The sequence below is a fragment of the Daejeonella sp. AP26 genome (assembly GCF_056680515.1).
Genome location: NZ_CM155286.1, coordinates 4150371 through 4208041 on the forward strand (window position 1 = coordinate 4150371; position 57671 = coordinate 4208041).

General features: G+C 42.9%; 55 protein-coding genes. 45 read left to right on the forward strand and 10 right to left on the reverse strand.

Going from position 1 to position 57671, the window contains the following annotated elements:
* Positions 1 to 80: 80 nt before the first annotated feature.
* The 4 genes from AC1MCB_RS17675 (at position 81) to AC1MCB_RS17690 (ending at position 8605) form a co-directional block, all read left to right on the forward strand.
* The gene (locus AC1MCB_RS17675) at positions 81 to 905 is read left to right on the forward strand and encodes a DUF3575 domain-containing protein (protein WP_479966043.1); all 825 of its coding nucleotides are present in this window, start codon (positions 81 to 83) and stop codon (positions 903 to 905) included.
* A 59-nt stretch (positions 906 to 964) separates the two neighbouring features.
* A complete protein-coding gene (locus AC1MCB_RS17680; protein WP_479966044.1) occupies positions 965 to 7132 on the forward strand; it encodes a M6 family metalloprotease domain-containing protein in 6168 nt (2055 codons plus the stop codon).
* On the forward strand, positions 7129 to 7815 hold the full coding sequence (locus tag AC1MCB_RS17685) for a hypothetical protein (RefSeq protein WP_479966045.1): 687 nt from the start codon (positions 7129 to 7131) through the stop codon (positions 7813 to 7815). The genes AC1MCB_RS17680 and AC1MCB_RS17685 overlap by 4 nt, the downstream gene beginning before the upstream one ends.
* 358 nt (positions 7816 to 8173) lie before the next feature.
* Positions 8174 to 8605, forward strand: coding sequence for a DUF1801 domain-containing protein (locus AC1MCB_RS17690; protein ID WP_479966046.1), 432 nt, complete (start codon positions 8174 to 8176; stop codon positions 8603 to 8605).
* A gap of 48 nt (positions 8606 to 8653) precedes the next feature.
* Here the strand turns inward: AC1MCB_RS17690 and AC1MCB_RS17695 are convergent, their stop codons facing one another.
* On the reverse strand, positions 8654 to 8947 hold the full coding sequence (locus tag AC1MCB_RS17695; protein ID WP_479968757.1) for a CHY zinc finger protein: 294 nt from the start codon (positions 8945 to 8947) through the stop codon (positions 8654 to 8656).
* Between AC1MCB_RS17695 and AC1MCB_RS17700 the strand changes: the two genes are divergently transcribed.
* The gene (locus AC1MCB_RS17700; RefSeq protein WP_479968789.1) at positions 8828 to 9124 is read left to right on the forward strand and encodes a hypothetical protein; all 297 of its coding nucleotides are present in this window, start codon (positions 8828 to 8830) and stop codon (positions 9122 to 9124) included. The two genes, AC1MCB_RS17695 and AC1MCB_RS17700, sit on opposite strands and share 120 nt — an antisense overlap.
* On the opposite strand, the gene metK is transcribed toward AC1MCB_RS17700, so the two are convergent.
* Entirely contained in the window at positions 9119 to 10372 is a 1254-nt protein-coding gene (metK, locus tag AC1MCB_RS17705) for a methionine adenosyltransferase (protein WP_479966047.1), read from the reverse strand. The two genes, AC1MCB_RS17700 and metK, sit on opposite strands and share 6 nt — an antisense overlap.
* Positions 10373 to 10601: 229 nt before the next feature.
* Here metK and AC1MCB_RS17710 point away from each other — a divergent pair, with 229 nt between their 5' ends.
* From AC1MCB_RS17710 to AC1MCB_RS17850, 29 genes are all read left to right on the forward strand, one after another.
* Entirely contained in the window at positions 10602 to 11468 is an 867-nt protein-coding gene (locus AC1MCB_RS17710; RefSeq protein ID WP_479966048.1) for a diacylglycerol/lipid kinase family protein, read from the forward strand.
* 136 nt (positions 11469 to 11604) lie between these two features.
* Positions 11605 to 11949 carry a translation initiation factor gene (locus tag AC1MCB_RS17715; protein ID WP_479966049.1) on the forward strand — a complete coding sequence of 115 codons (345 nt, stop codon included), beginning with the start codon at positions 11605 to 11607 and terminating at the stop codon, positions 11947 to 11949.
* 157 nt (positions 11950 to 12106) lie between these two features.
* Positions 12107 to 13711, forward strand: coding sequence for a phosphoenolpyruvate carboxykinase (ATP) (gene pckA, locus AC1MCB_RS17720; RefSeq protein WP_479966050.1), 1605 nt, complete (start codon positions 12107 to 12109; stop codon positions 13709 to 13711).
* Positions 13712 to 13989: 278 nt separating this feature from the next.
* Positions 13990 to 14814: a MotA/TolQ/ExbB proton channel family protein gene (locus AC1MCB_RS17725; RefSeq protein WP_479966051.1), complete on the forward strand. Its 825-nt coding sequence runs from the start codon at positions 13990 to 13992 to the stop codon at positions 14812 to 14814.
* A gap of 88 nt (positions 14815 to 14902) precedes the next feature.
* The gene (locus AC1MCB_RS17730; RefSeq protein WP_479966052.1) at positions 14903 to 15526 is read left to right on the forward strand and encodes an ExbD/TolR family protein; all 624 of its coding nucleotides are present in this window, start codon (positions 14903 to 14905) and stop codon (positions 15524 to 15526) included.
* Positions 15527 to 15545: 19 nt separating this feature from the next.
* Positions 15546 to 16097, forward strand: coding sequence for an ExbD/TolR family protein (locus AC1MCB_RS17735; protein WP_479966053.1), 552 nt, complete (start codon positions 15546 to 15548; stop codon positions 16095 to 16097).
* Positions 16098 to 16135: 38 nt separating this feature from the next.
* On the forward strand, positions 16136 to 16957 hold the full coding sequence (locus tag AC1MCB_RS17740) for an energy transducer TonB (protein ID WP_479966054.1): 822 nt from the start codon (positions 16136 to 16138) through the stop codon (positions 16955 to 16957).
* 218 nt (positions 16958 to 17175) lie between these two features.
* Positions 17176 to 18093, forward strand: coding sequence for a PstS family phosphate ABC transporter substrate-binding protein (locus AC1MCB_RS17745; RefSeq protein WP_479966055.1), 918 nt, complete (start codon positions 17176 to 17178; stop codon positions 18091 to 18093).
* A gap of 16 nt (positions 18094 to 18109) precedes the next feature.
* On the forward strand, positions 18110 to 19783 hold the full coding sequence (locus tag AC1MCB_RS17750; RefSeq protein WP_479966056.1) for a tetratricopeptide repeat protein: 1674 nt from the start codon (positions 18110 to 18112) through the stop codon (positions 19781 to 19783).
* An 87-nt stretch (positions 19784 to 19870) separates the two neighbouring features.
* Positions 19871 to 20242 (forward strand): NADH-quinone oxidoreductase subunit A, encoded by a 372-nt coding sequence (locus tag AC1MCB_RS17755; RefSeq protein WP_479966057.1) that lies wholly within the window; start codon positions 19871 to 19873, stop codon positions 20240 to 20242.
* Positions 20243 to 20345: 103 nt separating this feature from the next.
* Positions 20346 to 20888 (forward strand): NADH-quinone oxidoreductase subunit B, encoded by a 543-nt coding sequence (locus AC1MCB_RS17760; protein WP_479966058.1) that lies wholly within the window; start codon positions 20346 to 20348, stop codon positions 20886 to 20888.
* A complete protein-coding gene (locus AC1MCB_RS17765; protein ID WP_479966059.1) occupies positions 20888 to 21391 on the forward strand; it encodes an NADH-quinone oxidoreductase subunit C in 504 nt (167 codons plus the stop codon). The genes AC1MCB_RS17760 and AC1MCB_RS17765 overlap by 1 nt, the downstream gene beginning before the upstream one ends.
* Entirely contained in the window at positions 21392 to 22603 is a 1212-nt protein-coding gene (locus AC1MCB_RS17770) for an NADH-quinone oxidoreductase subunit D (protein WP_479966060.1), read from the forward strand.
* Positions 22596 to 23129 carry an NADH-quinone oxidoreductase subunit NuoE family protein gene (locus AC1MCB_RS17775; RefSeq protein ID WP_479966061.1) on the forward strand — a complete coding sequence of 178 codons (534 nt, stop codon included), beginning with the start codon at positions 22596 to 22598 and terminating at the stop codon, positions 23127 to 23129. Before AC1MCB_RS17770 ends, AC1MCB_RS17775 begins: the two co-directional genes overlap by 8 nt.
* 18 nt (positions 23130 to 23147) lie before the next feature.
* Complete coding sequence (gene nuoF / locus AC1MCB_RS17780; protein ID WP_479966062.1) at positions 23148 to 24518, forward strand: NADH-quinone oxidoreductase subunit NuoF; 1371 nt, start codon at positions 23148 to 23150, stop codon at positions 24516 to 24518.
* 30 nt (positions 24519 to 24548) lie between these two features.
* A complete protein-coding gene (locus AC1MCB_RS17785; RefSeq protein ID WP_479966063.1) occupies positions 24549 to 25553 on the forward strand; it encodes an NADH-quinone oxidoreductase subunit G in 1005 nt (334 codons plus the stop codon).
* On the forward strand, positions 25553 to 26590 hold the full coding sequence (nuoH, locus tag AC1MCB_RS17790; protein WP_479966064.1) for an NADH-quinone oxidoreductase subunit NuoH: 1038 nt from the start codon (positions 25553 to 25555) through the stop codon (positions 26588 to 26590). The genes AC1MCB_RS17785 and nuoH overlap by 1 nt, the downstream gene beginning before the upstream one ends.
* 47 nt (positions 26591 to 26637) lie before the next feature.
* A complete protein-coding gene (locus AC1MCB_RS17795) occupies positions 26638 to 27153 on the forward strand; it encodes a NuoI/complex I 23 kDa subunit family protein (protein WP_479966065.1) in 516 nt (171 codons plus the stop codon).
* Between the two features lie 85 nt (positions 27154 to 27238).
* A complete protein-coding gene (locus tag AC1MCB_RS17800; protein ID WP_479966066.1) occupies positions 27239 to 27742 on the forward strand; it encodes an NADH-quinone oxidoreductase subunit J family protein in 504 nt (167 codons plus the stop codon).
* Entirely contained in the window at positions 27742 to 28071 is a 330-nt protein-coding gene (nuoK, locus tag AC1MCB_RS17805) for an NADH-quinone oxidoreductase subunit NuoK (protein WP_479966067.1), read from the forward strand. The genes AC1MCB_RS17800 and nuoK overlap by 1 nt, the downstream gene beginning before the upstream one ends.
* A gap of 75 nt (positions 28072 to 28146) precedes the next feature.
* Positions 28147 to 30054 carry an NADH-quinone oxidoreductase subunit L gene (gene nuoL, locus AC1MCB_RS17810; protein ID WP_479966068.1) on the forward strand — a complete coding sequence of 636 codons (1908 nt, stop codon included), beginning with the start codon at positions 28147 to 28149 and terminating at the stop codon, positions 30052 to 30054.
* A gap of 24 nt (positions 30055 to 30078) precedes the next feature.
* Entirely contained in the window at positions 30079 to 31542 is a 1464-nt protein-coding gene (locus tag AC1MCB_RS17815; protein ID WP_479968758.1) for a complex I subunit 4 family protein, read from the forward strand.
* Positions 31543 to 31544: 2 nt separating this feature from the next.
* Complete coding sequence (locus tag AC1MCB_RS17820) at positions 31545 to 32924, forward strand: NADH-quinone oxidoreductase subunit N (RefSeq protein ID WP_479966069.1); 1380 nt, start codon at positions 31545 to 31547, stop codon at positions 32922 to 32924.
* 44 nt (positions 32925 to 32968) lie between these two features.
* A complete protein-coding gene (locus AC1MCB_RS17825) occupies positions 32969 to 33634 on the forward strand; it encodes a DedA family protein (protein WP_479966070.1) in 666 nt (221 codons plus the stop codon).
* A gap of 1 nt (position 33635) precedes the next feature.
* Entirely contained in the window at positions 33636 to 34178 is a 543-nt protein-coding gene (locus tag AC1MCB_RS17830) for an inorganic diphosphatase (RefSeq protein WP_479966071.1), read from the forward strand.
* Between the two features lie 6 nt (positions 34179 to 34184).
* Positions 34185 to 35510, forward strand: a complete 1326-nt coding sequence (locus AC1MCB_RS17835) for a hemolysin family protein (RefSeq protein ID WP_479966072.1) — start codon at positions 34185 to 34187, stop codon at positions 35508 to 35510.
* Between the two features lie 20 nt (positions 35511 to 35530).
* A complete protein-coding gene (locus AC1MCB_RS17840) occupies positions 35531 to 36232 on the forward strand; it encodes a 16S rRNA (uracil(1498)-N(3))-methyltransferase (RefSeq protein WP_479966073.1) in 702 nt (233 codons plus the stop codon).
* Positions 36229 to 36888 (forward strand): DUF4159 domain-containing protein, encoded by a 660-nt coding sequence (locus AC1MCB_RS17845; RefSeq protein WP_479966074.1) that lies wholly within the window; start codon positions 36229 to 36231, stop codon positions 36886 to 36888. The genes AC1MCB_RS17840 and AC1MCB_RS17845 overlap by 4 nt, the downstream gene beginning before the upstream one ends.
* A 1-nt stretch (position 36889) precedes the next feature.
* Positions 36890 to 37390, forward strand: a complete 501-nt coding sequence (locus tag AC1MCB_RS17850; protein ID WP_479966075.1) for an acyl-CoA carboxylase biotin carboxyl carrier protein subunit — start codon at positions 36890 to 36892, stop codon at positions 37388 to 37390.
* Positions 37391 to 37689: 299 nt separating this feature from the next.
* Here AC1MCB_RS17850 and AC1MCB_RS17855 read toward each other — a convergent pair whose 3' ends face one another.
* The gene (locus AC1MCB_RS17855; RefSeq protein ID WP_479966076.1) at positions 37690 to 39306 is read right to left on the reverse strand and encodes an SUMF1/EgtB/PvdO family nonheme iron enzyme; all 1617 of its coding nucleotides are present in this window, start codon (positions 39304 to 39306) and stop codon (positions 37690 to 37692) included.
* 350 nt (positions 39307 to 39656) lie between these two features.
* Here AC1MCB_RS17855 and porV point away from each other — a divergent pair, with 350 nt between their 5' ends.
* Both porV and ispF read left to right on the forward strand, forming a co-directional pair.
* Positions 39657 to 40817: a type IX secretion system outer membrane channel protein PorV gene (gene porV, locus AC1MCB_RS17860; RefSeq protein WP_479966077.1), complete on the forward strand. Its 1161-nt coding sequence runs from the start codon at positions 39657 to 39659 to the stop codon at positions 40815 to 40817.
* A 3-nt stretch (positions 40818 to 40820) separates the two neighbouring features.
* Positions 40821 to 41300 carry a 2-C-methyl-D-erythritol 2,4-cyclodiphosphate synthase gene (gene ispF / locus AC1MCB_RS17865; protein WP_479966078.1) on the forward strand — a complete coding sequence of 160 codons (480 nt, stop codon included), beginning with the start codon at positions 40821 to 40823 and terminating at the stop codon, positions 41298 to 41300.
* Here the strand turns inward: ispF and AC1MCB_RS17870 are convergent.
* On the reverse strand, positions 41297 to 41464 hold the full coding sequence (locus tag AC1MCB_RS17870) for a FeoB-associated Cys-rich membrane protein (protein WP_479966079.1): 168 nt from the start codon (positions 41462 to 41464) through the stop codon (positions 41297 to 41299). The two genes, ispF and AC1MCB_RS17870, sit on opposite strands and share 4 nt — an antisense overlap.
* Before the next feature lie 117 nt (positions 41465 to 41581).
* Here AC1MCB_RS17870 and typA point away from each other — a divergent pair, with 117 nt between their 5' ends.
* On the forward strand, positions 41582 to 43390 hold the full coding sequence (typA, locus tag AC1MCB_RS17875; RefSeq protein ID WP_479966080.1) for a translational GTPase TypA: 1809 nt from the start codon (positions 41582 to 41584) through the stop codon (positions 43388 to 43390).
* Between the two features lie 104 nt (positions 43391 to 43494).
* Here typA and AC1MCB_RS17880 read toward each other — a convergent pair whose 3' ends face one another.
* Positions 43495 to 43734: a hypothetical protein gene (locus AC1MCB_RS17880; protein ID WP_479966081.1), complete on the reverse strand. Its 240-nt coding sequence runs from the start codon at positions 43732 to 43734 to the stop codon at positions 43495 to 43497.
* A 179-nt stretch (positions 43735 to 43913) separates the two neighbouring features.
* Here AC1MCB_RS17880 and AC1MCB_RS17885 point away from each other — a divergent pair, with 179 nt between their 5' ends.
* The 5 genes from AC1MCB_RS17885 to AC1MCB_RS17905 all read left to right on the forward strand — a co-directional run bounded on the left by AC1MCB_RS17885 (position 43914) and on the right by AC1MCB_RS17905 (position 47866).
* Complete coding sequence (locus tag AC1MCB_RS17885; RefSeq protein WP_479966082.1) at positions 43914 to 44513, forward strand: nucleotidyltransferase domain-containing protein; 600 nt, start codon at positions 43914 to 43916, stop codon at positions 44511 to 44513.
* Entirely contained in the window at positions 44503 to 44868 is a 366-nt protein-coding gene (locus AC1MCB_RS17890) for a HepT-like ribonuclease domain-containing protein (RefSeq protein WP_479966083.1), read from the forward strand. Before AC1MCB_RS17885 ends, AC1MCB_RS17890 begins: the two co-directional genes overlap by 11 nt.
* Positions 44865 to 46187 carry a flippase gene (locus AC1MCB_RS17895; protein WP_479966084.1) on the forward strand — a complete coding sequence of 441 codons (1323 nt, stop codon included), beginning with the start codon at positions 44865 to 44867 and terminating at the stop codon, positions 46185 to 46187. Before AC1MCB_RS17890 ends, AC1MCB_RS17895 begins: the two co-directional genes overlap by 4 nt.
* Positions 46184 to 46828 (forward strand): FkbM family methyltransferase, encoded by a 645-nt coding sequence (locus tag AC1MCB_RS17900; protein WP_479966085.1) that lies wholly within the window; start codon positions 46184 to 46186, stop codon positions 46826 to 46828. Before AC1MCB_RS17895 ends, AC1MCB_RS17900 begins: the two co-directional genes overlap by 4 nt.
* A 114-nt stretch (positions 46829 to 46942) precedes the next feature.
* Positions 46943 to 47866, forward strand: a complete 924-nt coding sequence (locus tag AC1MCB_RS17905) for a glycosyltransferase family A protein (protein ID WP_479966086.1) — start codon at positions 46943 to 46945, stop codon at positions 47864 to 47866.
* A gap of 54 nt (positions 47867 to 47920) precedes the next feature.
* Here the strand turns inward: AC1MCB_RS17905 and AC1MCB_RS17910 are convergent, their stop codons facing one another.
* Positions 47921 to 48673: a class I SAM-dependent methyltransferase gene (locus AC1MCB_RS17910; protein WP_479966087.1), complete on the reverse strand. Its 753-nt coding sequence runs from the start codon at positions 48671 to 48673 to the stop codon at positions 47921 to 47923.
* A 180-nt stretch (positions 48674 to 48853) separates the two neighbouring features.
* Here AC1MCB_RS17910 and AC1MCB_RS17915 point away from each other — a divergent pair, with 180 nt between their 5' ends.
* Positions 48854 to 50116, forward strand: a complete 1263-nt coding sequence (locus tag AC1MCB_RS17915) for a glycosyltransferase family 4 protein (protein ID WP_479966088.1) — start codon at positions 48854 to 48856, stop codon at positions 50114 to 50116.
* Positions 50116 to 50868: a glycosyltransferase family 2 protein gene (locus tag AC1MCB_RS17920; protein WP_479968759.1), complete on the forward strand. Its 753-nt coding sequence runs from the start codon at positions 50116 to 50118 to the stop codon at positions 50866 to 50868. Before AC1MCB_RS17915 ends, AC1MCB_RS17920 begins: the two co-directional genes overlap by 1 nt.
* A 157-nt stretch (positions 50869 to 51025) precedes the next feature.
* Here the strand turns inward: AC1MCB_RS17920 and AC1MCB_RS17925 are convergent, their stop codons facing one another.
* From AC1MCB_RS17925 to uvrB, 4 genes are all read right to left on the reverse strand, one after another.
* A complete protein-coding gene (locus AC1MCB_RS17925; protein ID WP_479966089.1) occupies positions 51026 to 53506 on the reverse strand; it encodes a YfhO family protein in 2481 nt (826 codons plus the stop codon).
* Positions 53507 to 53746: 240 nt separating this feature from the next.
* Positions 53747 to 53998 (reverse strand): DUF4834 domain-containing protein, encoded by a 252-nt coding sequence (locus AC1MCB_RS17930; protein ID WP_479966090.1) that lies wholly within the window; start codon positions 53996 to 53998, stop codon positions 53747 to 53749.
* 158 nt (positions 53999 to 54156) lie between these two features.
* Positions 54157 to 54354, reverse strand: a complete 198-nt coding sequence (locus tag AC1MCB_RS17935; RefSeq protein ID WP_479966091.1) for a YwbE family protein — start codon at positions 54352 to 54354, stop codon at positions 54157 to 54159.
* Between the two features lie 203 nt (positions 54355 to 54557).
* The gene (gene uvrB, locus AC1MCB_RS17940) at positions 54558 to 56588 is read right to left on the reverse strand and encodes an excinuclease ABC subunit UvrB (protein ID WP_479966092.1); all 2031 of its coding nucleotides are present in this window, start codon (positions 56586 to 56588) and stop codon (positions 54558 to 54560) included.
* Between the two features lie 329 nt (positions 56589 to 56917).
* Between uvrB and upp the strand changes: the two genes are divergently transcribed.
* Positions 56918 to 57565, forward strand: a complete 648-nt coding sequence (gene upp / locus AC1MCB_RS17945) for a uracil phosphoribosyltransferase (protein WP_479966093.1) — start codon at positions 56918 to 56920, stop codon at positions 57563 to 57565.
* Positions 57566 to 57671 lie beyond the last annotated feature (106 nt).

A 57671-nucleotide genomic window follows, 5' to 3' on the forward strand; every position in this document is an offset into this window, starting at 1 on the left:
AACGGGGTTCCATTCGCGGAGTTCTTTTTATTTATTGCCTTCTCTACTGCTTATTAGACTTCAGATTACAATCAGCCGATATGAAAAAGTACTCCATCAGGTTACTTAATTCAGCACTCGTGGTGCTGCTGCTCAACATCCTACCTGCTAATGCGCAGACAAAGATTGCAGACCAAATGGAAGAAGATAATGCATGGGAAAAAGGTACAGCCTCGTTTAAAAAAAACGGGTTCAAGATAAATGTATCGTCCCTGGTTTTAAACAACTTTAATTTCAATTATGAGCGCACGATAACGCGCAAGATGTCAGTGATTGCGGGATATCGCTATATGCACGTCAGTAACTTAAACAACCTGCCCCTGGCTTCCCAGGTCACCAGCAGGTTATCGGATGATAGCGGCCTGTTGAATGACCTGAACGCCATTAGCACGGGTAACAGCACCATAACTGCGGAGCTGCGACTCTATGGTGGCAGGCATCCCGGCGCAAGGGGTTTCTATTTATCGCTATACGGGCGCCATCTAAATATGGATGTAAATTATCTGATGGACTTCGTTACGGAAAGGAACACTTATCCGATTCCGCTGCAAAGTTCCCTTAAAGGTTTTGGCGGAGGATTAATGATTGGCTCGCAATGGTTGATTTCGAGGCGAATAATCTTCGACTGGTACATTATCGGGGCACATTATGGAAATTTAAAAGGCAATGCGGATGTGGTGGCTAACCTCAGTTCATTGACTGAGGAAGAAAAACTGCGGTTGCAGGACGAGATAGAAACGCTGGTTGAGTTCGGCGATAAAAGATATATCTCTGCCAGTGTAAATGACCAGGGGGTAAGAGGAATTGCCAAAGGCCCTTTTGCCGGTGTGCGCGGCCTGGGATTTAACCTGGGGTTTGCATTTTAGACAAATACAATAAAGGCCTTCGGGGGAAGGGCGACTATAACGATTGTTCATTCTGTTTTATGAAGAAATACTTATACCTCCTCCTGTTGATTCTTCTCGTTGGCAAGACCTCCAGCAGTCAAACATCCGAGCCATCATTACCTTATTGTTCCATTCCCGCTTCCCCCTATCCCATAACGATCAGGCAAATTGACGGATCGTTGTTAACGATCATTGGGAAAGGTTCGCAATGGAAATCGTGGACAGAGACGATCGACGGCTATTCGGTAGTTCAAAGGAATGGCATTTATGAGTACGCGAAAAAGGAGAATGGCCAATTGGTGCCAGGCGGTGTAGTTGCCCGTGACTTAATGAGGCGGACCGGTAATGAGGAAAAGCTGTTGCAAACGCTCCCCAAATCATTAGAACCGGACATTCTGACTGCCCCGAATCTAAAAGAGGCCCCACGATTCGCGGGATCGCCTACGGAAGTGAAAAGTTTCCCCGCTTCAGGGAAGCGGAGATCGCTGCTATTGTTGATCAAATACCCGGATCTCCCGGGTAGGTTCACCGGTGCTGATTTCGGCAATTTAATGAACCTAAAGGATTATAGAGGAACCGGAAGTTTTCGGGATTACTTTCTGAAAAGTTCATTTGGCCAGTTAGACGTGGAAACCGATGTCATGGAATGGGTAACGGCAAAGCAGCCTTATCAATATTATGGGTATCAAAATGGATATGGACGATCACAAGAACTGGTTAGAGAAGCTGTTGATGCAGCTCAGGCTGCAGGCGTTGACTTTTCGCAGTATGATAATGACAAGGATGGTATTGTAGATGGAATTAATGTAGTGCACAGCGGTCCGGGTGCTGAAGAAGGCAGCCAGGCACAGTATATCTGGTCCCATCGCTGGGGGCTTGGTGCACGACAAGTCATTTATGATGGGGTGAGGATAAATGATTATATCATGAACCCCGAGATTAGGATAAGGGGAAATAGTATAACCGGGATTGGCGTTTTCTGTCATGAATTTGGGCACTTACTGGGTTTGCCTGATCTGTATGATACTACCTTTGAATCGGAGGGTGTAGGTAATTGGTCTTTAATGGGCGGAGCTTCCTGGCTAGGCGGAGAACATTCCCCCGGAAATTTATGCGCGTGGAGCAAATTTACTCTGGGCTGGATCAATCCCACTACCATTTCATCGTCAGGGACATATACCCTTAATGCGGCAAGTGAAAATGCCGAGTGCTTCAGGGTAAACACAGGGCTTTCGAATGAGTATTTTTTAATTGAGAACAGGCAAAAATTGGGTCTGGATACGGAGTTGCCGGGTAGTGGTTTAGCAATCTGGCACATCAACTCAAATCAATCGTCAAATACTAATTTTAATCGAAAATTGGTTGACCTGGAAGAAGCTGACGGTTTAGATGAACTAGATAACAGGGGATTTGGTCGGGGTGATGACGGTGACTTGTTTCCGGGGTCATCAGTTAATTCATCCTTCGATGACTTCACTAAACCCGACTCAAAAACTTATACTCTTGAAAATACCGGCATATTGATTAAGAACATTTCAATAGATGGCGCTGGAATCGGCTCATTTTCCTTTGAGGCATATAGTGGAGATTTCTCTATAACCTCATTTTCACCAACAAAAGCCAGCGTAGGCACCATCGTAAACATCACCGGAAGTAACCTGACGCTAACGAAAACAGTCGATTTCGGAGGTGTGCCGGCTGCTTCATTCTCGGTGGTTTCGCCCTCAAGCATCATGGCGGTGGTAGGGGGTGGTACAAGCGGCGCGGTTACGGTGGGCAACGGGAATTTGAACCGGGGGATTGATGGATTCAGTTTTTTTCACAAGCCAGAAGTCACTTCATTCTCTCCCAGAGCGGCCCTTGCCGGAGGATCGGTTAATTTAAATGGTAAAAATTTATTGGGGGCGACCGAGGTTAGTTTTGGAGGAACTCAGGCAGTTTCTTTTCAGGTTTTATCAGATACCACCATCACTGCGGTAGTAGGTGACGGAGCCTCGGGGGAGGTTGCTATTAGTACTCCTGGTGGTAATGCTTCCTTGCCGGGATTTAGTTTCCTTCTGCCCGCCTCGCCTACGATCTCCTCCTTTACGCCCGCGACCGTTTGCAGCGAAATCCCGGCGACCATAATGATCAGCGGAACGAACTTTACGGGTGTTACGGCGGTCAGCATTGGTGGCATCGCAGTATCCTCCTTTCGGGTAGAATCATCGTCAGTCATTGTGGCGATCTCGAACTCTCCGCAACAGGGAAGTATTGCCGTGACTACACCCGCAGGGGTAGCGATTTCGGCCAGTCCGCTGACGGTAAATCTGCTCCCGCAGGCTTTGATAAGTGCAGACGGGCCTACTAGTTTTTTTACCGGTGGAAGCGTCCGTCTATCCGCAAGTGCAGATTCGGGCTATCTGTATTCCTGGTATCGGGATGGGCAGGTGATAAGCGGCGAGAGTGATTCGGACTATACAGCTTCGCTAAGCGGATCCTATACGGTGAGCATCACATCAAATAACTGCTCAGCGATATCTCCGGCCGTAGTGGTAACGGTAAGTCCGGTTGCCCTGGTGCCAACCATCAGCTCCTTTACTCCCGCGGAGGCGTGCAACAACGATTCGGTAACCGTAAAAATCAGCGGAACGAATTTCACGGGAACTACGGTTGTCCGGATTGGCAGCTTTGATGCGAACTCCTTTGAAGTGGAATCGCCATCAAGCATTTCGGCGATCGTGAACGCCCGGCAAACGGGAACGGTTTCGGTGTCTACGCCCGGGGGAACAGCAGTTTCAAACAGCACCTTTACTGTCAATACAGTCCCTGTAGCGGTGGTCACAGCGGACGGACCTACCACATTCTTAAGCGGAGGCAGTGTGCTTTTATCGACTGATGCAGATTCAACTTACTCCTATGCCTGGTACTGGGACGGGCAGCTGATTAGCGGCCAGGCCAGTTCGACCTATCTGGCAACATCAGGTGGCTCCTACACAGTAAGCATAACTTCGAAGGGCTGTCAGGCAATTTCGTCAGCCTTGGTGGTAACCCTGAATACAATGCCAGCCATAACCTCCTTTACTCCTGAAGTTGGATGCAGTAGTACTCCCTTAACTGTAACGATCATTGGGACGAATTTTACCGGAGCCACCGCGGTCAGTATTGATGGAATAGCCGTCACTTCCTTCCAGGTGGAATCATCCACAACTATTACCGCCCTGGTTAATGCGCCCCGGTCAGGCAAAGTTTCCGTGACCGGGCCAGCTGGAACTGCTACCTCATCCGGTTCGTTGACGGTGAATCCACTCCCTCCGGCAGAAATCAGCGCTGGGGGACCCACCATCTTCGGAAGTGGCGGGAGTGTCCTATTATCTACCGAGGCGAACCCCGGCTATACTTATACCTGGTACCGGAACGGGGAGGAAATCAGCGGCGAGAGCAGTTCAGCTTATACAGCTAACGCCAGCGGATCCTATACGGTAGGCGTTATATCAAAGGGTTGCCAAGCGCTTTCTTCTCCGATTTTGGTGACCGTGAACCCCCTGCCGCCAGCACCTACTATCAGCTCTTTTACGCCAGCATCCGTGTGTGGAAACGACCCGGTTACCATAACTATCAATGGGACAAACCTTGCCGGAGCGACTGTGGTGAATATTGGTGGCTTTACAGCAGATTCCTTCGAGGTGGAATCACCTTCAACCATTCTGGCAGTTGTGAATTCCCCGCGCTCTGGGTCGATAACGGTGATCACTCCAGATGGGACAGCGACTTCTACAGGCACTTTTACAGTGACTCCAATGCCTGAGGCGGTGATACGTGCGGAGGGGCCTACCACTTTCCCGAGCGGAGGAAGCGTGCTTTTATCAGTCGATGCTGATTCAACTTACTCTTATACGTGGTATCTGGACGGGCAGCTAATCAGCGGCCAGGTTCAGTCTACTTATGTGGCAATAGTGGGTGGTTCCTATACGGCAGGGATTACGTCTAATGGCTGCCTGGTAATTTCAGCAGCCGTGGTTATAACGGTGAATCCGGTGGATACAGTGCCAACGATTAGTTCCTTTACACCTGAGACGGGATGCGGTCGAACACCGTTAACGCTGACGATCATCGGGACGAACTTTGCCGGAGCCACTGCGGTTAATATTGACGGGTTGGCCGCCACTTCCTTCCAGGTGGAATCATCTTCCACTATTACTGCCGTAGTCAATGCGCCCCGGTCAGGAAAAGTCTCCGTGACCACGCCAGCCGGGACGGCTATCTCATCTGATTCGCTGACGGTAAATCCACTCCCTCTGGCGGTAATCAGCGCGGGGGGACCCACGGTTTTCGTAAGCGGCGGGAGTGTCCTTTTGTCTACAGATGCGAATCCCGGCTATGTGTATGCCTGGTACCGTAACGGGGAGGAGATCAGCGGGCAGGTCAGTTCTACTTATACGGTAAGCGCTAGCGGATCTTATACGGTAAGCATAATATCAGGCGGATGCCAGGCGTTTTCTTCTGCACTTGTAGTGACCGTGAATCCGTTGGCCCCAGTACCCACCATCAGCTCTTTTACGCCTGCATCCGTGTGTGGAAACGCTCCGGTTACCATCACCATCCATGGGACAAACTTCAACGGAGCGAGTGCTGTTAGCATCGGCGGCGTTGCCGCCAGTTCCTTCAGGGTAGAATCAAACTCAACCATTTCGGCAGTGGTGAATTCCCTGCGGTCAGGCTCTATAACGGTGATCACTCCAGATGGGACAGCGACGTCGGCAGGCACTTTTACATTGAACCCTCTGCCTACGGCAGTGATACGTGCGGATGGTCCAACCACTTTCCTGAGCGGAGGCAGTGTGTTTTTATCAGCTGATACAGATTCTGCTTATTCTTATGCCTGGTATCGGGACGGGCAGGTGTTAAGCGGCCAGGTCAGTTCGACCTACAGGGCTTCGTTAGCCGGATCATATATGATAAGCATTAGGTCGAAAGGGTGTCAGGCAGTTTCGTCGGCGCTGGTGGTGACTGTGAACGCCCGACCTCCAGCACCCACGATCAGTACTTTTACACCCCCTGTCGTATGCAGCGGGTCCCCGGTTACATTGACCATCACCGGAACCAATTTTATTGGAACCACTGCCGTCAATATCGGGTCAATTGCTGCTACTTCTTTCCAGGTTGAATCGCCTTCTACTATCTCAGCGGTCATCAATGGGCCAGTGTCGGGAAAAATATCCGTGACTACGCCTGCCGGGACTGCCGTTTCGGCTAACCCTCTGACGGTTAACCCGCTGCCCCGCGCGGTAATTCGGGCAGGCGGCGCCACAAGTTTCTTTACAGGGGGAAGCGTGCTATTATCCGCAGATGCAAATCCCGATTATACCTATGCCTGGTATCGGAACGGGGAGGTGATAACCGGCCAAAGCAACTCAGGTTACACCGCTACCACAAGCGGGTCGTATACGGTGACAGTTAATTCGGGAGGATGCCTGACGATATCCCCGGCAATTGTGGTGTCGGCAATATTTAACCTGCCGGTAAATAATTTCAACATTTCTACAGTCGGGGAAAGTTGTAAAACCAGTGATAATGGGCAAATACATATTTCTGCCGTAGAGCCATTAGCTTATAAGGCTGTAATAACCGGAAGCGGAAAAACGAATTCTTATACTTTTGAGAATAATCTGGATATCAATGATCTTAGTGCAGGTTCTTATAAAATTTGTATTACAGTTGATGGTCAGCCGGATTACGAAATGTGCTACGATCTGACCATATCTGAACCCAAGGACCTCGCTGTTTATGCTTTTGTAAATAATGACCAAAAGACAATCACTTTAAATTTGAATGGTGCCACATTATACCTGATTGAGCTCAATGGCATTGCTTCACAGACGTCAAATAGTACCCTTACACTTCCTTTAACACAGGGAGTTAATAAGATCCGGATTGCGACAGACACAAAGTGCCAGGGGATTTTTGAAAAGATTGTCAACGTGTCCCGGGAAGCAATAGTATTCCCGAACCCTTTTACAAGTGTTTTGAATGTTAATCTGGGGAACTCCCCTGGGTCTAAAGTTTTAACAGAGATCTATAGCATCGAAGGAAGGCTTATGCAAAAGCAGGATCATATATTCTCAGAAATTCTTCAGCTGGAACTATCAGCGCTAAAAGCCGGATTTTATACCCTGAAACTAACGATAGATCATTCTGAGACTTACTATAAAATTGTCAAACTATGATACGACTAATCTCAGCAATTATCCTTCTGGTCCTCGCCGTACCGGGATGTAAAAAAAAGGAGCACCCTATTCTTCCTCCAGGGAAGGCAATGCTGATATCTCCCCGGAATAACGAGGCTTGCACCACGGGTAACGTAATAAGTGAGACTGAGAGCATTGTGCTGTTTGAGTGGAACATGGCACCAAATACCGAGAACTACCGTTTGACCTTAAAAAATCTTAAAACGGGCGAGGTGATTGATAAGGAATCGAAAGCTACTAATCTGGAAGTTCGAATAATGAAGAATACGCCATACTCATGGTTTATTAGTTCCGGATCATCCAAAACCACAAGCAGTGCTCAAAGTGACACCTGGAAATTTTATAATTCCGGACCGGGCGAAACTTCAAATGCGCCATTCCCTGCAGAAATAAAGAAGCCATTAATGGGCCAAACAGCTACAGCAACCAACGGCAATATTACACTTGACTGGGAAGGTAGTGATGTAGATGATGATATTTCGAATTATGACGTCTATATCGGGTTAAATAACCTGCCTGCATTATTGAAAAGCAATGTTTCTGAAAGCATTCTAAATGATGTTGCTGTTGAATCAGGCAAAACATATTTCTGGAAAATTGTCACTAGGGATACCAAGGGTAATACTTCGGGTTCTGCTGTTTTCCAATTCGTTGTTAATTAGCTAAATGTTCATTGTTGTTGCCGGGATAATGATGATCAAAGGCCGCATAAACTGGTTTCTTTCACGCAAAGGCTGCAAAGATCAAAACGCAAAGGCAGCGGAGTTCTTACCTCCTTACGTGAGATGAGTGACTTCTCAAAGTTTCTTTTGAATAGCATGACTTCTTCCACGCAAAGGCCACAAAATAGAAATCTCAAAGTGCCGGGCTTAGCGTTCTTTGCGAGTTCTTACCTGCTTTGCGTGAGATGAGGAGCTTCTCGGCTGGAACAAATTTCGCTCTGCTTGAAAAGGGTAATTAGCATTTAGCAAATTTTATTACCTTCATTGAGGAGACCAAATAACGCAAACCCCCGTTTAAATGGCTGAGAAAAAATCAAAACTGGCTGTAATAAAGACAAAACCAACCTCTGTGAGGGTGGAGGATTTTATCAATGGTATTCCCGATGAACAGAAGCGCAAGGATAGTTTTGTGATTTTGGAAATGATGAAAAGGGCCAGCGGAGAAGAGCCTGTGATGTGGGGCGGCTCGATCATTGGCTTTGGTAACAAAAGATACAAGAGCCCCGCCAGCGGCCGGGAAGTTGACTGGCTTCGAATCGGTTTTTCTCCACGGAAAGCAAATCTGTCATTATACATCAGCGTAGGTATTCTGGAGCATGCGGATGCTCTGGAAAAGCTGGGCAAGCATAAAACAGGCGTTGGTTGTCTTTACATCAATAAGCTGGCGGATGTTGATATGGCGGTGCTGGAAGGAATGATAGAGGCGTCGTTAAGGAAGAAGGAAGGCTAGCGCTAACAATGCATCCTTAGAGGTTAATATCCAGTTTTATCAGGCAAGTCACCCCTCAAAATACAAATGGTTATGATTGGAGCAGCCAGGATTGAAAGGAGACAGACAACTAGGGCAGGTGTAATTGCTGGCCAGATATTGGCGAATCGTTAGCTCCGTTTTGCAGACTCCGCATAAGATCGCCTTTTCATCGTATTCTTCTTTATTCCAGGTTACCGGTTGATGATCGGCTTCTTCCTGATGGCATTTGAAGCAGGGATAGTGTATATGGCAGCATTTGAACTTGATGGCAATGACATCCAGCGCCGAATGATAGTGGATGCAGCGGCTCTGGTCGTCTATAGTTTTGCCCTTTACTATGATAGCCGGGTCTGGTTTCATCGGAATGCTTTAATATTGATGTTCAAAGGATGGGCTTATTTCTGGAAGTATAACGATATATACAGCTTTCAATTAAAAAGCCTTCTTTCTGGATGGAAAGAAGGCTTCAATGTTAGATTTAATTTATCAGGATTATAGTCCGAAAGCTTCTTTCAGCTGATCAACATAATCCAATTTTTCCCAGGTGAACAGTTCTACATCTAAACTTTTCGTTTCGCCGTTTGCACTTGCGAACTGCTTGGTCACCGTTTCATTTTTACGACCCATATGGCCGTAAGCTGCGGTTTCTGAATAGATAGGGTTACGTAGTTTCAACCGGGTTTCAATTCCGTAAGGGGTCATATCAAATATACTTTCAACCTTCTTTGCTATTTCACTGTCGGACAAGTTCACCTTACCGGAGTGGTTCGTATTGACATATATTCCCATTGGGTTTTTAACGCCAATTGCATAGGATACCTGAACCAAAACCTCGTCGCAAACACCGGCAGCCACCAAGTTCTTAGCAATATGACGGGTTGCATAAGCCGCAGACCGGTCTACCTTTGAAGGATCTTTTCCCGAGAAGGCGCCACCGCCATGTGCACCTTTACCACCATATGTGTCAACAATAATCTTACGACCGGTTAGGCCGCTGTCTCCATGCGGTCCGCCAATTACGAACTTCCCGGTTGGATTAATATGGTAGGTTATGCTGTCAGTGAACAAAGCCTGTAGCTCAGGGCTTAGGGTTGCCTTTATCCGGGGGATTAGGATAGAAGTAATATCTTTTTTAATTTTCTCAAGCATGGTTTCGTCTCCATCGAAGTCATCATGCTGGGTTGAAATAACAATTGAATCGATCCGTATAGGTTTGTGATCATCGGCATATTCAATGGTTACCTGTGATTTGGCATCCGGACGCAGATAGGCAATATCTGTATTCTCACGGCGTAGAACCGCGAGCTCTAAAAGCAGTTTGTGCGCAAGGTCTAAAGCAAGGGGCATGTAGTTCTGGGTTTCGTTGGTTGCATAGCCAAACATCATTCCCTGATCACCGGCACCTTGTTCTTCTTTATCTTGTTTATCAACGCCCTGGTTAATATCAGCAGACTGCTCATGTATGGTTGAGATAATCCCACAGGAATCCGCTTCAAACATATATTCTGACTTAGTATAACCGATCTTACGGATCACTTCGCGGGTTATCTTCTGAACGTCGAGGTAGGTTTTTGATTTTACTTCTCCTGCTAATACAACCAATCCGGTTGTTACTAAAGTTTCGCAGGCTACCTTAGAATCTGAATCCCAGGCTAAGAAGTTATCAATTAATGCATCTGATATTTGATCTGCTATTTTGTCCGGGTGGCCTTCTGAAACAGACTCTGAGGTAAATAAATAAGGCATATAAACTTGAGTTTATTTAAAATTTCTAAAAACAAGCGAATAGGAGCGTTTGATTGAGGGGTAAAAATCAGTATATACTTTTAGCACTTTTTTTTACGTGGTTGCAATCCTGCCGTGTGTTAACCCGGCAACGCAAATCGATCCACTTTTTTGCATGGCAAAAGTAGGATAATTTTTAAATAAGGGGAAATTTAAAACTATTTTTGCAATCGTTAACTAAGCTATTTTCTTGAAAAAGAGCATTTTATTCATTATAAACCCGATTTCAGGTGGTAAGAGCAAACTTGATTTCCCCCAATTGGCGGCTAACTATCTCGACAAAAGACTGTTCGATAGCCAATTTATTTTTACTGAAGGAATAGGGCATGCTAAGCTGATAGCCGGAGAAAACAGTGATAAAGAAATAATAGTAGCCGTTGGCGGTGATGGCACCATTAATGAAATCGCCTCAACGCTTGAGGGAACCGGCAAGCCGATGGGCATAATTCCGTGTGGCTCCGGTAATGGCCTGGCGCGCGCAATGGGCATCCCTTTAAAAGATACTGATGCGATAGCGAGGTTGAATAACCTGAACACCACCCTGATAGATTCGGGTACCTTAAACAACCGTAAGTTCTTCAATATGGCGGGTGTTGGTTTCGATGCTCATATCAGCAAGGAGTTTGCTGAGCATCCGGGACGAGGTGTCGGGGGATATTTTCAGACAGCTCTCAGGGAGATATCGAACTATCAGTCGCAAAACTATGTTCTGCAGATTGATGGTAAGTCTTATGATCGCAACGCCTTTATGATAAGTATTGCTAACTCATCACAGTATGGCAACAATGCCCACATTTCACCTTTTGCCTCTGTTAAGGATGGTTTGCTTGATGTGTGTATTATTCGGCCCTTTCCGCTTTATCTTTTTCCGGTGATGGGATACCGGATGTTCAGTAAAACGACGCACAGATCAAAATTTGTTGAAATCATTAAGGGTCGCGAGATTAGGATACTGAGGGCAAACAGTGGTGCTGTTCATGTAGACGGCGAACCGCAATTAATGGAGGCTGAACTTAATATAGGTATTAAGCCGTTGTCGCTGGTGGTGATTGTGTAGCTGTCAGCTATCAGCCGTTAGCTATCAGCTACCCGATATTTGTAGTTAACTCCAACAGCTAAGTCGCTTAAGTAATTCTTCATATCTAATACTTCATAGCTGACAACTGATAGCTGACAGCTGAAAACTAAAATATATGTCTAAGAAAAATAAGAACATTACCGGTGTCGTGTACTCTACGGATCCGGATTTTGAATATAATGAAAACCAACAGGAGGAAGCGGAGACCCTTGCGCCGAATCAGCAAAACCTTCGTGTTCAGTTAGATAAGAAACAACGTGGTGGTAAAGCTGTTACCCTGGTAACAGGTTTTATTGGGCAAAGCGCAGATCTGGATGCGTTAGGCAAAAAGCTGAAACAGAAATGCGGAGTTGGGGGATCAGTTAAGGATGGTGAAGTTCTGATTCAGGGCGATTTCCGCGAAAAGATCATGACCTTGTTATTAGCCGAGGGTTTTAAAGTAAAAAAAATTGGCGGTTAAAATTAAGTGAAAAAAATAAAGCATAAGGCTGAAATTTAGTGCATTAGCCCTTAGTGTAAACGTTACAATTACCTGATTTATAGCGCTTTTTATTTTCGGAAACCAGTTTATAACTTCTTACTTTTATTTCATAATTGTAAAAAGCATATAGCTAGCCATGAGCAAAAAGTTGAATGAGGATTTAAATCTGAGCTACTTAAAACTAGATCGGACTAAGACAGTATTTTACCAATTAGCGCCTGCGGAGCTGATAGAAATGGCTATTTACAATGGTGAGGGCAAATTAACAGATAGCGGCGCCCTGGCTGTTGATACCGGCAGGTTTACCGGTCGGTCTCCAAAAGATCGATTTATAGTTGCGGATGATATTACGAAAGATAAGGTGTGGTGGGGTGATATCAATATCCAATTCGAACCGGATAAATTTGACGCACTATACAATAAGGTAGTGGAGTACCTGTCTGACAGGCCCATTTATGTTCGCGATGCTTATGCGTGCGCGGATCCAGAGTTCAATCTGACCTTACGTGTGGTCACTGAAACTGCTTTTCAGAGTCTTTTTGCAAACAACTTATTTCTCAGGCCTGAAAAGGTATCGCCCGCTGAAGCCCCGGAATGGGCGATAATAGCTGCTCCGGGTTTTGAAGCAGATCCGGCTATCGATGGAACACGGCAGGGGAATTTTGCCATTCTAAACTTTACAAAGAAAATAATATTAATAGGCGGTACGGCCTATACCGGTGAGATTAAAAAGGGTATTTTTTCCGTGTTGAACTTTTTGCTTCCGGACCAACGGAAGGTTTTGTCAATGCATTGTTCTGCCAATGTGGGTAAGGGTGGGGACACGGCAATATTTTTTGGCTTGTCCGGTACGGGAAAAACCACATTGTCAGCAGATCCGGAAAGAGGTTTGATAGGAGATGATGAACATGGCTGGAGTGCGAATTCAGTATTCAATTTCGAGGGGGGATGTTATGCAAAGTGCGTGGATCTTAGCCAGGAAAAGGAACCGCAGATTTTTAAAGCGATAAAGTTTGGTGCTCTTTTAGAAAACACCAATTATTTTGATGACAGCCGGCGGGTTGATTTTAGTAATATCCTTAAAACCGAGAATACCCGGGTTGCGTATCCCATCGATTTTATAGAAAACGCCATTGAACCATCAATAGCTAAAACCCCTGATAACATCTTTTTTCTAACCGCTGATGCCTTTGGAGTGTTGCCGCCAATATCGAAGTTAACCGCCGGCCAGGCGATGTATCATTTTATATCAGGATACACGGCGAAGGTGGCAGGCACCGAAGCCGGCATCACAGAACCTCAGACCACATTCTCTGCTTGTTTCGGGAAGGCTTTTTTGCCGCTTCATCCTACAAAGTATGCTGAGCTGCTTGGAGCGAAAATGAAAGAAAACGCTGTAAATGTGTGGTTGATAAATACTGGTTGGACAGGCGGTTCGTATGGCACGGGCACAAGAATGAAGTTAGGCTATACCCGCGCCATGATTTGTGCAGCCTTAAAAGGGGAACTCGGTAGTGTAGAATATCAGGAACACCCGGTCTTTGGGCTGATGATGCCTGTGACCTGCCCTAATGTGCCTGCAGAGATTTTGAACCCGCGAAACACCTGGGCAAATAAGCAAGCTTATGACCAAAAGGCATCGGATTTAGCTCAAGCTTTTTTAAAGAATTTTAACCAATTTGCGGAGTTTGCAAATGCTGAAATACTCAATGCGGCACCTAAAACCGCGGTATCCGTCTAATTGTAATTTTTACACTTATTATTTGCAATTTCCGTTTAAAATAAGTTTCATTGTAAATCATTGTCTTCTCACAGGACAATATTTTTGTAGAGAGAGGTGTTTGTTCTTCAGAATTCTTAGGCGGTAGTAAGAAATTAATTTTATATTTAGCCGCTCTAATTCTTTATTTTGGTGCGATACAAACAGAATAATCTTTTGTGTGTATCAATATAATCGTGCATTAAGCAAATCATAAATTCATATATTTAATCAACAACTAAAAACTAAAATTTAAAAAAATGGCAAACGCACCAAAACCAACAACAGCGAAGAAAGAGAGCTCTGGTTCAAGCATTTTTGCAAGTTTAACGATTGTCATCTGTATCCTGATCGGTATCGTTTTATGGAGATATGTTATGGGAGATTCATCGAACTTTGAAGGTGGGGATAACACAGGTCATCCGCTTCCAGGCAATTATTTCGGGATGGTATATAAAGGCGGATATATCGTTCCGGTTTTAATGGGTCTGTTCCTGATGGTAATCGTTTTTTCTTTTGAGCGTTTCTTTGTGATCAACAAAGCAACAGGTAAAGGAAACATTGATTCTTTCGTAAAAAGAATTCAAACTCAATTAGGCGCCAGAAACATTGACGCTGCGATGGCGGAGTGCGACAAGCAGGAAGGTTCTGTTGCCAACGTGATTAAATCAGGTTTGAAGAAATATAAAGAAATGGAAGTTGAGCAAAACATGGATACTGAACAAAAATGTTTAGCTATTCAAAAGGATATCGAAGAAGCTACTGCTTTGGAGATGCCTATGCTAGAGCAAAACTTAACCATTATCGCAACGCTTGTATCAATTGGTACTTTGATGGGTTTATTGGGTACCGTTACAGGTATGATCAAGGCCTTCGCCGGTTTAGCTACAGCAGGTTCTCCTGACCAGGCTGCATTAGCAAACGGTATTTCTGAGGCCCTGATTAACACGGCCACAGGTATCGCTACATCTGCGTTGGCCATTATTATGTACAACCTTTTCACTTCAAAAATTGACAAGTTAACTTACGCAATTGACGAAGCAGGGTTTTCCATCGTACAGACTTACGCTAGTACCCACAAATAATAGTTTTGAAATTATTATTCCGGATTTATGGAAAACCCGGAATATTTTCATCACTAATTAAACGTACAAACAATATTAAATTGAAGCAATGCCAAGAATTAAAGTTCCAAGAAAAAGTACGGCTATTGATATGACAGCGATGTGCGATGTGGCGTTTCTGTTGCTTACATTCTTTATTTTGACAGCAACTGCCCGTCAGCCTGAACCACTTCCTGTTGATACCCCGGCATCAACTGTTAAAATTAAGTTACCTGATACAGATATCGCCACCTTAACTGTTGGTAAGGGCAAGGTGTTCTTCGGGATTCCGGGACAAGATATACGGCGCAACTTACTTGAAAAGATGGCCACTGTCTACGGAATGGATTTCACCGAAGAAGAGAAGAAGAGATTTTCTGTAATGGAGTCTTTTGGCGTTCCACTGGGTAATTTAAAGCAGATCATCGCGATGCAGGGTGAAGCGCGGAATAAAGAGGGTTTACAACCTGGTATCCCAATAGATTCAGTAGGCGTAAGGCCTTCCGAACTTCATCAGTGGATTTACCAGGCTCGTCTGGCCACTAAAGAGTTGCACAATGTGGATATGAGGGTGAGTATCAAAGGTGATGCGAATGAAAAGATCCCCCAGATACAAAAGGTGATTGAAATTCTGCAGACGCAGAATGTAAATAAATTCAGTTTGATCACTTCTTTAAGAGGTGAAGATTACTAACCAAACTAAAAATTAAACGATGGCAGAATTAGATACCTCCGGCGGGGGTGGGAAAAAAGGCGGCAAAATAAGAACCAAGAAGATGTCAACTCGCGTTGATTTAACAGCGATGGTTGACTTGGCGTTCTTACTGATTACCTTTTTCATGCTCACCACTACACTGGCTAAACCGCAGGCAATGGATATTGCCATGCCGGACAAGGATGTAAAGGACGAACAACAGCTTACAATTGCTGATAACCGGACTATGACTATCTTGTTAGGATCGGGTAACAAAGTGGAGTGGTATATGGGGTCGGTAGATAAGCCGCTTACACCTCCACAAGTTGACAACTTTGGAAAAAACGGTATTCGCAAAGCCCTGTTGGAAAAGAAAAAAGAAGTGATCGCGATGACCGGTGATCCGTCAAAAAGTCTGATCGTATTGATAAAGCCAAGTGAGCAGTCTAAATATAGAAACCTGGTGGATATATTAGATGAGATGGCCATTATTAAGCCTCAAACTTATGCTATTGTAGATATTTTCGAACCTGAAATTGAATTGCTTAAACGCGAGGGTCTTTACAAATAGTTTTATCACAAGTATTAACCCTTTAAAATGAAAAAAAGATGTTAGGGTCAAAATTAGATTTATTTAATCCGCAATGGCTTGATGTGGTATTTGCAGGGCGTAATAAAACTTATGGCGCCTATGAGTTGCGAAGAACAAATAATAAGACAACAAATAGAGCCCTTGTAGTAGGAGCCATATTGTTTATCGCTTTGGTGAGTAGTCCGCTGATCATTCGCTTAATCAAAGGGGCTATGCCCGAAGAGGAAGCTGTGAAAGTGACTGAGGTTGTTTTGGCACCTCCGCCACCAATTGATAAAAAGGAAGTTCCGCCTCCGCCTCCTGAGCCACCTAAACCAAAGGTTGACCAGGTTAAATTTCCGCCTCCGGTAGTTGTACCGGCCGAGGAAGTGAGAGACGAAGAACCACCAACAGTTGAAGAACTGAAGGTTGCTGATCCGGGTCAGAAAACGATTGAAGGAGATCCGAATGCGGAGATCCGGATCGACGAACCTGTAGGTGAGGCGCCTAAGGAAGCGGAAGTAACAGAAGACGTGAATACGATCTTCACAAGTGTAGAGGTTTCTCCTGAGTTCCCTGGAGGTATGGCCAAATTCTACTCTTTTCTTCAGAAAAACTACCGTTATCCGGCAATGGCACGTGAGCAGGGAGTATCAGGTAAGGTGATCATGCAGTTCGTAGTTGAACGCGATGGTAGCCTTACAGATATCAAAGTTCTGCGTGACCTGGGTTTAGGAACTGGCGAAGAAGCTGTGCGTCTGCTGAAAAGCATGCCTAAGTGGAAGCCTGGTATCCAAAACGGGCGGCCGGTTAGGGTTGCATACACTTTACCGATTAGCTTAAATTTAGCAGGGCAATAAGGGATGTCTTTAAGAAAAGAAGCACAGAAATCGCCCGCAAGGCGATTTCTGTTTGTTTTAGGGCTAGTGATGTTTTCTTTATATTTAATACTGGGCATCGCGGTAATCTTCTGGAAGGATTTTCCAATCCAACTTGATCTGGGTTACCGGATTGCGTTTGGCGTATTATTGATTGGGTATTCATTTTTCAGGTTTGTTCGGCTTTTAAGAAATTAACTATGAGGCGTCATCATTGTATCTGTTTGTTCTTAACTGGGGCACTGTTTCTATTTGCCTGTCAGGATTCGAAAACTTCAGACGGGTCGACATATACAAAGGGAAAGATTGACATAGTGGTCGATGAATCTTTTGCGCCGATTATAGAAGATCAGGCTTATGTTTTTGAAAGTAATTATTCGGAAAGTAAATTGAATTTGATTTTCAAGCCAGAGAATCAGGTGTTGAACCTTTTTCTTTCAGATAGTGTGCGGGTTGCGATACTCTCGCGTGAGCTGACACCAACAGAGGCAAGGCAATATGAAAGTAAAAACATCCGCTTGCGGGTAAACAGGTTTGCAGTTGACGGCGTGGCGCTGATCACGCAAAAAAGCAACCCTGATTCGCTTATAACCGTGGCTGAAATCATATCGATTATGAAAGGGCAGCATATAGCTAACAAAAGCCTCGTTTTTGATAACGCAAACTCCAGCACCGTACGGTATATTAAAAATTTATCCGGAGTAAAAGAATTGCCATCAAAAGGCGTTTATGCTCTAGCGTCCAATCCCGATGTCATTAATTATGTAAATGAACATCCTGGGTCTATCGGCGTTATTGGAATTAACTGGATTGTGCAGCCTGACGAAAAAATGGAGAAAATTGTATCAGGTTTAAGAATCATGGGCGTTAAGAATTTACCGGGAAAACCGGGCTCAGATAGCTACTACAAGCCCTATCAGAATGATTTGGCAAATGAAACTTATCCGCTAAGCAGAAATTTATACATTATTAATGGGGAGGGCAGGCCAGGTTTGGGCACAGGATTTGCATCTTTTATCGCCGGAGAAAGCGGGCAAAGGATTGTACTAAAATCCGGACTGCTTCCAGATAGTATACCATCACGTCAAGTTATTATTAACCAGAACATTAACAATTAATACTCGGAAAATGGAAATGATGAAAAAGATAGTCAATACATCCTTAGGGTTGGTTTTTATAGCTTCATCTGCATTTGCACAAAGCATAGCCGACGCTAAAAAAGCTATTGACGCAGAACAATACCAAAAAAGCAAGACCATACTTAAGGGCTTGATACAGTCTCAACCTGCTAATGGTGAAAATTATTTTTACCTGGGCAATGTGTATATGAAGACGGATTATATTGATTCGGCCAAAATGACTTACCAGAAAGGCGTTAGTGCGGCCAACGAATTTCCTTTGAACTATGTAGGTTTGGGTTCGGTTGCGTTAGTTGAGAGCCCACAGAGCGCAAAGGCGCAGTTTGATAAGGCGTTGTCTTTAACTAAGAAGAAGGATCATACCACGCTATTGTTTATTGGAAAAGCTTATACCGCTGCTCCAAAGCCAGACGGCGCTGCAGCAATTGCAGCTTTAGAAAAAGCGAAAGCAATAAACGCAAAAGATGCGGAAGTTTTTCTTGCATTGGGTGATGCTTACCGTGTTCAGCAAAAAAATAGTGAGGCCTTCAGCAGTTACCGTACTGCTTTTGATATGAATAAGAACTTGCTGCGTGCTAAGATTGAACTTGGTGTGTTAAATAAGTTATCAAAAGCATATCCTGAATCAGTGGCTGAGTTAAATCAGGTTGTTGCTTTGGATCCGAACTATGGACCAACTTACCGCGAATTAGCTGAAACTTATTACTATTGGGGTAATGCTCAATCAAGTAAATACGATGAACGCATAAATGAGGCATTGAAATACTATGAGAAATACATGGATCTGACAGACAGATCTTTGGAATCTCGTGAGCGTCATGCAACTTTCCTGATTTTAGCTAAAAAGTACAAAGAACTTGAAGCTGAAGCCAATGCTATGGCCAAGATGGATAAAACCAATCCTCGTATTTTTAGATATTTAGGATATTCAGCATATGAGAATGGTAACTATCCGGCAAGTGTTCAGGCGTTGAAAGATTTCATTGGCAAAGTTGACACAAGCCGCATTATCCCACAGGATTATCTTTACTTGGGTCGCGCTTTAATAAAGACGCCTGGTTCAGAGTCAGAAGGTATTGACTACCTTAAAAGGGCAGTAACTTTAGATTCGAGTAATGTGGAAGTAATGGGTGATATTGGTAAAGCGTTATTCTCTGCTAAGAAGTATGCAGACGCCGCTAAGATGTTTGAAATCGCGGTTAATAATCCAGAGTCAAAGACCAAAGCATATGATAACTTTTATTTGGGCATGGCTCATTACTTTGATTATGCGACACAGGCTAACGATAAAACAAAGACTCCTGATGCTACCCTTTTAACTAAAGCGGACTCTGCATTCAGTTATGTTATTCAGGTAGCCCCTACAAATCCTGATGCTTATCTATATCGCGCAAGGGTTAAAAAGCTTGTGGATAATCAAGAGAATATGCAGGGTTTGATGGTTCCTGATTATGAAAAATACCTCGAGATTGTTTTGGCAAAACCAGATGCAACTTCAGAGGCCAGAATTAAGAATACCGTAGTTGAAGCTTATAAAAACTTAGGTGCATTTTACCAGCGCAGCGATGTTGCTAAAGCTAAAGAATACTTTGGCAAGGTGATTGAACTTGAGCCTTCTGATGCTTATGCGCAGAGTGCTCTTAAAGCGTTAAGCGCGAGTAAAAATTAGTAAGAAGGTCACATAGATTTTAAAAGAGTCCCGGAATGTTTGTTTCGGGGCTCTTTCTATTTATATTTGCGCCGTTCAATAACATATATGGAAGCACAAAATACAGCCGTAAATTATCTCCCTATTATATTTCAGATAGTTGTAGCTCTGGGGTTTGTTGTATTAACCATGACAATTACCCATCTTGTTGGTCCTAAAAGAAAGACTGCTGATAAACTGGTTGCATTTGAATCAGGTATCGAATCTATTGGTAATGCCCGGCAGCCATTTTCGATCAAGTATTTTCTTGTAGCCATTTTGTTTGTCCTTTTTGACGTCGAGGTAATTTTTATGTATCCATGGGCGGTTAACTTCAGAGAGTTCGGTGTGAATGGACTGATAGAAATGTTCATTTTTATGGGGACACTTCTTTTGGGCTTTATTTACATTGTCAAAAAGGGCGCTTTAGATTGGGATTAATAACTTGACCGTTTCAATACAGTTCTGCGTGAACGGGAAGGGTTAAATTTAGTAATTTTGAAGGGTCAGCATTAATTAGCGGACTTTATTATCGGGAAAGATTATGAGTGATGTTAAGTTAGTTGAAGCTCCTCCGGGGATAGAAGGCTCAGGTTTTTTTGCTACTTCAATGGAGAAAGTAGTTGGGCTTGCCCGTTCTCATTCATTGTGGCCTTTACCTTTTGCAACCTCCTGCTGTGGAATTGAGTTTATGGCAACGATGGGATCGCACTATGATTTTGCAAGGTTCGGTTCTGAGCGTCCAAGTTTCTCACCACGACAGGCAGATCTGTTGATGGTGATGGGAACCATCGCTAAGAAAATGGGACCGGTTTTACGCCAGGTGTACATACAGATGGCCGAGCCACGCTGGGTTATCGCTGTAGGTGCTTGTGCATGCAGCGGTGGTATTTTTGATACATATTCGGTTTTGCAGGGGATTGATGAGATTATTCCGGTGGATGTTTATGTCCCCGGTTGTCCACCTAGACCTGAAGCTATAATAAATGGTTTTAATAAGATCCAGGAACTGGTTAAAGATGAATCCCTCCGCAGGCGGGAATCGCCTGAGTACCAGGAACTGATGTCAAAATATGGAATCCTTTAATGAGTAAGTTAAATAGCCAGGCTGTATTGCAAAGAATTACAGCGCGTTTTACTGAGAGCATCTCCGTTCCCACTGAGCCTTATGGCCTGCTAACATTCGAAACCAGCAAAGAGAACATTGCGGAGATTCTTCGCTTTTTAAAGGAAGACAAGGATCTTAGGTTTAATTATCTGACTGATATAACTGCTATTCATTATCCGGAACAGAAGCTGTCAATAGGTGTGATTTATCATGTGCACAGCCTAACCAATAATGTGAGAGTTCGTATTAAGGTCTTTCTTGATGGTGAAAATCCGGTTATCCCTACAGCCACTACTTTGTGGGAGGGAGCGAACTGGATGGAGCGCGAAACGTATGATTTCTTTGGGGTCATTTTTGAAGGTCATCCTAATTTAGTTCGTATTTTAAATGTTGACGATATGACGGTTTTTCCGATGCGCAGAGAATATCCGCTGGAAGATCCTAACCGCGTTGATAAAAAAGATTATTTCTTCGGAAGATAAATGAATAACCATCCCGTTTATACAGACAATGATCCCCAGAAGGAAACGATAACCTTAAACCTGGGACCTACTCACCCCGCTACACACGGAGTTTTTCAGAATGTGCTGGAGATGGATGGTGAGCGGATAGTAAGCGGTGTGTCTACCATCGGTTACATTCATCGGGCTTTTGAAAAGATTGCTGAGCATCGCCCTTTCTATCAGATCACACCCCTTACTGACCGCATGAATTATTGCTCATCCCCTATTAACAATATGGGCTGGCACATGACGGTTGAAAAGCTTTTAAATATTCAAACTCCTAAACGTGTTGACTACCTTAGGGTAATTGTCATGGAACTTGCACGGATTTCGGATCATTTGGTGTGTAACGGAATTCTTGGTGTTGATACCGGGGCTTTCTCCGGTTTCCTTTATCTAATGGAAGAGCGGGAACATATTTATGAGATCTATGAAGAAATATGCGGTGCCCGTTTAACAACGAATATTGGTCGTATCGGTGGCTTTGAACGTGATTTTAACGATATTGCTTTCGCCAAGATCAAAAAGTTCCTGGTAAAGTTTCCACCAATATTGAAAGAGTTTGAAACTCTGTTTGACCGTAACCGGATTTTCATTGAGCGCACATCTGGTGTGGGAGCTGTGAATCCGGAAACAGCGTTAAACTATAGCTGGAGCGGGCCTATCTTGCGTGCTACGGGTGTAGATTACGACGTGCGTGTAAATGAGCCTTACTCATCGTATGAAGATTTTGATTTCGAAATACCAGTAGGTAATACAGGCGATGTTTATGATCGCTATACCGTTCGTAATGAAGAAATGTGGCAGAGTCTGCGCATAATTGAGCAGGCTTTACAGAAGATTGAGAAAGAACCAAAAGGTATTTTTCATGCTGATGTTCCTGAATTTTATCTTCCACCGAAGGAAGAAGTTTATAATAATATGGAGGCGCTGATCTATCACTTTAAAATTGTCATGGGTGAGATCGACACTCCAAAAACTGAAGTGTATCATGCGGTAGAAGGTGGCAACGGCGAGTTAGGTTTTTACCTGGTAAATGATGGCGGACGATCTCCGTATCGTTTGCACTTCCGCCGACCAAGCTTTATTAATTACCAGATGTACGCCCCGATGAGTGCCGGCATGTTACTTTCTGATGCGATAATTAACATGAGTAGTTTAAACGTAATTGCTGGAGAGTTAGATGCTTAAAGTAACCGAAGAGACCGAACATATTGACTTCAGACCAGAATTGTTGTCTGAATTCGATGAGATCATCAAAAGATATCCGGAAGGGAAGCACAAAGCCGCTTTGCTTCCGATCTTGCATTTAGTACAGGCTGAATATGGCTGGCTGAGTACTGCCGCCATGGAACGTGTTGCCGGTTATTTAAATCTGAAGCCTATAGAGGTTTATGAGGTGGCCACTTTTTATACCATGTTCTTTCTAAAACCTCAGGGTAAGTATGTGCTGGAGGTTTGTCGTACCGGTCCTTGTTGCCTGGTAGGCGCCGAAAAGATCATGAAACATATTGAAACTAAGTTAGGCGTTAAGGAGGGTGAAGTAACTGCCGACGGTAAGTTCAGCTGGCGGGGAGTGGAATGTCTGGCAGCCTGCGGTATGGGCCCTGTTTTACAAATAGGACCAGAATACACTTTTTATGAGAATCTGACCGAGGAAAGTGTAGGTCAGCTTATCAAGGAGTTGAAAGAGAAAGAACAGACAATAGCAAATTAACAAATTGTCAAACTGAACATGGCTCGTAAATTATTATTAGAACATATTAACGTTCCTGGCATTCAAACTTTCGATGTGTACCGAAAGCATGGAGGCTATCGTGCCGTTGAGAAAACTCTTAAAACCATGTCGCCTGACGATGTGGTGGAGGAAGTGAAAAAATCAGGGTTGCGTGGGCGGGGAGGAGCAGGATTTCCGACAGGGATGAAGTGGAGCTTTTTGGCTAAGCCAGAAGGAAAAGCCCGTTATCTTGTGTGTAATGCTGATGAGTCGGAACCAGGTACTTTTAAGGACAGGTACCTGATGACCTACATACCGCATGCGCTGATTGAGGGAATGATTGTATCCAGCTTTGCTCTGGGAGCAAAAACTTCATACATCTACGTTCGCGGTGAGATGATGCCTCAAATCAGAATTCTGGAGAAAGCTATAGCTGAAGCAAAGAATGCAGGGTTTTTAGGTAAAAATATTTTAGGTTCGGGTTACGATCTAGAACTATACGTTCAGCCTGGTGGCGGAGCATACATTTGCGGGGAAGAAACTGCTCTTATAGAATCTTTAGAAGGTAAGCGCGGTAATCCACGTATCAAACCGCCTTTTCCGGCTATTTCTGGCGTTTGGGGCTGTCCAACTGTGGTAAACAACGTTGAATCTATAGCGGCAGTAGTGCCGATTATAAATGACGGCGGTGATGAATACGCTAAGGTTGGAATTGGCCGCAGTACCGGAACTAAGTTAATCTCTGCTTCCGGTAACTTAAATAGGCCGGGAGTGTATGAAATTGAACTAGGCTTGCCGGTAGAGGAATTTATTTATTCTGACGAATATTGTGGTGGCATTCCCAACGGTAAACGCCTGAAAGCTGTGGTTGCCGGTGGATCATCTGTACCAATTCTGCCTGCAAATCTTACGTTGAAAACAATAGCCGGTGAAGCCAGGCTGATGAGCTATGAATCATTGGCTGAAGGGGGATTTCAGTCGGGTTCTATGATGGGGTCCGGCGGATTTATAGCTTTCGATGAGGACCAGTGTATTGTTAGAAATACATGGAACTTTAGTCGTTTCTATCATCACGAAAGTTGCGGTCAGTGTTCGCCTTGCCGGGAAGGTACAGGCTGGATGGAGAAAGTACTTCACCGCCTGGATTACGGACATGGTAAGATGAGTGACATGGATTTGCTGGTGGATGTAGCTAGTAAAATAGAAGGAAATACAATTTGTCCGCTTGGTGATGCGGCTGCCTGGCCTGTGGCAAGTGCCATCCGTCATTTCCGCGAAGAATTTGAATGGCATGTGAGCCATCCAAAAGAGGCAATGGAGCGAAACTTTGGGATTGGGAATTATGCTGATTCCTTACCGAAACCAGAAGAACTGGTTTCAGGGAATTAAGAACACATAAAAAGTAAAAACTGATAAATAATGTCAGATAAGGTTAAAGTTACCATAGACGGAATTACGGTTGAAGTTGAAGCTGGAATGAGCATTTTAAACGCAGCCCGCCAGATTGGAGGAGAAGTTGTGCCGCCGGCTATGTGTTATTACTCAAAGCTGGAAGGCAGCGGCGGTAAATGCCGTACCTGTCTGGTAAAGGTGAGCAAAGGTTCTGAAAAGGATCCAAGGCCGATGCCGAAGCTGGTAGCTTCCTGCCGTACAGGTGTAATGGATGGCATGGAGGTGCAAAACATAACATCGCCTGAAGTGATTGAGGCCCGTAAGGGAGTGGTAGAGATGCTGCTGATCAATCATCCTCTCGACTGCCCGATCTGTGACCAGGCGGGGGAGTGCCACTTGCAGGATTTAAGCTATGAGCATGGTCTTGCTAAAACCCGTTATGAGTTTGAGCGCCGTACCTTTGACAAGATTGATATCGGGGATAAAATACAGTTACACATGACGCGTTGCATTTTATGCTACCGTTGCGTTTATGTAGCTGATCAGATCACGGATAATCGGATCCATGGTGTTTTGGGTCGTGGAGACGCTTCTGAGATCTCTACATATATTGAGAAAGCAGTTGAAAATGATTTTTCAGGTAATATGATCGACGTGTGTCCGGTTGGCGCTCTAACAGACAGGACTTTTCGTTTCAAGAACCGGGTTTGGTTCACCAAGCCTGTTGATGCACACCGGGATTGCCCGACCTGTAAAGGTGAGGTGACTCTGTGGTATAAAGGCGAAGAAGTAATCCGCGTGACGGGGCGTAAAGATCAATTTGGTGAGGTGGCTGATTTCATATGCAACACGTGCCGCTTTGAAACTAAGAAGACCAGTGACTGGGTGATTGAAGGGCCCCGTCATATTGCAAATACTTCAGTTATATCGTCTAATCATTACGAAACATTGCAGCTTCTCCCGGTAATTGAAAGAAATCCGGTTTTAATTGAAGCAAATAAAATTGAGTTTGATAGAACAACTAAGATCTGATGGAATTAGCATTCGTTATAGAAAAATTTGTACTGATTACGGTGATATTCCTGGTCAGTCTTGGTGTTGCAGCGTATTCGACTCTTGCTGAGCGCAAAATAGCCGGGTATCTGCAAGACCGCGTAGGTCCCAGCCGTGCGGGTCCGGGGGGAATGTTTCAGCCTCTGGCAGACGGATTGAAGATGTTCTTTAAAGAAGAGATCATTCCAACCGATTCCAATAGATTTTTGTTCATAGCAGGACCTTCACTTGCGTTACTAACAGCCTGTATAGGTAGTGCCGTAATTCCGTGGGCACCTGATATGATTATAGGTGACCGGATTATCCCATTACAGGTTGCTGATATCAACGTAGGTGTTCTTTACATTTTTGGGATTGTTTCTTTGGGCGTTTATGGATTAATGATTGGCGGATGGGCTTCGAATAATAAGTTTTCTCTGATGGGAGCTGTAAGAGCTGCTTCTCAGAGCATTAGTTACGAGATTCCCATGGGACTTTCTCTTATTGCACTGTTGCTTGTAACGAATACTTTAAGCTTGAGAGAGATCGTAGGACAGCAACATGGTGGTAACTGGAATATCCTTTATCAGCCTCTTGGATTCATTATTTTCCTTGTTTGTTCATTTGCAGAAACCAACCGGACTCCATTCGATTTACCTGAGTGTGAGACTGAATTAGTAGGTGGATATCATACTGAATACTCTGGTTTTAAGATGGGTGCTTTCATGTTTGCAGAATACTTAAACATGTTTGTAGCCTCAGCAGTGATGTCGACCTTGTATTTCGGAGGATATAACTATCCAGGTATGGATTGGGTGGGTAACATGGTTGGACCAGTAATAGGACCGCTCATTGCGATGGCTGTTTTATTTGCTAAGATCTTTGCGTTTATCTTTTTCTTTATGTGGGTTCGCTGGACTGTTCCGCGTTTCCGTTATGATCAATTGATGAACCTGGGGTGGAAAGTTTTAATTCCACTGGCAATTGCCAATATCGTAATTACAGGAATTGTGATTACAATCTATGATAAATTATAAGCCATATTCTCCTGCGTGAGAAAGTGAGATTGATAGAGTTTGATACTATGGAGTCATTAACTAATAGAAAGAAAGTACTGGCGCAAAAACCCATGAATTTCTGGGAGCGAATATATCTTCCTGCAATTTTTAAGGGGATGGCTATTACTTTCATGCATATGTTCAAGAAAAAGGAGACGATCTTTTATCCTGAGGTAGAACGTGAATTTTCTGAAAATTGGCGGGGACTGCACTCGCTTAAACGTGATGAAGAAGGCAGAGAGCGCTGTACAGCCTGTGGACTGTGCGCATTATCATGCCCGGCCGAGGCGATCACCATGATTGCTGCCGAACGTCAGAAAGGCGAAGAGCATTTATATCGTGAAGAAAAATATGCGGCAGTTTATGAGATAAACATGCTCCGCTGTATTTTCTGCGGATTATGTGAGGAAGCTTGTCCAAAAGAAGCGATCTATCTGGACGGTCCGATTGTGCCTGCCGATTACCTTAGAAAAGATTTCATTTACGGAAAAGACAAACTGGTTGAAGAGCCGATAAAATATGAGACTACATCGGCAAATTAACATTCCGGCCGGGGTTTATTAAATATCACAGTATAAATTATACCTTTGCGCCGCATTTAAATCGCAAAGATCAACACAGAATTTAATGGGTATATCTCTATTCTACATAGTTGCAATTCTTTCCATTTTCTTTTCACTTATGGTGATTTTCTCAAAAAATCCGATCCATAGTGTATTGTACTTAATTATTACCTTTTTCACTTTCACCGTTCATTATGTTCTGATGAACGCCCAGTTTCTGGCAATTGTAAATTTCATCGTGTACATGGGAGCGATCATGGTGCTATTTCTGTTTGTGCTCATGCTATTGAATCTCAATGAAGAAACAGAACCTATGAAATCGAACCTTCTGAAAGTAGCAGGATTGATAGCAGGATTGTGCTTGCTGGTTACTCTGGTCGGTTCTATGAAATCATTGCATATATCAGATCCTGTTCTTTTGAGGGATCCCGATCTGGGGTTGGTCAAGAACCTCGGGAAAGTATTATTCAGCGAATTTTTGCTGCCATTCGAAATCTCCTCCATTCTATTGCTAACCGCTATGGTTGGGGCAGTATTATTAGCTAAAAGAGAACCTAAAACCGCATAATGGAGAATGTAACCCAAGCCCTGCAAGGCGTTCCGTTAAATCATTATATCCTGCTTAGTGCCATTATTTTTGCTATTGGCGTTATCGGAGTGTTGATCCGCAGAAATGCTATCATCATTTTTATGTCAATTGAATTGATGCTTAATGCGGTAAACTTACTGTTAACTGCATTCTCTGTTCATCATAACGACGCCTCAGGACAAGTCTTTGTTTTTTTCATAATGGCTCTGGCTGCAGCTGAAGTGGCTGTGGGGCTTGCGATTATAGTGATGGTCTTCAGAAATACCAGTTCTACAGACATCAACGTGTTAAATAAATTAAAATGGTAGTGCCTGAGGACAGGTCCGGGAATAGCTTGAAATCTATTGTCTGTACTGATCCTTCAATATAATTCTGAATATAAGATGATAGATTTAGTTTGGTTAATTGTTTTGTTTCCATTGATTGGATTCCTGATCAATGGATTAGGGCGGAACATACTTCCTAAAAGCGTTGTAGGTTTTATTGGCAGTTTGACCATTTTATTGTCCTTTGGATTAAGCCTTGGTGTTTTCTTCGAACTTAACTCCTCTGCTGTAAAATCATTTACTATACCGTTGTTTGACTGGATCAGCGCAGGCAGCCTTCTTGTTCCATTTTCCTTCCTGGTAGATCCGCTCAGCGCTTTGATGCTGCTTATTGTAACCGGAATCGGTTTCCTGATCCACGTTTATTCGGTAGGATATATGCATCATGATGCAGGTTTCAATAAGTTTTTTTCCTATCTGAACCTTTTCATCTTTTTCATGCTGCTGTTAGTGTTAGGCTCTAACTATGTCATTATGTTTATAGGCTGGGAAGGTGTCGGGCTTTGCTCTTATCTCCTTATCGGTTTTTGGTTTACAAATGTATCATACGCAAGTGCGGCTAAAAAGGCTTTTGTAATGAACCGCATCGGTGACCTAGGTTTCTTAATCGCAATTTTCGTCATGTTTGCCACCTTCGGAAGTGTGGAATTTAGCCAGATCTTCCCTCAGGCAGCCAAAATGGTCTCCGGCGATAATATGCTAGTTCTAATAACTGCTCTGTTATTTGTAGGTGCCATTGGCAAATCAGCTCAGATACCATTATTTACCTGGTTGCCGGATGCGATGGCTGGTCCGACTCCTGTTTCCGCCTTGATTCACGCCGCAACTATGGTGACAGCAGGTATTTACATGATTGCACGTTCAAACATTCTATTTACCCTGGCACCTGAGACACTGTCGGTTGTTTCCTTCATTGGTATAGCAACGGCAATAGTTGCTGCACTTATTGCAGTAACTCAAACGGATATTAAAAAAGTTCTTGCATACTCTACAGTATCTCAGCTTGGATATATGTTCCTGGGTTTAGGCGTTGGAGCTTACACAGGAGCTTTCTTCCATGTAATTACACACGCTTTCTTTAAAGCCTTATTATTCCTGGGTGCAGGTTCTGTTATTCATGCTATGAGCAATGAACAGGATATGCGGAACATGGGTAGCCTGAAGAGCAAGTTGCCGGTTACCTTTTTAACTATGATGGTTGGTACCATCGCAATTGCAGGTTTGCCTCCGTTCTCCGGTTTCTTTTCCAAAGATGAGATTCTGGCTCACGCATTTCAACATAATCAGTTTCTATGGGTAGCTGGAGTTATAGGAGCTATCCTGACAGCATTTTACATGTTCAGGATGATGTTCCTGACTTTTTATGGTAACTATCGCGGAACCCAGGATCAGCAGCACCACTTGCATGAGTCACCGAAGTCGATGACTATTCCATTGATCATTCTCGCTATTCTGGCTGCAGTTGGTGGCTTTATCAATGTGCCTGAAGCATTAGGTGGGGGGCATTGGCTAGCTAATTTCCTTTCGCCTGTCTTTGCAGATTCTGCATCAAAATCTGAAGGATTGACCTTAGATCATACCACCGAATTTATATTAATGGCGGTTTCAGTTGGCGGTGCCTTAGCTGCAGCAGTGTTCGCATATTTTAGATATGTGAAACGATCACATATACCGGTAGCTGATGGTGCTTCGAGACTTGCGCTTGCCAATGCATCGTATAACAAATTCTATGTTGACGAAATATATCGTGCAGTATTCACCCGTCCTCTTGACAGCTTATCTAATTTTTTCTACAGAGTAATTGATAAATCTGGTATTGACGGAATCGTCAACGGATTTGGGTCGGGTGCCACGGAATCGAGCAAGGGCTTTCGTCTGTTGCAATCGGGAAATACCGGCTTTTATATTTTTATGATGGTAGCAGGAATAGTGGCGCTATTTGTATATGGGTACTATAAAATTTAATATTAACGCGGATAGATCTTGATGATGAATTTTTTACTGCTAATACTCCTTTTTCCTTTAGCTTTCTCCGCAGTTTCCTTATTTGCTAAGGGAAGCGCTGCCTGGAAATACGCTCTTGGTGCTTCACTGATTCCGTTATTGATTACATTTTTTCTGTTAAGCGCTTTTATTCCGGATGCATCCACTCAGTTTGTTGTTGATCATTCGTGGATCGATAATTTCGGTATCCATTTTAAAATTGGAGCTGATGGAATCTCTATGATTCTGATATTGTTGACCAATTTGTTGATACCAATCATCATCCTGGCAAGTTCCAAGTATCAATATAAATCGCCGGGTGCATTTTACGCGCTGATCTTTTTTATGCAAGCTGGCTTGCTGCTTGTGTTTACAGCAATGGATGCCTTCTTATTCTATGTAGGTTGGGAAGCTGCTCTTATACCAATATATTTCATTTGCGCTATTTGGGGAGGCGAGAACCGGATTCGTGTAAACCTGAAATTTTTTATCTACACTATAGCCGGCAGTCTGATCATGTTGATTGCCATCATTTATCTGCACCTGCAGACGCCAGATAACTCATACGATTTAGCCTCATTTTATAAGTTAAATCTTCCGGCCAATATTCAGGGGTGGATATTCGGTGCTTTCTTTCTGGCGTTCGCTATCAAAATGCCTGTGTTTCCGTTTCATACCTGGCAGCCTGACACCTATACAGAGGCGCCTACCGCCGGAACAATGCTGCTTGCTGGTATAATGCTTAAAATGGGTATCTATGGCGTTATACGCTGGTTAATTCCAGTTGCACCTCTTGGTTTTGCAGAGTGGGGGCAAACTGCACTTATACTTTCTATTATTGGAATCGTATACGCATCAATAATTGCCTTCACCCAGAAAGATATTAAACGGCTGGTTGCTTATTCATCAATTGCTCACGTCGGCTTAATTGCAGCTGGTATTTTTGCCTGGAATGTTCAGGGAGTTCAGGGAGCGATGATTCAGATGCTTAACCACGGTATTAACGTGGTTGGGATGTTTTTTGTACTCGACATTATTATCCGCAGATTGAATACCCGGCAGATCGACGCAATGGGTGGCATTGCTAAAGTAGCACCCGCTCTCGCAATCTGCTTTCTTATAATATTGTTGGGAACGGTGGCATTGCCATTAACCAATGGTTTCATAGGCGAGTTCTTATTGCTTGTAGGTGTTTATAATTATAATATATGGTACTCGGCAATCGCCGGCTTAACAATCATCTTTGGTGCTGTTTACTTACTTCGCATGTACCAGAACGTAATGTTAGGTCAGCTTAACGAAATCACCGAAGTATTTAAAGATATTGATGCGACCGAAAAAACTGTTTTGGTTGTTATTTGTGCCCTGGTAATATTTATAGGAGTTTATCCACAGCCCCTGCTTCACATTTCGGAAGCTGCGGTGAGTAATTTAATAGAGCAGGTTAACCAAAAGATTTTAGTAAACTAAGTATGAGTGCCTTAATAACCTTATCTGTTTTAGCCATTATCGTTTTATATCTGGGCTTATTCAAAGCAAAGAATGCTTTGTTGCCAGTTACACTAATTGGTCTGGCTGCAGTTATTGGCTTATCAATAATGGAGTGGAATAATAATCCGAAGCCCATTTATAGCGGTATGATGCTGTTCGATAATTTCGCAATTGCCTTCACCGTTATCTGTGTGTTTTCTACAATGCTCATTCTGCTGATATCCAGAGATTATTTTGAAAGGATAAGCGAGCACGTTGCTGAATACTACGCTATTATTATGTTCTCCCTGACAGGGATTATGGTGATGGTGTCATATCATAATCTTTCAATGCTCTTCATTGGTATCGAGATCATGTCGGTAAGTTTGTATATTCTAGCAGGTATCCGCAAGAAAAGCTTTTCTTCAAATGAGGCGGCTTTGAAATATTTCCTAATGGGGGCTTTCTCCACAGGATTCCTGCTGTTAGGTATCGCATTACTTTATGGCGCGACCGGCTCATTCGATCTGGCATTTATTAAGAACTATGTCATCACCAACCCGACCCATATCTCTCCATTATTTTATAGTGGATTACTGTTACTCATTATAGGTCTGTGTTTTAAAGTTGGAGTAGCACCTTTCCATTTTTGGGCGCCTGATGTTTATGAGGGTTCTCCTTCGTTGATATCAGTGTTTATGATGACTGTAGTTAAAACTGCAGGTTTTGCGGCTTTCCTAAGAATCTTCCTTATCTGCTTTGCGCCATTGTATGATTTCTGGATGATGCCTTTATTGATCATCACCGTCATTACATTGTTTATTGGAAACGTATCCGCCTTATACCAGAATAGCTTCAAAAGGATGCTGGCTTTTTCAAGCGTATCGCATGCCGGTTATATGTTATTTGCCATCGTGGCTTTGGGAAATGATTCAATAAATGCTGTAATTCTATATGCCACGGCTTATTCGGTTGCTTCCATAATAGCTTTCGCAGTGCTTATCCTGGTAAAGCGTCAAATGGGTTCCGATCATTATGAGAGTTTCAATGGCCTGGGTCGTAAAAATCCTTTTATGGCTTTCACCCTGACCGTCGCGATGCTTTCCCTGGCAGGTATTCCATTAACCGCTGGATTTATCGGAAAGTTCATGATGTTTTCAGCCGCGCTTTCAGAGTATCATATAGTACTTGTGGTACTTGCGGTTATCAACGCCGTGATTGGAATATTCTATTATTTAAGAGTAATGGTGGCAATGTACTTCAAAGATCCCGATCATCATGCGGTGCTTTCGTCTCCTTTATTTAGTATCGTGATTGCATTCTCTGCACTTATAACGATCGTTCTGGGGGTGTACCCAGGCCTTATATCTAATCTGTTCTAGTTCCGGATTAGGAATTAATGTTGTAGATTTACCCTTATTCAACTATGCAAGAGATCTGGGATGCCGTACAACAGCTTATCGATCCGGAACAATTACTAAGGGACGGCGGCTTTTATGTCCTGCTGTTTGTTGTTTTCGCAGAGACTGGTTTGTTTTTCGGCTTCTTTCTCCCCGGGGACTATCTACTATTTTTAGCAGGAATGTTTGTCGCAACCGGGAAACTGGATGTTACTATTTTTATGTTGATTATTGGTCTTATTGTAGCCGCTGTGTCGGGTAATTTTGTTGGGTACTGGTTCGGGTTGAAGACTGGCCCGATGCTATACCATCGGCCTGATTCGTTTTTTTTTAAGAAGAAATACTTGAAAGCTGCCGAGGTTTATTATCATAAACAGGGCGCATTTGCGTTGATAATGGGCCGATTTATTCCTATCGTGAGAACCTTTGCTCCCATATTTGCAGGAGTTGTGCGTCTTGATTATAAGCGATTTGCCTTTTACAATATCGCGGGTGGTATTTTGTGGATTACATCCCTAACTTTATTAGGTTTTTTTTTAGGGAAGACATTCGCGCAGGAAATTAACGATTACTTGCTGTATATTATTATCGGTTTTATAGTGTTGACTACAGTGCCGCTGGTATGGACCTACCTAAAGGGAAAAATCAGCGGAAACAAAAGTGAAAAAGAAGAGTTAAATCAAATAGAATAATATGAGTAAAGACCACCCGTGGCATAGTATTTCCCCTGGCACAGACATTCCAAATATTGTGAATGCCATTATCGAAATCCCCAAAGGATCTAAAGCAAAATATGAAATTGATAAAGAATCTGGCCTGATCAAACTTGATCGGGTTTTGTTTTCATCGGTAATGTATCCTGCCAATTACGGATTTATCCCGCAAACCTACTGCGATGATAATGATCCGCTTGACATCCTTGTTTTATGCTCAGTTGACGTCTATCCGATGACTATCATTGAGGCTAAAGTGATTGGGGTCATGCATATGGTAGATAATGGGGAGCAGGATGATAAGATCATCGCAGTTGCCAAGAATGATATGTCTGTTAATTACATCAACGATCTTGATCAGCTGCCACCTCACACAATGACTGAAATCGTACGCTTTTTTCAGGACTATAAAGCTCTGGAACATAAAGATGTATCGATTGAAGATTTGTTAGGTGTATCATATGCACACAAGGTAATCACTGAAAGCTTGCAGCTGTATCAGTCAACATTTGTTAATGTTTAACTTATCATGAGCTTTCAAATATTCCTGACATTCTTCCTTGTATTTCTAAATGGCTTTTTTGTTGCAGCTGAGTTTGCAATTGTAAAAGTACGCGCCTCGCAGATTGAAATTAAAGTTAAGACTGGCAGTAAAGTAGCCAAAATAGCTAAACACATGACCCAACACCTGGATGGGTATTTGGCGGCTACCCAGTTGGGTATTACGCTGGCATCCTTAGGTTTGGGCTGGGTTGGTGAAGAGGTTATGGAAGCCTTGATCCATAGTGTGATGGCATTTTTTGGTGCCAGTGAACAGGCTATTACAAGCTTTTCCGGCACGTTTGCACCTGTCATAGCTTTTGCGATCATTACAGTCCTGCATATTGTGTTTGGAGAATTAGCGCCTAAATCAATTGCAATCCAACGTCCGGTTAATACCACCATGGGCATTGCATTGCCGCTGCATTTCTTTTATTTAGTGTTCCGCCCGTTTATATGGTTACTAAATGGTTTTGCCAATTTCATTCTAAAGCTGATTGGTATCAATACCATTGGTAGTCATGAGGCGCATCATAGTTCAGAAGAGCTTCAGTATTTGCTGGATCAGGGGAAGGAAAGCGGTGCCATCGAAAATAATGAACATGAGTTGATTAAAAATGTCTTCGACTTCAATGAGCGTGTTGTAAAGAATATTATGGTTCCTCGTACCAAAATCAGTGGTATTGAACTTACCACCTCTTACGAAGAGATTCTTAATAAGGTAATCAGTGAAGGATATTCGCGGATACCAGTGTATGATGATTCCATTGATAAGATTGTAGGCATAGTACATGCAAAGGACATCCTACCATTGCTTGCTCATAATAAGGAACTGATATTAAAAGATATTATCAGGAAACCTTATTTTATACACGAGTCGAAAAAAATTAACGATTTGATGGCTGAGTTTCAGCAGAAACGCATCCAGATCGCCATTGTTCTCGACGAATTTGGTGGAACTGCCGGAATGGTAACTCTCGAGGATATTGTGGAGGAGCTTGTAGGTGAAATTCAGGATGAGTATGATGAGGAAAAGCCGATTGTTGACAAAGTTTCGGAGACGGAGTTTATTGTAAATGCGACAGCTTCTATATATGACATTAATGAATATTTGCCGCATGACCTGCCTGAAGATGGAGATTATGATACGGTAGGAGGATTATTGAGCACTCTTGTAGGTAAGATTCCCGAAGTCGGCGAGACGCACGAATTTAATGGCTACACTTTCACTATTCTGAAAAAGGCTGATCAAAATGTTGAATCTGTCAAGTTGGAGCTGCTAATAAACAGCGATGATGCAGTGGATATTCACTAATATTTTCGTGGAAAAAGGCTATGCATCTGTTTTACACCCCGGACATAAGTGCTGATTATTTTACCCTTGATGAAGAAGAGAGCAAACATTGCATAAAAGTTTTACGACTCCAGAACGGCGATGAGGTTTCTCTTGTCGATGGGAGGGGTGGTCTTTACACAGCCAGTATATTGGATGCACATCCTAAACGAACACTTCTAAAAATCATTGACACCAGGCTGCAGTACGCGAAGCGAAATCATTATCTACACATTGCTATTGCGCCAACAAAAAACATTGAGCGTACAGAATGGTTTCTTGAAAAAGCTACGGAGATAGGAATTGATGAAATCTCTTTGGTTATTTCCGACCACTCTGAACGAAGAGAGGTAAAACCGGAAAGATTGAAAAGGGTTATTACTTCAGCTATGAAGCAATCTATAAAAGCTTACCATCCGGTATTAAATCAATCTGTATCTTTTCACCAATTCATTCAGAGTACGCATCAGAGTCAAAGATTTATCGCTCATTGTATGGATGGTAAAAAGGGATCGTTAAAGGAGGAGATAAGCCTTCAGTCAGATTACCTGATCATGATAGGTCCGGAGGGCGACTTTACAGCGTCGGAGGTTGCAGCTGCTTTAGAATCAGGTTTTAAAGCCATAACCCTCGGAGAAAGCAGACTGAGAACTGAGACGGCAGCCCTTGAGGCATGCTTCGAGATTAACTTCTTAAACCGATGAAACGCTTACTGTTTTGCTCATTATTCGCATTGGTACTGATTTCAGCTGCGTTTATAGTTCCAACCTATAAGATCGGACGACTTAAGTATAACGGCGGAGGGGACTGGTACGGAAATCGGACGGCATTAAGCAATTTAGTTTCTTTCTGCAATCAAAACCTCGGAACTAACTTCGAACCGGACGAAGCCAACGTAGATGCCGGAAGCACAGATATCTTCAATTATCCTTTTGTCTATATGACTGGACACGGCAACGTGACCTTTTCAGATCAGGAAGCCGCTAATTTGCGGAAGTATCTTACCGGAGGCGGTTTTTTGCATATAGACGATAATTACGGCCTCGATAAATTTATTCGTCCTCAAATGAAGAAGGTTTTTCCTGAATTAAGTTTTGTAGAACTTCCCCCAAGTCATGCGTTATACAATCAAAAATTTAAATTCCCAAATGGATTGCCCAAAATCCATGAACACGATGGAAAACGTCCTCAGGGATTTGCATTGATCTACCAGGGACGTGTAGTCTGTTTTTATACCTATGAGTCTGATCTGGGCAACGGATGGGAAGATGCTGGCACTTACGCCAGCGATACTGAAGAGACACGTTCCAAAGCATTAAAAATGGGTGCCAATCTGGTTCAATACGCCTTAACGCAATAGCATGTTCAAAATCAAAGTTAATAGCAACTTAAACTTCGAAATAAATCAGGAAAAGGGTAAGACATTTGTTGACGGTCAGGAAATCTTTATAGATGTGGTAAACGGAATGGATCAACATTTACATATCCTTCACAATAATAAGTCGTATAGGGCGGAAGTAGTCACATTTAGTGCCGCCGAGAAAGTCTGCACCATCAAAATAAATGGTAACAACTATGCATTGGAAATTAAAGATCAGTATGATGAATTGCTGCATCAGTTGGGCCTTGACAATCTTAGTAAAGTGAAAATCGCTGAGTTGAAAGCGCCAATGCCTGGGTTGGTATTGAAGATCTTTGTATCCGAAGGAGATAAAGTGCAAAAGGGAGATAACATCCTTGTTCTTGAAGCCATGAAAATGGAGAATATCATAAAATCACCGGGAGATGTTAGAATAAAAGCTATCAAAATACGTCCCTCAGATACAGTTGAGAAAAACCAGGTAATGTTCTTATTTGAATAACTTGCCTATTTTGATTAAAGGTGATGATTACGAGCGAGTTTAATGCTGATCAACCCAACCTTAGTAACCCAGATCTCAATAGCTCAAACATTGCGTTAGGCTGATTCTTGGGGTACGCTGTACTAATTAATTTGCGAGCCATGAGTCTGATAAAGAGGGGCTGCTCCCAGAAGACACCTAAACTAGTTTAGCTCGCCGTCAGCAAATTCACTTTTTTTTATCTCGTGTTCGTTGCTACATAAAAAAAGACCTCCAAATAATTTGGAGATCTTTTTATTTTATGGAAAACTTAAACAAGGTTATTTCATCTTTTTACTGCTCTTTGCTTGTGACTTAGGCTGATTGAAATGCGGCTTGCCACTGGTCATGATTTCAGGCTGACCTACTAAGGTCATTGCACATCTGAATCCCAATTCAGCTCCAGCCTCATCCTGTTGCGCAAAGCGGCGTGTAGCAGGGTTCAACCAGTAAGCCCTGTCATTCCATGAGCCACCCTTATACACCCTTGAACGATCATTGACCAAAGTGGTAACTCCGTATAAATTCTGGTTAACAGTGTCTAAGTGACCCCTGAAGTCTGGATTGTACGGCTTACCAGCAATTGCTGAAGTATCTATCTTGGCTGCATCATTCTGACGTTCTGCCCATGTCTGTTTTTTAGCAGTCTTTGCCGGATCTTTAATCGGACGACCATATTTGTCTTTAGCATACAAACCTTTATCCCTGTCGGCCAGACGCTTATTCACGTATTCGTTACCACGGAAAGGATTGAAGTCATTAAAATCTTCGAAAGATAGTTTACGATAAACGTCTGCTGTCCACTCATTAACGTTTCCGGCCATATTATATAATCCAAAATCGTTTGGCATATATGCTATCACAGGAGCTGTAATATCGGCTTTATCATTCAGGTATCCCCCAGTTCCCATGTTATCACCTTCGCCACGTTTAAAGTTAGCTAAGATCATACCTTGAGTTTTCTTTTTCGGAGAACGGACGCCTAAGCCGTTCCATGGATAAATCTTTCCATCCGAAATGTTCTCATACTCTGTATTTCCGGCTAATGCCAGGGCAGCATATTCCCACTCGGCTTCTGTAGGTAAACGGTACGGTTGTTTTAATACCCCATCTTCAAGCCTAACCTGACGGGTAGGACCTTTATTTCCCCCCGGCGCTGCACCTGCTGTTGCGGTAGCATTCGGATTTAGATCACGTGGCATTTTTTTACCATCCTGCTCACGGGTAAATTGTCCATTCAAATAAATATCGGTATTGAACGGCTCAGAGCTTGTAGTAGCAGTTGTCGTCGTAGTCCCACCACCTGCTCTGCCTCCGCCGGCTAAAGTTTTATAATCCAACAAAATTCCGCGCTGACGAAGAATCTCCTCATTTACACGATCTGTCCGCCACTCAGCGTAGGCATTCGCCTGTTCCCATGTAACCCCAACAACCGGGTAATCCTGAAATGCAGGATGACGTAAATAGTTATTTACGTAAGGTTCATTATATGATAAAGGTTGACGCCACACCAGTGTATCCGGAATCGCGTTATAATAGTATTCCCCATCTTCGGGAAAATTACGCTTGATCCAATAAAGATATTCCAGCCAGTCAACGTTTGCTACTTCAGTTTCATCCATGTAGAAGGAAGCAACAGTCACCCGGCGTCGGACGTTATCAAACTCATAACCCAAATCCTGGTTTAAAGAGCCTCCCATAACGAACGTCCCACCTTCAATGGCTACCAACCCAGGCCCCGGACCGGGCTGAACTTTTTTATGAACTTCATATCCGCCATTGTACTTATCATTGTAAGCCATGCCGGTTTTAGAAGACGCCTGACGTTGTTTACAGCCAGTTGCGACAACTACCAAGGCCAAACAAGCAGAAGCGAATACTATTGATTTTTTAATCATTGAGTGTAAATGAGCAATTAATCTATAAAAATAACAAATCAGAATAATATCCCAAATGGAAATTTCCATACCTGATCAAATATAATCCGGCATTATCATTCAACGAAAAAAGCGTTGTCAGAGTTACATAAGGTTAACGGTTTTTTCACTATTGCAGAACAGGTAAGTTATTAAATTTAACTGACAGGTTGACTTGGCCGATTCAATTAGTTGAAATATTCATTATTATTAATATAATTACATTGAATTTCAAGCTCGCTCACATCTTGGTCGTTAGAAACCGAGTGATTTTTCGTTATATTGTACTAATCAAAAGAATATTCTATTTTAGACAGTGATGTCTGCAATCTATGATGATAAAGAAAGTTTCAATTAGTAGTGCTGTTTGTATTCTGCTTGGGTGCTTTTCTGCAGCCGAGGCTCAAAATGTTCCTCAGTCCGACGGCAAGTTTTCAAATACCATTCAAACTGCTGCCCCCTTTTTGTTAATTGCTCCTGATGCCCGTTCAGGTGCAATGGGAGATGTTGGAGTGGCCATTTCGCCTGACGCCAACTCAATGCACTGGAATCCTGCAAAACTGGCTTTCATGGAAGATCCCACCGGTTTTTCTGTTTCATACACCCCCTGGTTACGAAACCTTGTGCCTGATATAGATCTCGGTTATTTGTCAGTATACCATCGCTTAGATGACCGGAATACTATAGGCGGGTCCTTACGCTATTTCTCCTACGGTTCTATCCAGTTAACCAACGAAAATCAACAGGATATTGGAATCTACAGCCCGAATGAGTTTGCTATAGATGGTACTTTTGCCAGGCAGTTTGGAGAAAACTTCTCATTGGGAACCGCCATACGTTATATCCGTTCTAGTTTAAGTAACGGACAATTCAACGGTCAGGAAATTCGCCCGGCATCTGCCCTTGCGGCCGATGTGTCGGCCTACTATAAGCAGGGGACCGTATTGGTGGGTTCAGACGCTGAGGTTGCCCTGGGAGTAAATATTTCTAATATTGGTACAAAGGTCAGTTATTCTGATGCCGCCGAAAAATCTTTTTTGCCAACCAATTTGAAACTGGGTGGAGCTACAACCTTTAATATTGACGACCTGAATAAGTTTACTGTCGCACTGGATATAAACAAGCTGTTAGTTCCGACAAGTCCTATCCGCGATGAAGATGGAAATATAATAAGCGGTAAAGATCCCGACCGATCAGTTCCTTCCGGAATTTTCGGTTCATTTTCCGATGCTCCTGGAGGCTTCTCTGAGGAGTTGAAGGAGATCAGCTATTCTTTAGGGACTGAATATTGGTATAATAACCAATTCGCCGTTCGTGCCGGCTATTTTTACGAGAACCCTCTAAAAGGAGACCGGCAATACCTTACCCTGGGAGCCGGGTTGAAGTACAATGTATTTAACCTTGATTTCGCCTACCTTGTGGCTAATCAGCAAAAGAGTCCCCTCGCTCAAACGCTCCGGTTTTCCCTTATTTTTAATTTTGCAAAGAAGTAGTGTATGAAGATTAAAGTGGGCTTTGGATTTGACGTCCATCAGCTGGAGTATGAGCATCCTTTTTTTGTTGGAGGTGTAAAGCTGGAACACCATTCGGGAGCAATCGGTCATTCTGATGCTGATGTTTTATTGCATGCTATTTGTGATGCCCTGCTTGGCGCAGCTAACCTGGGTGATATCGGCTTTCATTTCGCTAACACCGACGATCGTTGGAAAGGCATTAGCAGCCTGGTGCTTTTGGAAGAAACAGCGAAGTTATTGAGAGATAAAGGCTGGGAGATAGGGAATATAGATGCCATGCTTTGCATGGAAGCCCCTAAAGTAAATCCACATGTTCCTGAAATGAAGAAGAATATTGCAAGATCAGCAGGGATTGATGAAGATGATATTTCAATTAAAGCAACAACAAACGAAACGATGGGCTTTATTGGTCGCGAAGAAGGTGTAGTAGCTTACGCTGTTTGTCTGATTCAGAAAATCTAATTAAGCTTTTGATCCGGAACTTTAAATTTGGAAAAATCTGCCCCGCATTTCCCGCAACCACTTGCACAGCCTTTATCAGCTTTAAGGTTGCGGTACATCATTCGGCCTAAATAGACAAGGGCAAAAACAAAGATCGCAGCTAAAAGAATTTCCTGAACTCCCATTCACAAAGATAATATTACTTGTATTTATTTTTGTCAGAACACTTTCAGAATCAGGGAGTATAAAATTTCCGATAATTAAAACTACCTTTGCAAAAATTTTTTTTAATTAGTTTTTGCATGCAAAACATCCGAAATATAGCGATCATCGCACACGTTGACCACGGTAAAACAACCCTGGTTGATAAGATCTTACATCAAACGAACCTTTTTCGTGACAATCAGGCCACGGGGGACTTGATCCTGGATAACAACGATCTGGAACGTGAACGTGGTATAACGATCGTCTCCAAAAACGTTTCAGTACAGTACAAAGATGTTAAAATTAATATCATTGACACACCTGGTCACGCTGATTTTGGCGGAGAGGTAGAGCGGGTTCTTAAAATGGCCGACGGGGTGATCTTGTTAGTAGATGCTTTTGAAGGAGCTATGCCGCAGACACGGTTTGTTACCCAAAAAGCTTTGGCTCTGGGGTTAAAACCGATTGTTGTGGTTAACAAGGTTGACAAAGAGAACTGCCGTCCGGAGGAAGTCTATGAATCAATTTTCGAATTATTCTTTAACCTTGAAGCTACTGAAGACCAGTTAGATTTTCCTGTTTTATACGGTTCATCAAAACATGGCTGGATGAGTACTGACTGGAAAAATCAAACTGAAGACATCACTCCTTTATTAGATGCTGTTATAGAGTTTATTCCACCAGCGCCAATTTCTGAAGGTACTCTGCAAATGCAGATTACATCATTAGACTACTCTTCATTTGTTGGTCGTATCGCCATTGGCCGGGTAGCTCGTGGTGTGGTTAAAGAGAATCAGCCGGTATCGCTTGTAAAGCGTGATGGCAAAATTCAGAAAAGTCGTATCAAAGAACTTTATGTTTTTGAAGGCCTTGGAAAGGTAAAGGTTACTGAAGTTAAATCTGGTGATATCTGCGCGGTAGTAGGTATTGAAGGATTTGATATCGGTGATACCATCGCTGACTTCGAAAATCCTGAACAACTGGAGGTAATTCACATTGATGAGCCTACCATGAATATGTTGTTTACCATCAATAACTCTCCGTTCTTCGGTAAAGAGGGCAAATTTGTTACCTCACAACGTTTGAAAGAGCGTTTATACAAAGAGATGGAGAAAAATCTGGCGTTAAAGGTTGTCGAAACTGATTCGCCGGATTCATACCTTGTTTACGGAAGAGGAATTCTGCATTTATCAGTTCTAATTGAAACTATGCGTCGTGAAGGGTATGAATTACAGGTTGGTCAACCGCAGGTTATTATTAAAGAAATTGACGGGGTGAAATGCGAGCCAATCGAAACATTGATTGTGGATGTTCCCGGTGAAGTTTCAGGAAAGGTTATCGAGCTGGTTACCCAGCGTAAAGGCGAATTGCTTGTGATGGAACCTAAGGGCGATCTTCAGCATCTTGAGTTCGAGATTCCCGCACGTGGAATTATCGGCTTACGTAACAACGTATTAACAGCTACTGGTGGCGAAGCAATTATGGCACACCGTTTCAAGGCTTACGAGCCATGGAAAGGTACTATCCCAGGCCGTTTAAGCGGAGTATTAGTATCTATGGAAAAAGGTCAGACTACAGCTTATTCTATCGATAAGCTACAGGATCGCGGTCGTTTCTTTGTTGATCCGGGTGTTGATGTTTACGAAGGACAGATTATGGGTGAACACATTCGTGATAATGATCTGGTTGTAAATCTTGTTAAAGGAAAAGCCTTAACCAACATGCGTGCCTCTGGAACAGATGACAATACTCGTATTGCGCCAGCGATTAAGTTCTCTCTTGAGGAAGCGATGGAATACATTCAAGCTGATGAATATATCGAGATCACTCCAAAAAGCATGCGTTTGCGTAAAATCTACCTTGGCGAAAGCGAACGTAAAATAAACGCAAAGAAGTTTCAGAACTAATATAAGAATTACGAATTCTACCAAAAACCCGGCATCGCCGGGTTTTTGTCGTTAGATGCTTTTTGTTATAAGGTATTTTTTAAATGCCCGTTGTAGCTCATCGATCACATGGTAGCAGCTTTTTTTTTAAGATCAGTGCCATATTCTTCATTGGCCAGGGCAATCACCTTTTCAAGGGCTGCAATTTTCATTTCTGCCAGAGCAAGCTTTTTTTCGAGGTCTTTACTATCCTTTAAATTGGAGGGATCCGATTCGGCTTCTGATGGTTCTTCGATCGTAACATGAGGTTGGTTTTTTCGGTACCAAGATACAAACCATTCCACCTGCCGGGGGTAAGAGCTCATACTTTCTGGCTACCTGAGTGAAACTGTAATTACCATTAAATTTTAATGCCAGCAACTAACGATTTTCCTTTAAGACTTTCCTGACATCAAAGATGACGGGAAGGAAGAGTTCAATAAGAGATGAGATTCTTAGAATTCAGTCAAATTGTTATTTTTGACTTAAATTGTCAACACTGAGCATGTCAACAGAAAATTTAGGTTCGAAACTCCGGAAGTTGCGAGAATTAAATCAATTACCACTTCGCCGGGTGGCAGGCTTGATAGATATTGATGTGGCCATTCTCAGCAAAATGGAACGAGGCGAAAGACGGTTAACCAAAAAGGTAGTAGAGGCATTAGGAAGGCTCTACAATTACGACTTGCAGGAACTCACGGTGCTTTATCTCAGCGGCAAAGTTTTACATGAAATCGGCGATGAAGAATTAGCCCCTCAAGCATTGAAAGTTGCCGAAGAGCAAATTGCATATCGTGTTTCGGTGAAGGTTGATAAAAAGATAATTATTAAAGAATTCGCAGGCTACCTTCAAAAAAACAATTGTGTTAGTAAAGCCTGGATCTTTGGTTCTTTTGCCAGGGCCGAAGGCGATTATAAAAGCGATATTGATTTAATCATCAGGGTGCCTGAAGACATATCGTTCTCTTTATTTGACCTTGCTGAAATTCAACACCAATTATCGATGATTAGTTCGAGGAAGGTTGATGTGGTGATGGAACAGGCTATTAAAAGCGAAATAATGGCAAGAATTGAACCCGAACTTAAGTTGATTTATGAGAGATAGTAAGATAACAAGTAAGGAAAGGCTTGAACACGTACTGAAAGCAATCTCTGATATTGAAAGTTTTGTTGGGCAGCATTCGAAAAAATCTTTTTTAGATAACTCCATTCTTATCAACGCAACATTATTTCAATTCACTGTAATCGGCGAAGCCATTACTCATATCGATACCGATTTGCTTGATAAGTATCCTTATCCCTGGTATAAGGCAAGGGCATTCAGGAACTTCCTTTTGCATGAGTATCATGCTATCGAATTTAGAATAGTGTGGGACTCAATACAAAAAGACCTTCCGGAACTAAAGGAAATAGTTCAGCTGATTCTTAAAAACGCGTTTTTGAATTTGCCGACAAGATGAAGATACCTGCTATTCCTGGTTTCGATCAGCATGCGTTTGAAAAGTATTTCAAAAATACCGCCTGGTTGATGCTAGGTAGGGTTTTAAGCATGGTGGTAGGTTTTATCATTGCCCGCTACCTGGGCCCTGCTTCATTTGGCGACCTTAACTTTGCAATCGCTTTCACCGGTATTTTTGCGGCCGTTGGCGCACTCGGGTTAGACAGTTTTATCATTCGTGAGATCATAAACCGGCCGCAAGATAAGAATGTAATTCTTGGCTCGGCATTTTGGATGCGCATTGCAGTAAACGTTCTGCTCATCCCCACGGCTGTGCTGATCTATCTCTGGTTTCGCAGCAATGCAGTTATCCGGGATGAATCGGTGGCATTGTTGATTGCTTTTTGTGGACTAGCCTCGTTGTTTAAGAGCTTTAATATCATCGACTCCTATTTTCAATCGCAGGTACAATCGAAGTTCGTGGTGCATGTGCAAAATATTTGCCTGCTTATTTCGGCTGCAGTCAAAGTCTTGCTAATCGTATTAAAACTTCCGGTGATCTACTTTGCGCTCGCACTGGCACTGGACGCTTCATTTCTGGCAATCGGATTGGTAATTATTTATCACCGCAAGGCATTTCTTAAAATAACTTATTGGAAGTTTGAAGCGAATCAGGCGAAGGCTTTGCTCAAGCAATCATGGCCATTGATATTGAGTGCGGTGATGGTTTCTCTTTATATGCAGATTGATATTGTGATGTTGAAGACGAAAGGGAGCGAGGCCGTCGGCATCTACAGTGCCGCCGCACGAATTAGTGAAGCCTGGTTCTTTATACCGGTAGCAATTGTCACCTCTGTATTTCCGGCAATTATCCATGCCCGTAAAACAGATTTGCCGCGTTATAATAAGCGCCTGAAGAATTTATACGATCTGCTGGTTGGTATTAGCCTGCCCGTTGCGCTGGTGATAAGTATAGGTGCCAATACGATTATATCTCTCATCTACACAGATCAATATGAGGGCGCCGGATTAATGCTGGCCATCCATATCTGGTCGGGTATATTTGTATTTCTGGGAAGTGCCAGCAGCCAGTACCTGCTGGCGGAAGGTTACACGGTAATCTCTTTTAAACGTACGGCGATAGGTGCCGTTGTTAATATTTTACTAAATCTCTGGCTAATACCTTTGTATAGTGGCGTTGGAGCGTCCATTGCAACTCTGGTGGCATATTTTGCGGCAACGTTTTCCATTTTTTTGTTCCCACAAACCCGGGCGCAGGGAATAATGATGTTAAAATCCTTACTTTTAATCTCTCTAATACAAAAACTGAATAATCGTTGAAACGCCTGCTACCTTACACCAGCTTGTTAAGAGCTGAAAAAATTCGTTCTCTTTTGTCATTTGGTGTGAAGGGTTACCTCGCAGAAATTGGTTGGTTCGACACTTTACAAAGCAAAACGCCGGTTGATGAGAAGGGAGATCCAATACCGTGGGTTACCTATTCATTTATTGATTTTATTAAAGACCGGATTCGAAAGTATCATCGGGTATTTGAATTTGGATCCGGAAACTCGACATTTTTTTATGCTAAATTGGCGGATAAAGTCGTTTCGGTTGAACATGATCGCGATTGGTTTAATAAGATCTCGGCAAGCAAGCCTGCTAATGCAGAAATGATCTATTGCGGACTGGTGCCTGATGGTGATTATTGCCGAATGCCTCTTTCCTCTGATAAAAAGTTTCATATGATAATTGTAGACGGCCGTGATCGTGTGAACTGCTGCATGCAGGCACTTAATGCCCTTACTGATGATGGTGTAATCGTACTTGATGATTCAGAGCGAGAGTTTTATTTGCCGGCAGTTCATTCTTTAACCAGCCTTGGCTTTAAACAACTGCCTTTTTCGGGTATCTCCCCAGGCTTATTCTACCGGAAATCAACGACTATCTTTTACAAAGACAACAACTGCCTGGGTATTTAAATATTTCCTCCAGACATCCTAAAACTAAGAACTCTTAGAATATGTTCAGTTTGAGGGATTGGCCTGAGAATAGAATATCGGCCGGCGATTCAAACCCTTTAATTCATTCCCTTAATGCAAAACCTGGCTCCAATTGCTTTATTTGTTTACAACCGGCCGGAGCACACCCGCCGTACGCTGAAATTCCTGCAGCAAAACTTGCTTGCTGAGGACTCGCGGCTTTTTATCTTTTCGGATGGGCCTGCTAAATCGGACGATGAAAACAATGTAAATGAAGTTCGGGAGCTTTTAAAGTCGGTAAGCGGATTTAGGAAGGTGGAGGTTATTAAGCGGTCATCAAATTTCGGACTTGCAAATTCGATCATCGATGGTGTCAGCAGGCTGGTAAAAGAGTATGGCAAGATCATCGTGTTTGAGGATGACCTGATCAGCTCGCCTAATACTCTTCGGTATTTCAATGATGCTCTTGAGCGGTACAAAAATGAAGAGCGCGTAATGCATATTGGCGCCTACATGTATCCACTTAAAGTTGATTCTGTCAAAAGGAATGAAAGGGGCTTGCCTGAGACTTTTTTTTATCGCGCTGCAACCAGCTGGGGCTGGGCAACCTGGGAACGTGCCTGGAATCATTTCGAACCCGATATAGACAAATTGATCAGCCAGTTTAATTCCCGGATGATTCACGACTTTTCGATCGAAAACAATATGAATTTCTGGAAACAGATAAAGGAGTTCAAAGCGGGTAAAAATAATTCATGGGCCATACGATGGTACGCTTCTATATTTCTGAAAAATGGCTTGACGCTTAATCCTTCAGAATCATTAATCAATAATATTGGGCATGACGGTTCAGGAGTACACTCTGGAGTGAATGAAATGTATGCGGTGGTCGTTAATCATAAGCCCATCACCCAGTTTCCGAACGTCATAGAAGAAAACAAAGAAGCCTACCGGTGCATCAAGGCGTTTTTAAAAAACCGGAAAGGAAACTTATGGCAGCGCCTGGTGCGGTTTGCCCGGCAAAATTTAAAAAGGTAAGTTAAGTTTGATGCTTCTTGCATAGTTACTTCGAATGAAGTTGCTGTATGCAGATCAGCTTTTTTTGACCGCTTCTAATACAATGTATGGCGACAATACTTTTGTCTCGACAGGAACAAGTTTTGTAGCGATCTTACCTATAAACCAGATCGTTTTAATAAAAGCTTTAGTTAGCGTAGATTTTTCACTTTTATTTTCAAGCCAAACGCTATAACGGCCAAAGTAACCGGCCTGCAGGACTTCAAGATCCGACCCTTTTAAAATACCGGCTAAGAGATCCGGGTCCATACATTTGATGTTATGCTTCAGATAGTTTTCTTTATCGAAGCTTTGCTGAACCCAGCCATTCACACTTTTGAAGTTAGGTAGAGTGATGAATAGGGTACCGCCCGGTTTTAAAAAGGCGAGGTGACGTGCTATGATGTCTTTAGTATCCTCAAAGTGCTCTATCAACCCGCAACTTAACACCAGGTCATATTGTTTTTCGGGAACATAGGTAAAGAGGTCTGACTCTATTATGGTAATATCCTTTTGGGTAAGCCCATTTTTATTCAACACAGAATTGAGGATCCCGGGATGCACAAAATAGTCAAACAGGGTAGTTTCGATGCCAAAGTACTTTTTCAGAAAGATAGTATAGTATCCCGGGAAACCGCCGAGTTCTACAGCTGACTCCGGCTTCCGGCGTTTAATAATGTCGGCGAGCTGCTGATGAAAAAGATAGTCAGGGGAAATTGGAATTGCCAGGTTGGGTTTTGACTCCCAGTAATTAGTCCAGAAACTACGGTCGGTTAAGAGGTTTGACATGCGTTCAAAAGTAAAAAAAGAAGGCCCGCCTTGGAGAGCCTTTGAAAACTATTTTAACTCTTTCCGAATTTTCTCAAAGGCACGGTCTAATTGTGGATCATCTAGTTTCTCAAACAGCTATTTAATTTAGATTGTCTCAGGACACAGAAGCGACTATGAATTCTAAAATAGTGTATTTTAGTGGCCTTGAAGATCATTCATATAAATACCTATCGTGATAACGGGGGGGCAGGAAAAGCCGCCGGTCGTTTAAATTTCGCTTTAAAGCAGCATGGAGTAGATTCATCACTATGGGTTAACTTTTCGTTTCAAAAAGATTCGGACTACAACAATTTTTCTTCAGGTTTTTTAAGACGTGCGATCGCAATGACCGGAATTGTACTGGAGCAGATAATGGGCAAATTGTTATTAAAGCCGTTAAAAACACCGTTTTCCTTTTCCATTTGGGGTAAGAGTATTTCAGGTCATCCCGCCGTTAAGGCGGCAGATATCTTGCATATTCACTGGATAAATCATGGGTTTTTAAAGCCGGCGGATCTTGGGGAGCTCGGTAAGCTCAATAAGCCGATCGTGTGGACTTTTCACGACAGCAATGCATTTACGGGCGGTTGCCATGTGCGATATTCCTGCAATCATTTTGAGAATGAATGCGGTAATTGTCCATTGTTAAAAGATTCGAATCCTGGCGATTGGTCTCACCGCATTTGGAAGCAGAAAAGAAAAGCTTACTCTGCTATAGATTTCAAAATTATCGCTCCCAGCAGATGGATGGCGGATTCAGTACAAAGAAGCAAGTTGCTGGGTAACCGAAACATTCATGTAATTCCAAATACTTTAGATACCACTGTATTTAAATCGCTTGGTAAAGCGTTGGCAAAGCAGACTTTGGGTATTGCCGGGGATAAGTTTGTGATGCTGAGCGGATTTATGCCTTCCCGCAACGATCTGCACAAAGGAACATCATATTTGCTGGAAGCCCTGGAACTTATATCAAAACGAATTCCCAAAGAACGAATTGAATTGGTTGTGTTCGGCAACAGAGATGAAAAAAATGTCCCAGACTTCCCGGTTAAAGTCACTTTTTTGGGGAGAATAGATCAAGAGAAGGAGTTGGCTAATTGCTACAGTGCAGCAGATGTGTTCTTAGCCCCTTCACTGGAAGATAATTTACCTTATACCGTGATGGAGAGCCTTGCATGCGGAACGCCGGTGGTGGCCTTTAAAACAGGCGGCATTCCGGATATGGTTAACCATAAGGAGAACGGCTACCTTGCAGAATACCGATCCGCTGCAGATTTTGCGCATGGGATTACGTGGGTTTATGATCATCCGGAAAGAACGGTGCTGAATGAAAATGCCCGACGAACCATCGAGACTAGTTTTTCAGAAAATGTAGTTGCTCAACAACATATTAAACTATATACTTCCTTGCTTCAAAAATGATGTTCCAACCCAGGCTATCAGTCGTAACTATTGTTTATAACAATGTTCGTGATATTGAACGGACAATGCTTTCTGTCTTAAATCAGACATATACTAATCTGGAATATATCATTATTGACGGGCGATCCGATGATGGAACAATTTCAGTTATTGAAAAATATAAGGAGCGACTTGCTCATTTTGTCTCTGAGCCGGATAATGGAATTTATGATGCAATGAATAAAGGCCTAGCACTTGCAACCGGAGACTATGTTCTCTTCATGAACTCTGGGGATGAGATCTACAGTTCGGATACAGTTTCTGAAGTATTCAGTTCAGAGTCCGGTGGGGATGTTTATTACGGCGAGACAGAAATGTTTAATCATAATTGGGAAAGCCTTGGACAACGGCGACACCGATCTCCTGAAGTTTTTTCATGGCGGAGTTTTCAGTATGGGATGAGTATTAGTCATCAGGCTATTTATGTTAAGCGTTCACTTGCGGAACCCTTTGACACAAGGTATCAGTTGAGTTCTGACATAGACTGGGTCATTAAGGTGGCTAAAAAAACAAGTAAAATTGTGAATACCAGGATGTATGTTGCCAAATATCTTGTAGGCGGCATGTCAAAAGGAAGGCATCTTCAAAGCCTGAAAGAGCGGTTTGATATTTTCAGTAAACATTATGGGTTGGTGCCCAACCTGATCAATCATACCGTAATTGCTTTAAAGATGGGTTTTTATTACTTGCGGCATGGGCGGACAAATGATTGATTTTTCCTTCAGCACAAGACGTTCCGATGGAACGAAATTCATTTGTTATAGTATCGGTTCTGCTAAAATGTTCCTGCGCCTCTTATTGGTCAAAAAAAAAATCCCTACAGATTCTTTGATCTGCAGGGATTTTAAGGTTTTTATCCGGAATAACTTGTTAAGCAATTTCCTTAATTCGTTCTTCTTTCCTGCCTTTAACTTCGGTGTAAACAGCGAATGCTAATCCCAGTACTAAAAGTATAGAGGCTATCAGGGAAATAATCTCGCCGGTATAGTAGGATTTTGGTTCGAATTTGAATTCCACTTTATGATTTCCGCCGGGTAGCTGAGCGGCCCTTAAAATATAATCGGCTCGGAAGTGTGGCCTTAATTCACCATCTACATACATATTCCAACCTTTATCGTACCATACTTCAGAAAACACGGCGACAACATCATTTGGAGCGGTGTATTCATAGGTTAAATGATCTGGTCTGTAGTTGGTAAGCCTGATAGATGCATTGGAAGGAAGACCTAATTTCTTCTCATCGATTAAAGGCTTGAACTCGTCATTAACAAATGCTTCTTTTTTAGGGTCAAAACTACTGATCGCGGCCATCTCCTGATCTGCATCCTTAACAAAAGTTACCTGTGGAACAAACCACGCATGCCCAGCAGCTGTACTTCGGGCTTGCATACGCTGTGATTGACCGGTTTGATCGGCCGTGATCACATACTTGGTGTTCAACATGTCCAGTACATCTTCATTAATGGAATTGTTAAACTGCTTGTCAAGTACTTCCTGAAAACGCTTCAGTTTGGCTGCATGATATCCGCCTACCGTTTTGTGGAAGAAGGTCGCATTGGCGCTGGAAAACGTAGGGATTGTGAGGTCGAGTACGCGGTAGTTCGGATCAGTATCTCTGAGAATCATCTCATCGACTTCCCGAGCCTGAAACTGCTGATCCATAACCCGCTTCTCAACAAAGTTTTCGTTGTTAAGATACCGGCGGTCAACAGTCCACATATCAACAAGTATGAAAACGGCGAACAGAACAAAGGCGAATTCTGCTTTTATCTTTTGTTTTATCAGCAGCCAAAGTAGTCCGGCAGCCAGTAAAACAAATACAAGCGACCTGATAGCATCCAGCCTCGCAAGACTGATCCGATCCTGCACCAGCGCGTTGCCAATAGCGTCGGCAAAGCTACGATCACCACCTGTAACCTGCATCATCTGCTCAACAAATTGTTGATGATTGGAAGGTTTGAAAGAAAGAAGAACATTCGGGACCACAATAATCAGCAGAAGGATCCCCCCGGTTATATATAAGGAGTATAACAGTTTTTTCTGCAGATCTGCTGCTGGCTTCTTCATAGACGCTACTTCGCTGATAGCGAGAATGGCAAGAATGGGAATAAGGAACCCGGCAATGACAAGCGTTGACTCGACTGCTCTGAACTTATTATACAAAGGGAAAAAATCGAAGAAAAGATCCGATATAAAAGGCAGGTGCCTGCCGAAAGCCAGGAACATGCTTAGTAAAGTGGCTGACAGGATCCACCATTTTATACGATGGTTTACAATAAACAGCCCTAAAACAAATAGAAAGCATACTATTGCGCCAAAGTACCACGGTCCTGATGTAAAGCTCTTTTCACCCCAATAGGTTGGTAACTGTTTAGCAAAGCCTACGGCCTGCTCAGTTGGTACGCCTCGTCCTGAAAGTACTTTTGCTACTTCAGAGCTCCCGTCCAGCTGAGGCGTAGAAGAACCTCCGTAAGCGTTTGGTACCAGAAAGGTCAGACTTTCACCCACTCCCTGGCTCCACTGGTAAGCGTAATCCCGGTCAACACCTGTATTTGGCTGCGACTGATCTGTTGTAAGGTTTGATCGTCCCCGAATTGATTCCTGTCCATATTCATAGGTTGTCCATAGGTTACCCGCGTTTACCGCCATCGCCAGAAGGGAAGCGACAAATAGATAACCGAACGACTTGCCGAACTCATTGATCTTTTTCGACTTAACCGCATGGTACAATTCAATCCCGATGAATATCAGCAGAGCAATGAACAGGTAATAGGTCATCTGGATATGATTGGCCCGGATCTCTATAGCAAGGAATAGTGCTGTTAGGGCCGCACCCAGCAAATATTGCCTTCTGAAGGTTAAGATAATGCCTGCTAAAATGGGAGCGAAGAAAGCAATGGCCATAGCCTTGTTGCTGTGTCCCGCTTCAATAATGATGAAGTTATAGGAGGAAAATGCGAAAGCAATTGCCCCTGCTGCTGCAAGCCAGGGTTTGATACGCAACACACTGAACAACAGGTAGGCTCCTAAAAGGTAAAGTAATACCGTGTCAATAGGGTTAGGAAAAACCGTTTTAAAGAAGGAGATGATATAAGTGGCAATATTGCTTGGATACTGCGCCCATATTTGATAAGCCGGCATCCCGCCAAACATTGCGTTAGTCCATAAAGGTGCAGTGCCTGTTTCTGCCTTTACCTTCATGATTTCTTTCTGCATGGCTTGCGCCTGCAAAACATCATATTGCGGCAACGCTTTGCCCTGCATCACCGGACTAAAATAAACGAAACATAACGCGATAAAAATTCCTGTTATGGCCAGGTGAATGCCATTACGCTTAAACCAATTATTCATTCTGTATCTTAATTGAACGCCAAAAATAGAAAAAAGCTTATAGGAAGGATGCGCTTATTGAAATAACTAAGAAATAAATGGTTATAATTTCAACAACGACGAAAAAGGCAGTTAATTGATGGTCTGAAGGGCGGATATAGGGAAGCAACTTCCTGAAATATAATGTAGAAATTAACGGAAGGGTAAAGCAGAAGTTGCGCAAACTGCACACCGTCATTAATAACGGGTTCTCAGAACCCCCTATGACTTAATTTCTTCATATTCTACAAAATCGCCTGCCTTATTGATTTTCTCGTCCTTTGGACGCGGAGGTACGAAGTCGATCTTTATCTTTCCGTCGGGACGGGGTTGCTGTTGCTGATAATGCTGAGTTGCATGATTCTGCGCTTTCCTAACTACTTTTTGAAATAAAATAGGCAGAAGGATCCGGGCTACCATTTTAAGTAACCAGAGAATGCAAATTGTGATGAATAAAAACTTTAATAATGCCATAGCTGAGATTATATACAAATATAGACGATATTTTTTTTGATATGTTTCATGACAGCCGCCTTCAATTCTATTTATGATTTAAAAATGACTTGGCAATATGTCAATTTGATGATTTGCTAATTTGTCAATAACAGGCTAATCATCTAACCACCGAACAACTAATCACCGATTATTTCAACCACGCGACCCACCTGCCCATCTTCAAGCCGCACCTTGATGCCCCGTGAATGAAATGCTGAGCTTGTTAGCAATGCTTGTACAATGCCCCTGGTACGCGCACCGCTTCGCTGGTCTTTTTTCAGGATAATGTCTACTTCAAGGCCTGGATATATATCTTTTCTATTTTGTCCGTCCATTATTAATATTGCGTAATTAGTACTTAGTAGTTAGAAATTTAACGGTCTGCTATTAATTTCGTAGAAATGCCAGAATTGGAGTTCCTTAAACTGTTAGTTTGATAATCAAGATCAAGTAAGTGCAATTGCGGTACTAAAATAGGGTGATCATTGATAACTTAGATTGCAATTGACTCTAAATACTCAATACTACCTACTCAATACTAATTAAACCTTTCCACCATCACCTTCTCCAAAGCAAACATTTCGTCTCTGAGTTTGGCGGCTTGTAGAAAGTCCATTTCTTTGGCTGCGGTCACCATTTCTTTTTTTGTTTTATCAATAGACTTCTGCAACTCTGGTTTGGTCATATATTGAACGATTGGATCAGCAGCCAGGCTATCGGTCATCTCTTTTTCAACGTAGGCTTTTTGCACTCCGCCTTTAAAGTCCATTACAGAAGTCTGCTCAATAATTTCTTCCCTTGATTTACCGATCGTCATCGGCGTGATTCCGTGTTCAAGATTATAAGCAATTTGTTTGTCGCGGCGGCGATTTGTTTCATCAATGGTTACCCGCATACTTTCTGTGATCGTATCAGCATACATGATCACACGCCCACGGTCGTTTCGGGCAGCACGCCCTATTGTTTGAATGAGTGATTTCTCTGAACGTAGAAAGCCTTCTTTGTCTGCGTCCAGGATTGCAACAAGCGACACTTCCGGCAGATCCAGTCCTTCCCGTAACAGGTTAATACCAATTAAGACATCAAATTCACCCAGACGCAGGCCACGGAGAATCTCTACCCTTTCTAATGTCTTTACTTCCGAGTGAATGTATCTGACTTTGATTCCCAGTCGGTCCATGTATTTGGTTAGCTCTTCAGACATTCGTTTGGTTAAGGTCGTTACCAGGATACGGTCGCCCATCTTGATTGTCTTATCCACTTCATCCAGAAGATCATCAACCTGGTTACCTACTGGTCGGATCTCTATGGTTGGGTCAAGTAACCCGGTTGGCCGGATAACCTGCTCTACGAAAACACCTTCGGTTTTTTCTAATTCATAATCGCCTGGAGTCGCACTTACATAAATTGTCTGTGGGGCAAGCTTTTCAAATTCATTAAAGTTTAAAGGACGGTTATCGAGGGCGGCGGGTAATCGGAAACCGTAATCTACCAATGCCATCTTTCTTGACCGATCGCCACCATACATAGCCCTGATTTGGGGCACTGTTACGTGACTTTCATCGATCACCATCAAATAGTCATCGGGAAAATAGTCCAATAGGCAGAATGGACGCATTCCCGGTAAACGACCGTCAAAAAACCGGGAGTAATTTTCTATACCGCTACAGTAACCCAACTCGCGGATCATCTCCAGGTCGTAATTAACCCTTTCTTCAAGACGTTTAGCCTCCAGGAAACGCTTTTCATCGACGAACTGTTGTTTTCGCGATTCCAGCTCTTCCTGAATAGACCAGATTGATTGAGTGAATCTATCTTTTGGTGTAACAAACAAGTTGGCAGGGAAGATGGCAAGATGAGTCATCTTCTCAATCGTTTTCCCTGAAGCGGGATCAATAGCCGTCAACTCTTCTATATCATCTCCAAAGAAAGAAACCCGGTAGGCATAATCCATGTAAGCCGGATATATATCCACAGTATCCCCCTTAACACGGAACGTTCCCCTGCGAAAATCTGTGGTGGTTCGAGAGTATAAGATTTCGACTAAACGATGTAAAAAAGCGTTCCGGCTGACCTTGGTTCCTACCGCAAAACGGAAGATTGAGTTTGAAAAATCTTCGGGATTACCCATTCCGTAAATGCAGGAAATCGAGGAAACTACGATGATGTCCCGTCTGCCCGACATTAAGGATGAAGTGGTGCGGAGCCTTAGTTTTTCAATTTCTTCATTAATCTGGAGGTCCTTTTCGATATATGTGTTGGTAGACGAAATGTAAGCCTCCGGCTGATAGTAATCATAATAGGAAACGAAATAATTAACCGAGTTCTCCGGGAAAAACTGCTTAAATTCTCCGTAGAGCTGGGCCGCCAGCGTTTTGTTATGACTTAAAACAAGAGTCGGTTTTTGGGTCTGTTCAATGACGTTGGCAATCGTAAATGTTTTTCCGGATCCGGTAACCCCGAGAAGTGTTTGGTAATTATCGTCTCTTATTACGCCGTCAACCAATTGACGAATGGCTTCCGGCTGGTCACCCGAGGCCTGGTATTCTGATGTTATCTTAAATTCCATGAATGTTCAAAGATAATAAACTTAGACCGTCGGTCTTGGATAGCAATAACCGTTAATTGCCGTATTTGTTGGAAACAAACAAGGGAGCTGCTATTTAGCAACTCCCCCGAATCAAACCTTATTTATGAACATCTTTGTATAATGTCCACTATAGTACGATCGATTCGCTGTTTTAGTGTAAACAGGTTGATCAAGTCATGTTTTTATCGAATTCGTGACCCATGCGTGATAATCCATTTCTTAGCTGGGATTATGGGCTGCTAAATTCGAATCAGCAGATAAAAGAAACTTTTCTAAATTTAAAGCATTATAAACCAAACCGCGGACTCATGGATTTTCTTTTAAGCGAGACTTCTTCAATAGGCAATCATTTTATGGCTGAATTGCGGGATGCGCAGATACAGCAGGACTCCATGCGATTTCGCAGAAATTTGGAGCGCCTGGGGGAAATTTTCGCTTACGAGATCAGTAAAGAATTTCAGTATGTAGACACAGAGTTCGAAACTTCCCTGGGGACGGCTACAGTTCCGGTACTAGCTGAAATGCCAGTGCTTGCTACGATATTGCGAGCAGGAATTCCGCTACATCAGGGATTACTCAACTATTTTGACAGGGCGGACTCCGCTTTTATTTCTGCGTATCGTAAGACTACAAAAGCTGGAAATTTTGTAATTGAGATGGAATATGTTTCTACTCCGTCTCTTCAGAATAAGATTGTGATTGTAGCTGATCCGATGCTGGCAACCGGAATGAGCATGGTACATTGTTGTAAGGAATTGCTCCGGCAGTATAAAATTAAAGAGCTGCATATTGTATCGGTTATAGCCAGCACCGAGGGCGTTGCGCATGTAAAAGCGAATTTGCCGGATGCTAAATTATGGTTGGGTGCTATTGATGAAGAAATGACCTCCAAGGCTTATATCGTTCCCGGCCTTGGTGACGCAGGGGATCTGGCTTATGGGGTGAAGGAAGGCTGATTTAATGTGCAAATATGGAAATGTGCAAGTATGTAAATTTCCCGATGCCTAGTTACTTATCAATCCCTGGCAGCCGCGAATGAATTTTCATTAATTTTGACGCCTA

Coding starts and splice junctions, on each gene's coding strand:
- AC1MCB_RS17880 (WP_479966081.1), bottom strand. CDS start 43,734: ATGAGCTCTTACCCCCGGCAGGTGGAATGGTTTGTATCTTGGTACCGA.
- AC1MCB_RS17745 (WP_479966055.1), top strand. CDS start 17,176: ATGAGGCGTCATCATTGTATCTGTTTGTTCTTAACTGGGGCACTGTTT.
- nuoF (WP_479966062.1), top strand. CDS start 23,148: ATGGCTCGTAAATTATTATTAGAACATATTAACGTTCCTGGCATTCAA.
- uvrB (WP_479966092.1), bottom strand. CDS start 56,588: ATGGAATTTAAGATAACATCAGAATACCAGGCCTCGGGTGACCAGCCG.
- AC1MCB_RS17755 (WP_479966057.1), top strand. CDS start 19,871: ATGGAAGCACAAAATACAGCCGTAAATTATCTCCCTATTATATTTCAG.
- AC1MCB_RS17690 (WP_479966046.1), top strand. CDS start 8,174: ATGGCTGAGAAAAAATCAAAACTGGCTGTAATAAAGACAAAACCAACC.
- nuoK (WP_479966067.1), top strand. CDS start 27,742: ATGGAGAATGTAACCCAAGCCCTGCAAGGCGTTCCGTTAAATCATTAT.
- AC1MCB_RS17935 (WP_479966091.1), bottom strand. CDS start 54,354: ATGGACGGACAAAATAGAAAAGATATATATCCAGGCCTTGAAGTAGAC.
- metK (WP_479966047.1), bottom strand. CDS start 10,372: ATGCCTTATTTATTTACCTCAGAGTCTGTTTCAGAAGGCCACCCGGAC.
- AC1MCB_RS17835 (WP_479966072.1), top strand. CDS start 34,185: ATGAGCTTTCAAATATTCCTGACATTCTTCCTTGTATTTCTAAATGGC.
- AC1MCB_RS17725 (WP_479966051.1), top strand. CDS start 13,990: ATGGCAAACGCACCAAAACCAACAACAGCGAAGAAAGAGAGCTCTGGT.
- AC1MCB_RS17750 (WP_479966056.1), top strand. CDS start 18,110: ATGATGAAAAAGATAGTCAATACATCCTTAGGGTTGGTTTTTATAGCT.
- AC1MCB_RS17765 (WP_479966059.1), top strand. CDS start 20,888: ATGAGTAAGTTAAATAGCCAGGCTGTATTGCAAAGAATTACAGCGCGT.
- AC1MCB_RS17925 (WP_479966089.1), bottom strand. CDS start 53,506: ATGAATAATTGGTTTAAGCGTAATGGCATTCACCTGGCCATAACAGGA.
- AC1MCB_RS17890 (WP_479966083.1), top strand. CDS start 44,503: ATGAGAGATAGTAAGATAACAAGTAAGGAAAGGCTTGAACACGTACTG.
- AC1MCB_RS17760 (WP_479966058.1), top strand. CDS start 20,346: ATGAGTGATGTTAAGTTAGTTGAAGCTCCTCCGGGGATAGAAGGCTCA.
- AC1MCB_RS17680 (WP_479966044.1), top strand. CDS start 965: ATGAAGAAATACTTATACCTCCTCCTGTTGATTCTTCTCGTTGGCAAG.
- AC1MCB_RS17830 (WP_479966071.1), top strand. CDS start 33,636: ATGAGTAAAGACCACCCGTGGCATAGTATTTCCCCTGGCACAGACATT.
- pckA (WP_479966050.1), top strand. CDS start 12,107: ATGAGCAAAAAGTTGAATGAGGATTTAAATCTGAGCTACTTAAAACTA.
- porV (WP_479966077.1), top strand. CDS start 39,657: ATGATGATAAAGAAAGTTTCAATTAGTAGTGCTGTTTGTATTCTGCTT.
- AC1MCB_RS17930 (WP_479966090.1), bottom strand. CDS start 53,998: ATGGCATTATTAAAGTTTTTATTCATCACAATTTGCATTCTCTGGTTA.
- AC1MCB_RS17845 (WP_479966074.1), top strand. CDS start 36,229: ATGAAACGCTTACTGTTTTGCTCATTATTCGCATTGGTACTGATTTCA.
- AC1MCB_RS17895 (WP_479966084.1), top strand. CDS start 44,865: ATGAAGATACCTGCTATTCCTGGTTTCGATCAGCATGCGTTTGAAAAG.
- AC1MCB_RS17715 (WP_479966049.1), top strand. CDS start 11,605: ATGTCTAAGAAAAATAAGAACATTACCGGTGTCGTGTACTCTACGGAT.
- ispF (WP_479966078.1), top strand. CDS start 40,821: ATGAAGATTAAAGTGGGCTTTGGATTTGACGTCCATCAGCTGGAGTAT.
- AC1MCB_RS17840 (WP_479966073.1), top strand. CDS start 35,531: ATGCATCTGTTTTACACCCCGGACATAAGTGCTGATTATTTTACCCTT.
- AC1MCB_RS17910 (WP_479966087.1), bottom strand. CDS start 48,673: ATGTCAAACCTCTTAACCGACCGTAGTTTCTGGACTAATTACTGGGAG.
- AC1MCB_RS17735 (WP_479966053.1), top strand. CDS start 15,546: ATGGCAGAATTAGATACCTCCGGCGGGGGTGGGAAAAAAGGCGGCAAA.
- AC1MCB_RS17870 (WP_479966079.1), bottom strand. CDS start 41,464: ATGGGAGTTCAGGAAATTCTTTTAGCTGCGATCTTTGTTTTTGCCCTT.
- typA (WP_479966080.1), top strand. CDS start 41,582: ATGCAAAACATCCGAAATATAGCGATCATCGCACACGTTGACCACGGT.
- AC1MCB_RS17685 (WP_479966045.1), top strand. CDS start 7,129: ATGATACGACTAATCTCAGCAATTATCCTTCTGGTCCTCGCCGTACCG.
- AC1MCB_RS17905 (WP_479966086.1), top strand. CDS start 46,943: ATGCAAAACCTGGCTCCAATTGCTTTATTTGTTTACAACCGGCCGGAG.
- AC1MCB_RS17730 (WP_479966052.1), top strand. CDS start 14,903: ATGCCAAGAATTAAAGTTCCAAGAAAAAGTACGGCTATTGATATGACA.
- AC1MCB_RS17785 (WP_479966063.1), top strand. CDS start 24,549: ATGTCAGATAAGGTTAAAGTTACCATAGACGGAATTACGGTTGAAGTT.
- AC1MCB_RS17920 (WP_479968759.1), top strand. CDS start 50,116: ATGTTCCAACCCAGGCTATCAGTCGTAACTATTGTTTATAACAATGTT.
- AC1MCB_RS17855 (WP_479966076.1), bottom strand. CDS start 39,306: ATGATTAAAAAATCAATAGTATTCGCTTCTGCTTGTTTGGCCTTGGTA.
- AC1MCB_RS17775 (WP_479966061.1), top strand. CDS start 22,596: ATGCTTAAAGTAACCGAAGAGACCGAACATATTGACTTCAGACCAGAA.
- AC1MCB_RS17740 (WP_479966054.1), top strand. CDS start 16,136: ATGTTAGGGTCAAAATTAGATTTATTTAATCCGCAATGGCTTGATGTG.
- nuoH (WP_479966064.1), top strand. CDS start 25,553: ATGGAATTAGCATTCGTTATAGAAAAATTTGTACTGATTACGGTGATA.
- AC1MCB_RS17815 (WP_479968758.1), top strand. CDS start 30,079: ATGAATTTTTTACTGCTAATACTCCTTTTTCCTTTAGCTTTCTCCGCA.
- AC1MCB_RS17885 (WP_479966082.1), top strand. CDS start 43,914: ATGTCAACAGAAAATTTAGGTTCGAAACTCCGGAAGTTGCGAGAATTA.
- upp (WP_479966093.1), top strand. CDS start 56,918: ATGGATTTTCTTTTAAGCGAGACTTCTTCAATAGGCAATCATTTTATG.
- AC1MCB_RS17770 (WP_479966060.1), top strand. CDS start 21,392: ATGAATAACCATCCCGTTTATACAGACAATGATCCCCAGAAGGAAACG.
- AC1MCB_RS17820 (WP_479966069.1), top strand. CDS start 31,545: ATGAGTGCCTTAATAACCTTATCTGTTTTAGCCATTATCGTTTTATAT.
- AC1MCB_RS17800 (WP_479966066.1), top strand. CDS start 27,239: ATGGGTATATCTCTATTCTACATAGTTGCAATTCTTTCCATTTTCTTT.
- AC1MCB_RS17700 (WP_479968789.1), top strand. CDS start 8,828: ATGATCGGCTTCTTCCTGATGGCATTTGAAGCAGGGATAGTGTATATG.
- nuoL (WP_479966068.1), top strand. CDS start 28,147: ATGATAGATTTAGTTTGGTTAATTGTTTTGTTTCCATTGATTGGATTC.
- AC1MCB_RS17850 (WP_479966075.1), top strand. CDS start 36,890: ATGTTCAAAATCAAAGTTAATAGCAACTTAAACTTCGAAATAAATCAG.
- AC1MCB_RS17825 (WP_479966070.1), top strand. CDS start 32,969: ATGCAAGAGATCTGGGATGCCGTACAACAGCTTATCGATCCGGAACAA.
- AC1MCB_RS17795 (WP_479966065.1), top strand. CDS start 26,638: ATGGAGTCATTAACTAATAGAAAGAAAGTACTGGCGCAAAAACCCATG.
- AC1MCB_RS17675 (WP_479966043.1), top strand. CDS start 81: ATGAAAAAGTACTCCATCAGGTTACTTAATTCAGCACTCGTGGTGCTG.